The sequence below is a fragment of the Jeotgalibaca sp. A127 genome (assembly GCF_052266745.1).
GTDB lineage: Bacteria > Bacillota > Bacilli > Lactobacillales > Aerococcaceae > Jeotgalibaca.
Map to the genome: position 1 here is coordinate 115,344 of NZ_JBQPRC010000003.1, position 57,671 is coordinate 173,014.

Genomic DNA, 57,671 nt, shown 5'->3' on the forward strand with positions numbered 1-57,671 from the left:
AAGCCGTGCTTATTGCTTCCGTAATCGATGCTGCGGCTGCGGTCGGAAATGATGACATGTTCCACACCCATATCCAAAAAGCGGTGAATGGCCTCGACCACTTGCTCATCGGTATCAATCTTCATATCAAAGAATATCTCGGCATCTTCCCGACTCGTCACAAATAAATGGACACCCCTCAAATCATCCGGAATATTATGTGTTTTCAAAACGGATGCCGTCACAAGCGAGAGCGGTGTTTTATTCTTCATGGCGAAATCGATGACAGCTTCGGTGGTGTTCTTGGGTAAGTTGGTGTCGATGACAATGGCCTTCGCCTGTTTCAACAAGGAGAGACGCTTGATCAGCCAATTCGGCGTCATTTTATCGTAGATATCCATTTCCGATAGCGCCAACGAAACTTCACCATCACCATTGACCACTTCCGTATACGCCCCAGTTGCTTGACCTGGAATCGTCTCGATTTCGTTCACCTTGGCAAATGGACGCATGAAATCCTTTATCGCTTCCGCTTCGCGGTCATCACCCACCAAGCTCAACAATACGACGTCCTCTTGTAACCTGCCCAGGTTTTCCGCAATGCTCAAAGCCACCCCGCCGCAAGTGGTTTCGGATGTCACGTTTTTTGATGCCCGTTTGATCAATTCATCCTGGATGAAAAACCTTCTGTCGATCGCTGCCGCACCAATGCAAACGATAGGCCGTGTTTCATTGACCACATAGGCCTTTCCCAATAAGTACCCTCTCTTGACCAAACCCGATATGATATTCGCCACAGCAGGTCGCGATAAACCAATCTTATCCGCCAACGCCTGTTGGGAAATAAATGGATCTTCCTTAATATATGCAAACACTCTGGATTCTTTCTCATTTAACGCCATACGTCATTCCCCTTCTCAACAAACTTCAGGATTGGTCCCATCCAATCTTTCACACGGTCTGAAAAAACTTACCCCCGCCTTGTTTTTTCAGCATAGAAGTGTGCTTCTTTTATCGCTTTTTCAAAATGGCTGTTCTTTCCTGATAATTTGTATATTCTAGCCGCTTCGTAATACGCGGCAGCCAAGCCTTCAAAATCATCGGGAGCTTGCTTCTTGCGAAAACGGATTTCCTCTTCACTCAGGACTTCAGCTGCCTCGAAATCCGCTGATTCACGGGTAATCACAACAAGTTGATGGTGCATTTCCAATTCATGAGGAATATTATTCGCTTTTTGAGCATTCAACCGGCCCTCTTCGAAACAGCCCTTGGCACCTTCGTAATTTCCCTGTTTGGCATAGTTGATTCCCAGTCCATAAACAATCATCTGATACAGTTCGTTTTCTTTTTCATCCAATAAATATAAAGCTTCGAGGAATAGTTTTTCCGCAGATTCGAATTTCCCTGATTCATGCAACGCCAATGCCTTGTGTCCCAACGCTTGGATCTTTCCTGCATTCATACTCTCACCCGCTTCTTATTTCTCTTTACAATTATTTTACATGAGTTTCATTTTTTAGTAAACAGAATGACTGTCAATTGTTTAAGAAATAAGCATATGTTTCTCATTTTTAACCTTTTTTGATGATGTTGCGGACGAGGAGGATCATGGCACCTCCCAACGAAACCAAGCTGAGCAATACGATCAAGCGATTAAGGATGACATTTCTTTTCACCGCCCCGGTCAGGGTTGCATGGTTGAATTTAAATGTTACCGAAACCAGAGACCGGACTACTTGGGTCGGGGAGGTTGCTGCGGTAGTGTCGGAAGCCTGGATCCCTTCAGATTCGGGCTCTGTTTCTGCCAGGACCACGGACGATTCAGGTGTATGGGAGCGTGCTTCGGCATTGGCCTGACCCGTATTGGGGGCCGATGCAATGACGGTAGGGATTTCGGTCGTTTCCACACGTTTCGAATGAATCAATATCCGCTTGTCATTGATCATGTAAGGATGACAGGAAAGCAGTGTCAGCAAATCCTTTCCCTGCTCTATCCCCAGGCTGGAGGCATCATTAGCTTCGACAATTTGACTGCCGGTCACTTCATAGGTGAGCACTTTGTCCAAAACGGTAACCAAGATTTTATCCCCTGGCACAAGCAAGTCGATGAACCGGAAATAATTGGCACCGGCATAGCCACGGTGGGCTGAGATGACCGCATGGGTACTCTCCCCACCCACGGGAAGTGAGGTGCCGGACACCGTCGCAGCCCCCAAAGAGAGATGGTAATTGGTGGCGCCATTAAACAAAGACAGTTGTTCACCTATTTTCGGTATCGTGATATAGCCGATCACACCGTCCGGAAAAAGCTCGGATGTCACAGGATATTCGTCTGGTGCCACATCCACCGTAAAAGGATCGGTTATATCTGTACTCCCTGCATCTTCTTGAGGCGGATTTCCCTCTGTCGTTGTTTCGCTCGGTGCATCAGGCTGATTGACTGCTTCCAATTGCTCGGTATAAACGTGGAGGTCCTGAACCGGATATACCTCCACCCTCTCCTCATAGGCCTGCAGTTGTTCCGCCATCTTCATTTCATTGAGGAATATGCGTAACTGGGGAACGCCAATGATAAGGACCCCTACCATGAACAGGATGAGGTAAATGTTCTTTTTCATGACTTTCCACCTGCCTTTTTCCTGGTTTTCAAATACATGACGGTTCCAAGCAACACCAGCGACAAGACGACTGCCGCGATGACGGTGGCGATCGGTTTATTTTCTTCCACGGTGGTGAAAATACGTTCGGATGGCATCAGGGGTTCCGCTTCTTGCGCGGGGACAAAGGGCACACGCGCCCCGGTCACCAGGATGCGGTGCGTGTTGATCATGTACGGGGTACAGGTGATGAGGGTTACCAAATCTTTTCCGGCCTGAATTTTCAAAGATTCCGTTTCATGCGGCAAAACGGTCTGCACTTTTTCAACTTCATAAGCCAGTGTCCCTGCCACGGAATGGATGTAAAAAATGTCCCCGACCGCCATTTCATCCAGGTCCGTGAATAATTTGGATTGCGGAAGACCCCGGTGGCCCGTCAGGGCCGCATGGGTTCCCTCGCCACCTACTGGCATGGAACTCTTTTCCAGCAACCCGATTCCCCTTTGCAGGATATAATCGGTGGTTCCCCGGTAGATCGGGATATTGATCCCGATTTTCGGGATGGCGATGTAACCGAGTGTTTCCCCTAGCCTTTGATCGATGGCGGGCGTCTGGCTTGCCGCCCGCAATTCGTTTTCCTCAAACGGGTCAACGTACGTGATATCATTTTCCATCAACGATTCATTGTAGTCATTCAGCTTTTCCAGTTCGATGTTTTTCAGTTTCTCGTCCATTTCTTCTTGTTGGCGTTTATACTGGGAAATGATCTGGTATTGGGAAATCTGTGCGTATATTTGACTCAAGTTGGGATAGAGGAAAATACCCAACCCTACCAGGAACACTAAACCAAGCAACCATTTCTTGCGGGCCTGTTTGTTCATTTCCTCACCTCATTCATCATCCGGGAGACTGTTCACCAAAGGGGCTATCCAGATAGCCCCTTTGGTGAACAGATGAATCGCTTCATCTGTCACCTGTAATTGTTATTCTTTTCCTTCTTTCCTGTACAATTTGACGGCTCCCGCCATCAACCCGAGTCCGGCAAGTGTAAAGGCGATCGTACCCATCCCGCCTGTTTCCGGTAGTCTGATTTGCGGTTTATTCAGAACGTCGTATTCGTGTGCGCCATGGTACGTTTCAGCACTTACTTCAAATTCGAAATCCGTTCCCGGCAGCATGTGTCCCGGCAGGGCGACACGTTCTTCCAGGTAGTATGTTCCGAATGACAAGCCCATTATTTCGAAAGTTCCGTCCGCAGCGGACACGAGTTCCATCGGATCGGCATTCGCTGCACTCCACGAGCGGTCTGTTTGGAGGTATTCTTTCGTTTCTGCGTTCATGCGGTAAACCCAGAATTCGGCCCCGCTCAAATCGGTGACTGCCGTGTCGCTTGATGTTTTATCGAACATCGCACCACCGGTTTGTGTGTAAGGAGGCATTTCCATCGTCTTGGACCCGATTTGAGAGCCGTTATCGAAATCAAAGGTGAAGTTGTTCGGTATTTCCTCGCCCATCAGCGCCGTTTCATTGATTTTCGTGTCAAAGGAAATCGTCAAATCATCCCCAGCGTATTTTGCCAGTTCACCGATGTAGAAATCGACGATCAGTGTTCCGCCGCCGGTCATGGCAGGTTGAGTCACATCAGCCAATCCCTCGACCGGAACACCGTCTACCAGGATTTCGAATCCGCCGGCATAATCGAGTCGGGAATCGAGTTCATCGGTGAATGTGAACATTTCATAGTCTTCGATGTTCGCCGGAATACGGATATCGATGTTCCAGTTCACGATTTCACCCCAATCGGCAGAGTAATCGTCATCGTCGTCATCGGTATTGATTTTTTCTGGAACGGTGATGATGTAGTTGTCGAACGTGTCTTCCGCCATCAAGTGGATGGTTACCAATTCGTCGGTCAAGTCAGCGTCGTGATCCCCATTGGTTACGGTGAATGGAATCTTTGTGGCATCCAGACCGTAAGGATCGTCAACCGAAATCTCCTGGACGTAGTAGGTTCCCACTTCCAGCCCCAAGCCGCCATTGTCGAAGATGATGCGGCCGCTTGTATCGTTGGAAGAAACCGTTTTCGTTTCAAGTAAATGATCCTCGGAATCGTAAAGCCCGAATGTGGCCGTCACATCAGGATTGGCCATCCGATCTTCGAAATATTTATAGAGGTCGGCTGTAGCCAGGATCAAACGGTTCTTCGGATAGACATGGACCGGATCCAGCCAGCCATCGCCATCCGGATTCGTCATCGGTACATCCACCAGGAAACTCGGGCTGGTGTGGTTGACCCCGTGCGGCAACATTTCGGTATTTTCAACCACCAAGTAGCGTCCCATCGGCAGATCGTTGAAGGTCAGGAGACCGCCACCTGCTGTCGTTCCGGACCGGGTCGGATCCCCCATAGGCGTATCCGTACTCGTTGCATCATCCGCCACTTTATAGATATCGAAGGTGATGCCGTCCAAGCCCATGCTTCCTGGCGGCGTCATCAATTCCGTTCCGTCATGGTCTTCGATTCCGGGTATCTCCTCCATATTGAATTGCATTTTATGGATAATCAGGTCAGCGACTTCCGGTTTTTCGACCACAGCTGAAGCGGTCATCGGTTTCAGGGCCCCCAGCATGACGAACATCGCCATCAGGATCGTCCCGATAAATTTGGATAAACGGCTCATTTTATTTTTCCCCTTTCTGTTGCTACCAGATTGATTGAATGTTAAACCTGCACCCAACATCATGAAAAGGCCAACGACAGTAAACAGCAAGGTTCCGGAACCTCCCGTGTTCGGCAATACCTGGATCATCCGGTTGGCGATTTCGATTTTGACATCCGGATCGTTTTCACCATCGTCATCTATGGTGATTTCCCAAGTACCGTTGGGTAATTGGTAGCCATCCGGCGCTTCGACTTCAACCAAGGTGTAAGTGCCATACGGCAGGTAATCCAACAGCAACACGCCATCCACGGTCGTTCCTTCGGCGACAACTTCTTCTTTGTCATTCAGCAACTGGAATTTGGCTCCGTCCAACAAAATCGGATCCATTGGATTGGATTTATCGACTTTGGTTATTTCCAGCGATCCCACTTTCAGCTCGTTGTGGATGTCGTAACCATCGACGGTGCTGTCGTAATTATCCACCGGCACTTCCTCGACGCGGTACACATGTGCTGTCCCTTGATCATGGTAGACGGGCAATCCCTCGAATGTACCGGCCCAATCCCCAAGGGCAGTGAGTGTCAGCGTGTCGAAAAGAAGATCATCCTGGTACAAGTTGACCGTTATTTCCGCTGGACGCAGTCCCCAATAGTCATCATTGTCGCTCCAGGACTTGGTTACCGGAATCGCCATCGTTTCCGGGGTATAGCTGTTGGTGATGTCATAACCGTATTCGGTCTGCGTATACTCCGGCTCGTCATAATCGGGAACAGCGGATTCAACCACCGTATAGACGATTTCGATTCCTTGATCCCGGTATTTCGGCAGGCCGGTGAAGGCATAATCCCAATCCGGAGCAGTGATTGTGTCAGTCTGAGCTGTTGCCTCCCCGTCTGCCCACAACGTCACAATGACCGATTCCGGACGCTTGCCGTCTTGATCGTCGGCATCATCCCATATCTTCGAACCGGAGAGACTGGTGGTTTCAGGTGTGTAACTGTTGGTGATGGTGAAGCCGCCCTCCTCGGCCGCGACGATTTCCGCCGTGTAGCCGTTCGTGAAAGTCAGCTCTTCAATGGTGTAGACATACGGGACACCGTTATTGTCCGTCATCGGGACATCCACGAATGTATTGGTCCATTCCGGTCCGGTCAGGGCCAGTGGCTCCCCGTATTCGGTCCCGTCCTGAAGCAGTTGGACAAGAATGGTCTCTGGACGTTTGCCGTCCTGGTTGTCTGCATCGTCCCATATTTTATCTACCGGAATATCCATGAGTGGTGAAGTGTAGGTGTTTACGAGGGTAAAGGTGTAGGTGAGGGTCGTACTGTCGTAGGAGGAACTGAATGCGACCGTGTAACCGTCGCCCGGATCGTGTTCCTGGGCATCGTAGATGTAGGGAACCCCGGTGGCGTCGGTATAAGGGAGTGCATCCCAACTCTTGGTCGCCGTATTGGTTCCCTCTTCTGGTTGTAATGTAAAGGTTTCATACACCAGATCGTTTCTGAGCAGGTCGATTTCAATCGGCTCCATCGGCCCACCATTCCAGGTCTTGGTCAGGTTCGCCTTGACCATCGGGATGATGACCACGAAGGTACCGCCCACATCATGCCCATTCCCGATACCATCCACATAGAACGCATACTCCGGATTGTTGAAGTCACCCAGACTGGAGCGCAAGATACGGAAAATCGTGAAACGGGAATCCTTCGTGTTCCCTTGCAGACCTTCTTCCGGCGCATATTCCGTCCCATCGATGACAATGTGTTCCAGAATCGCGTGTTCCATATAGATTTCCAACGGTTCACCGCGCAATGTCGCCCCATCCAGGTGATGGGTAGATTTGATAGCCAGGTAGACATAATCATCATAGGTCCACAATCGGACCGGTACCGTATGGGTATTGATCGAAGATCCGGTCAATTGGACATCCAAAGCCAATGTCCCGCTATCAGGATTATATTCGGTCAAGGCCATCGGGGCGATCATGTCCTGGCTCGCTTCGACTTCCGCCTTATCTTCAACAACAGGGGCTTCAGGGGCCTCCTCTTCCACCACTTCCTCGACTGGCGGTGGCGCGGCTTCAACCACTTCCGCTGTTTCTTCAACAGGAGCAGGCGGTTCGGTGATGGCTTCTTCCACTGCTGCTGGTTCTTCCACTATCGGAACCGGTGCGGCAAATGAAAAGACTTGTGTCAAGGGTGATGTGTGGATGGTGACGCTGCCAAAAACATCCTCACCCATCGTTTCCGCCAAAAGCCGCAAGGAAAGTTCGCTCAAGCTGGTGTCGGTGACATCGGTCGTGAAGGTGATGGTGTTTGATTCCGCTTCCAAAGCAGGGCCGCTGCCTTGGATTTGAACGATCCCTTCTTTGCTTGCGACCGCCAAATTCGTGTTGATGTCATAAGGGGCTCCAAGGCCGCCGCCATTCGTATCAATCTCCAGTTTCATTGCTGTAGGGGTCTCGATTGCATGTTTGGTCATGTTCACGGTCCAATTCACATGCGTTCCTTCTGGGTTCAATGACGCTTGAACGGTTGCCGAGCCGTCTGGGCCATCGTATAGAACTGAATCAACAACGTTTCCGGTCGATGCTTCTGCATAATTGGTTACGCTTCCGACAAAACCGAGGATGGTCGGTACCAACATGACAATACTCATCAGCCAAACAAACGCCTTGTCCAGGTATCGGATACGATTTTCCATCTTCATTCCTCCTTCGTCTTGATGCATGGATACGGGAAAGACAATTGCCAAAGTTGTTGACAAGTGGCTATGGAAATTTCCGCAAGACAAATAAGCATAAAGGGATGGATTTCTCCTATGGATGGGGTGTGTTTCCTTTGTGTGGGGTATAAAGTGAAGAAGCATCCCTTCAAGCTGCCTGTGTAGGGGCGATTGAACAGAGATGAAGGCAGTTTATGGCATCATGAAAAACGGGTGGCCTGCTGTGTGTGTGAAAAAAGGAGATGAAAAAGTGTGTGTTGTTACCGGTTGTGTAGGTGAGCAACGATCGTTCTCCGGGGAATTGGAAAACATTTATGGTAGATATATCTTTGCTCGCCACCATTATAGCGGTACCGGCATCTATTCGCAAGATTTTTGACAAACATTCGTCATTTTTTTTCGTTTGTCTTATTTCCTCTTCCATAAAAAAATCAACCTCCCCCTGAATCCTTTAATAGCAAGGGTTCAGGAAGAGGTTGTTTTTCAATTAGTTATTTCATGAACAAAACAAGCATACATATGTTCACTGCTATTGAATCAAATATTCGCTCGGGATGACGGCATCGACCTGGGCTTGGTAATTAGCCGGCGAGACCGCGATGCCTTCGTACTCGTTCAGCCCATGCTCGGCTCCCAACTCATCCGTGTAGTCATCCAGGTAATAAATCTTGAACTTCCGCTTCAAACGGCCGTTATCATTGTAATGGTAGGTGAAATGGGAAACGGTCGGACGGAAAAGGACATTTTCGATGGTCGTCCCTTCTTCCGTTACGACGAAGTCGAAAGAGACCATACCGCCGAGTGTGTTTTTATCGGCCAGGGCATGTGCGAGGAGGTTCCCCAAAGACCAAACCACCAATGTGTCATTGCCATTCTCACCTTTCAACCATTCGATCGGCTGGATAACGTGAGGGTGAGTCCCGATAACGACATCCACCTCAAGATCCGCGAACAGTTGCCCATAGTAGCGCTGGAACTCGTTCACTTCGGTTGTATCCTCATCACCCCAGTGGGCGGAAACAATCACGACGTCACTGACTTCCTTGGCTTGGGCAACGTCGTAACGGATTTTTTCTTCATCGAAATAATTGATGCGCCAGTCCGTGTCGGGCTCGATACCGTTCGTGCCATAGGTGTAGGCGAGGAATGAGAAAGTCACCCCATCACGTTCAATTGTCGGAATGACATAGCTGTCTTCTTCGGTCAAGAATGCACCGGTATAAAGGACTTCGTCGAACTGGTCCCAAAAATTCAAGGCATAAGTGGCCCCATCCGCACCGAAGTCCAGGGTGTGGTTAGTCGCACCGTTCACCAAATCAAAACCGAGATCCACCATGTTATGGCCCAACTGTTCCGGGGTATTGAAGGAGGGATAACCCGCATAAGGATAATCGGGTCCCGCGAAAATCGTTTCCTGGTTCAGGAAAGCCAAATCGGCATTTTCCACATCAGCCGCGATATTATCGTACATATGGGAAAAATCGTAAGAGCCTTCCGGTGTCTCAGCGGCCCAGATGATATTGTCATGAATCAAGTTATCGCCTACACCGACGAAAGAAATACGTTTCTCTTCCGGTACTTCCGGTTCAGGAGCACTTTCTTCAGCCACGGTTTCTGATTGGGAACTGCTTTCCATTGTGCTTTCTGCTGTTTCTTGTGGCTCGCTCTTATCTGATGGGTTTTCTGTGTTACAGCCCCATAACGCTAAAACAGAAAGTAAGCTAATCCATTTCTTCATTTTTTTCCTCCAAATCGTTTTCGTCACCCCATTATAATCCTAATGTGCAAAAATAACCAGAGTGGTCCGGGGCCGCCTTTTTGTTCAGGATTGCGAAGCGAACATCCGCTGCGACTATTCGGGCACAACGATCGATGCGGGATCGATTCCGATTGCTTCAGCCATTTCCTCATTGACGATCAATTTCAGGTTGTCGGAAGATTCAACCGGCATGGATGCGGGATCTGCATCATTCTCCAGGATTTCAAGAGCCATCTCGCCTGTCTGGCGACCCAGTTCATAGTAATCGATACCGTACGTTGCCAAGCCGCTGACAGAATCATTTTCGGAGAAGGCAGTCACGACCGGGATTTTGTTGGCCTTTGCAACATCGGCAACGGTGGCCATGGTGCTGGCAAGTGTGTTGTCTGTCGGGACGTAGATTCCGTCCACGTCGCCCGCCAAGGATTCCATCGCCTGTTGAACCTCATTTGTGGAAGACACGGTTTTCAAAACGACTTCTGAACCGGCCGCTTCGATTACTGCTGTTGCTTGGTCTCCCTGGATGACCGAGTTCGGTTCGCTGGAATTATAGATGATTCCCACTTTCCCTCCTTCTGGAATTAACGAAAGCAACAATTTGACTTGTTCTTCGATCGGACCGGCATCCGTTGTTCCGGTTAGATTACTGCCCGGAGCATCCAGGCTCGCAACCAAGTCCGCATCCACCGGGTCGGTTATGGCCGTGAAAAGGATGGGTGTTTCTTCATCCATGTTTGCCAAAGAGACAGCGGCTGGCGTCGCGATCGCCAAAATCAGATCACTCTCACCCGACAAACGCTCTGACATGGTCTGCAGGTTGGATTGGTCGCCTTGGGCATTTTGATAATCGACTGTAATGTTTTCGCCCTCGACATAACCCGCTTCTTCCAATGCATCCAGGAAACCTTCCCGCGACGCATTCAGCGATTCATGATCCATCAATTGCAAAATACCCACGTTGATTGCTTCCTCGCCCGCCGTCTCACCATTTCCACATGCAGCCATCAATAGTCCTGCTCCAATGGTTAAGCCTAGTTTAGTCATCCAATTTTTCATTTTTATTTCCTCCTATTTATTATGTGCGGTTCAAAAAAACATACAAAAAACCCATCCAGATAACGAATAATCTGAATGGGTCTACATACAAAATGTAAAAGAAATTAATTCCTTTTGCAATCACCACTCAGATTTTCATCTACGGGCAGTTGCTCATGCGAACTAACTTTAGCCTCATAGATACAAACAACGTTTGTGTGTTTGTATCCATCAGTGATGTCTACAAACACTATCTAAAGAAGCTAAAGAAAAAGTTAGTATGCAAAAGAATTGATTTCTGTAGTGTCATTTTGTATTCCCTCACGATTCATTTATTTAATAAGTGTATGTTACACGGTTTTAGATTAAAAGTCAATGAGATTTTTAATTATTCTGGAAGCGTGATGGTTTCTGGATCAATACCCAACGATTCCGCAACTTCTTCATTAACAACCAAATTCAATGCTTTGGATGATTGGACTGGCATTGTTGCTGGATCAGCCCCATCTTCGATAATTTCCAATGCCATCTCGCCCGTTTGACGACCTAATTCGTAGTAGTCAATCCCATAAGTTGCCAATCCACCTGCTTCTACTTGGTCAGCAGATGCTGCCACAACTGGTAATTGATTCGCTTCAGCAACTTGTTTTACAGTCCCCATTGTACTTGCCAAGGTATTGTCAGTTGGAATATAAATACCTTGAACATCACCTGCTAATGACTCCATAGCCTGTTGCACTTCATTTGTGGATGAAACTGTCTTCAAAACCACTTCCATCCCAGCCGCCTCTAACAACTCAGTGGCTTCATCTCCTTGAATGACCGAGTTTGGTTCACTCGAGTTGTAGATAATCCCGATGTGGGTCGCATCTTTGGCCACAGACATTAATAAATCAACTTGTTCTTTGATTGGACCAGCATCCGTGGTTCCCGATAAGTTTCCACCCGGAGCATCCAAACTCGCCACCAAATCCGCATCCACAGGATCAGTTATTGCAGTAAAAAGAATTGGCGTTTCCTGGTCGACGTTCGCTAACGACACTGCGGCTGGGGTTGCGATAGCTAAAATCAAATCGTTATTACCTGATAATCGCTCAGACATCGTTTGTAAATTAGACTGGTCCAATTGCGCATTCTGGTAATCAACGTTTAAATTTTCGCCTTCCACATACCCTGCTTCTTCCAACACATCCAAGAATCCTTCACGTGAGGCATTTAACGACTCGTGGTCCATCAGTTGCAAAATGCCTAAATTCACTTCCTCCTCGGAATTGTTATTTGAAGATCCCGTTCCAGTCTCACCTTCAGCACAACCCACCAATGTTAGAGCCGTTGCTACCGATAAACTTGCTTTGATTAACCAACTTTTATTCATTTTTACTTCCTCCTGTTGTCGTGTTATTTACACATTTGACAAAAATAAAACCCCATCCAGATAGTAATAATCTGAATGGGGTATAAAAATCATATTGTAAAAAAGAAATGCATCCTTTTTTGCAATCACCACTCAGATTTTCATCTATGTGGCAGTTGCTTACGCAAACTAACTTTAGCCTCCATAGATACAAACATTGTTTGTTATGTCTGTATCCACCGGTAATGGGTACAAACATTATCTAAAGTAGCTAAAGTAATAGTTAGATTGGTTTAGGCATGCATTTTTGTTTGTCATTGTGAAAACCTCACTGTTTTGTTTTTTGATGATGCCTGAATCATAGCTCACTTTTTATGAGAAGTCAATTACAAAGTTAAAATTAAATGAGATTCGTTTAATCGATAATAACTTCCAGTTTAAGCTGAGACTCTGTTGTCAAAAGTGATTTTACTTCTGATGATGGAACATCATGATTTAAATACAACGCTTCATTTTCCGGTTTTAGGATAACCGGCATACGATCATGAATCTTAGAAAAAGAAGGTGTTGCATCGGTTGTAAGGATGGAAAAAGTCTCAAGCACAGAACCATCAGATTGCGGATATGACTTGCGAATGCCTGCTAACGAAAAGATTGGTAATCCTTTGATCGAGATACGGCGTTTGATTTTTGTATCGTCCTTTTTTTCCCATTCAAAAAAAGCAGTAGCCGGAACTAGGCAACGGGCACTCGTAAAAGATTCACGAAAAGTAGGTTTTTGCAGTATAGTTTCCTGGCGAGCGTTAATGAGCGGTCTTTTGGCGAATGTTTCTGTAAAACCCCATTTCAACTGGACTATCCTTTGTCCTGGTATTACAACCGGACAAATATTTGTCGGAAATATTTCCTCGCGGGCTGTGAAATCATCTTTTGATTCTGTCACTTGGTATCTTTCCCATAAATCTTTTCTAGTGGCATCCAGTTCATATCTTCCACACATCATATACCCTCCTAAGGATAAGTAGCTAAGGTTTTTGAGACGCTTTTGACGACCACAACAGCAAGCAAGGCTTTTAGTGCATCACCCGGCAGAAACATAATGATACCGGAATAAAGCACTTCCGTTGTGCTGAGGTTTAATTCCATCACACCATTTAAAATAAAGGCCATGTACGGTGTGCCAATAAGGTAGCTGACAATTGTTCCAACAGTCACTAATAGTGTATCACTTTGTATCTTCTTGTTCACTTTTAACCACGCAATCAAGGTCGCAACAACAATAAAAGCAACTAAAAAACCGAAGCTCGGACCCAAAACGATTTGCGGACCTCGCACTAACAGGGTCAGAATAAGATTTAACAACTGAGTATAGAATGCCAGTTTCGGCGTGAACAATAATCCCGTAAGCAATACAAATAGTGTTTGTAAGGTAATCGCCACCGGACCTAGTGGAATAGAGATAAAACTGCTGACTAAAGTTAAAGCAGCCATGATGCTGATTCTGGTCATTTCACGTGTGGTAAGCGTCATGATTCGTTCCTCCAGTTTATACTTATTTCCCCATATGATATTTTTGTGGTGGTATTATCAGTCAGTTGGATTTCCAGAGCACCTGTATCGTCTATGCCTGTGGCCAAGCCCGAGTATGTTTCATTATTTTTTACGAACGAAACATTTCTGCCTAAAACAAAACAGCGTTCGCGGTACTCATCCAAGTATTCACGCGTTCCCATCGTTTCATAGATGCGGAAAAATTGATTAATAATACTGGCAGCTAAATGATTACGGCTGACCGGGCTCTCTTTTTTGAACAAGGACCCCACTATTTGTTGTAGTTCAGCCGGTAGGTTCTCATCTTCCAATACATTCAGACCGATACCCAAAATGATTGATTGGATGGTTTGGGTCTCCAGACTCAAAATCCCTTCAGTCAGAATACCGCAAATCTTTTTGCCATCGATAAAGATGTCGTTGACCCATTTAATTTGTGGTTTTAAGTCTGTCAGTTCTTCAATTGCTTGGCAAACAGCCACTGCTGCCGCCGTAGTTACGAGGGTTGCGTCATTTTGCGGATTTAAATCGTGCAATGTCAGACTCATATAGATGCCATTCCGGGACGGTGAATAAAATGTCCGCCCAAGTCTTCCCCGCCCTTTTTCTTGGGACTCTGCCAAAATCAGGATATCTTCATGCGGATTGTCGTTTAAGCGACGTTTGGCTTCGGCATTGGTAGAATCAATTGTTTGGTACGTTTCAACAATCAGCTTTCGATCCAATAATGGCTTGATTGCTGCAGTATTCAGTGAATCGGAAGGATTAATCAATTTATAGCCAGCATTTGTAGTTGAACTAATAAGATACCCATCTGCTTTAAGGGTATTAATGGCTTTCCAGACTGCTGTACGACTCACGCCTAATTCATCCGCAATCTTTTGACCGGATATTTTATCTACTCTTCTTTGTTCTAAAATAGCTAATACTTCATCTTTCGTAGACATCTCATCACCTGTTTCTTTACTTTGTGGTATTAACCATACAAAATTAACCGTTTCATGTCAACTTGTTTTTTTATGGGTTGACAATCGACTTTGTCGTTGTGCGTATATGTGACAAACTGATTTGTTGAAGCTATTAAACCATTTGGGACTTAATTTTTAACTAAAATGGTTTAATTATGGAGAATTAAACCATTTCGTTTTATTTTTTTGCTTCAAATGGTTTAATTAACCGTTATCAGACCATTTCAATCTGAATTTTTGGGCCAAATGGTTTAATAAAGCCAAATTGGCATTTTATTTAACGGGTTCCGAAAGAAGTCTCCCGCTTCTAAACGTTTCGGTGCGTGGCACCAGTGAAAGCGGGAGATGAATTTCGGTTCCCCAATGGGGAACGATAGTTCCTATTTATGTCAATGAAAATCTACTTTAGACGAAGGCATGTTATATAATATCCTTATAATCAAAGAAGGAGGAAAGTTTATGTACCACGGAAAACGATTGTTGATTCGAAATCAAGCGAAGCTGAAACCGGCATTGGATACCTGCAACAAAGCTTCCGCTGAAGTGTGGAACCTGTGCTTGCGGAAGTCCAAGGCACATCATCTTGCCACCGGCAAGTGGATAGGCAAGACGCAACGGCAAAAGACAACCGCCACTGAAGTTGCGGGTATCCGGATTAGACGGCATTCCTGTCGAAACCATCAAGGAAGTGGAGCTATGCCACGACATCCATTATTATTTGTCCGTTACTTACGACGATGGGATAGAAAATCCGCCCTTGGGGCAACAGCAGGCGGCTTCTGTTGACTTGGGCGAAATCCACAGTATTGCTTCCTTTGCGGAAGACGGTTCTTCCGTCCTGATTAGCGGACGCAAGGCACGCAGTATCCACCAATTGCGCAACAAGAAGCTGGCTGAACTGCAACGGCTGCAGTCGAAGTGCAAGAAAGGCTCGCGCCAGTGGAAGAAATACCAAAAAGCCAAAAACTTCGTCCGCACCAAGAGCGCCCGCCAGCTGCAGGATGCCCTGCATAAGACAATCAAAAACTTTGTGGATTGGTGCGTCGCACAGCAGGTTTCGACGGTCTACGTTGGCGATGTAGAAGGCGTGGAACGCAACACCAAAGGGAAGAAACGAAAAAAAGTGACGCAAAAGCTGTCCAATTGGAGCTTCGGCAAGCTGATGAGCTACCTGACGTATAAAGCCAGAGCCAACGGCATCGCCATCCAAAAGGTGGACGAAGCCTACAGTACGCAAACATGTCCTGTTTGCCACAACCGCAAGAAACATACCGGTCGCAATGTCCGTTGTGCCTGCGGCTACACCAGCCACCGCGACATTCACGGAGCCAAGAACATCCTCAGCAAGACACTGTACGGGAACTTCCTGCCGTGGGCAGTCGCGGAACAGACAAAGTATCTACGACCATGTTAGGGAGTAGTAGATGGCGCGTCACCGCCCACAAACAGTAAAAACTGTTTGCGTTGCTTTTTGTGGAGAGAAGAAACAGCCACTTCCCAAAGGGAAGCCTCTCGGCAACTGTCGAGTCCCGCTGCAACGTCTCTTTAGACAAAAAGAAACCCCGACTTCAAAATCCGTCAGGATTTAAGTGGGGGAGTGTTCATTAACTTCAACGCAAAACAAAAAAAACCGGAAGCTCTCGCTTCCGGAATAAATTTTGGATTATGATGCTGGAATAACTGTAATTGTCATTCCTTGGCGACCAAATGCAAGAGCTGCATTCAAGTCTGTAATATGTACATCGATACGGTTTCCGATGATAGCTGAACCTGTATCTCCTGCTATAAATGTACCGTAACCAGGTACGATAATTGTAGATCCTAGAGGAATGACACTTGGGTCAACCGCAACAACGTTAGGGTTTTGACGTAGGTTAATTCCTGTATATGTAAAATCACTTAATGACGGTTGGTTTGTTGAGTAAGCTGTTGCTTCTACTGTAATTTGGTAGCCAGCAGTTGATGCTTCTTGAGCTGGAGCTACTTCTTCTACAGGAGCTACTTCTTCCACTGGAGCTGTTTCCACTACTGGAGCTGTTTCTTCTACAACTTCTTCGTAATGCTCAACTGGTGTTTCAACTTCTACAACTTCTTCTTCAGAACTTACATCGTAAGATTTTTGTTCTGTACCTTCACCAACTGTTACAACTTTATTGTCAGCTGATAAACGAATAGAATTTCCAACGATAATCATGTCTGCATTAGAAATATTGTTAACTTCTACTAATTTGTCTAATGAAATTTCTGTTGCTTGTGCGATCACTGATAATGTATCGCCCCATACAAAAGTATATTTACTTCCGTTTTCGTTTTCTTGGATATCTTCTTTAATTTCGCTTGCTGTACGCGCGCTCCATTCTGCTGCACTTGCTTCCGTTGGGCTAGCAAAAGCCAAGATTCCTGAAAATGCGATTGATGCACCTGCTACAAATAATTTGTTTTTAAAGTTCATATTATATTTTCTTTCCTTTCTTTTCTTGCTCGTATCTTCCGCAAGAGTCCAGTAGATTCTGACCGAGTGACTTTAGTGGGTCTTTTCTTCTAAGCCTCGTAATACTAACATGAAAAAAAAGGGTTGTGCGGAATAACATCGTTTTGTTAATACCCCTTAACACTTCTGTATTAAAAGTAAGCATTAATTACAAACAAAAGGCAATTGTGACGAATGTTACAACAAACAATTGTTTTTTGTAATATTATGATAAGGCTTTTTTAAGTGTAAAAGGACGAAAATAGTGCAATATACACCTTCACCAAATAAACATTTGTTAATAACCCGTCAATTGTATAGCTAATACGATACCCTTCTAATGTTTCAGGCACAAAAAAACTGCTGACACATGGTCAGCAGCAAGCAATATTATTGAATTTCGGCGACTGTGAATTTAGTTTCGGACAAAGCTTTTGTGTACTCTTCCTTTGAAATTTCACGTTCTGTTTCCACATTGGCCATTTTAGCTTCGAGGTCCACGATAACCCGGTCCACTCCTTCTAATGCTGTAAAGAGGCGACTAACCGTATTGGAGCAGCCTTCACATTTCATTCCTTCTATTAACACTGTTTGTTTCATATATTTTTCTCCCCTTTTATCTATTTGATGGTTTAAATCTCTTTAATCTTAACGCATTTAACAAAACGGATACAGAACTAAAGCTCATCGCTGCACCTGCAATCATCGGATTCAATAACGGACCACCAAATAAATGGAGAATTCCCATTGCTACTGGAATACCCAAGACATTATAGGCAAAAGCCCAAAACAGGTTTTCTCTTATATTGGTGATGGTTGCTTTACTAAGCTCGATGGCCGTTGGCACATCCATTAAATCGCTATGCATCAATACGATATCCGCCGATTCAATTGCCACGTCAGTCCCTGTTCCAATTGCGATTCCAATATCTGCTTGTGCCAGTGCCGGCGCGTCATTAATACCGTCCCCAACCATCGCTACCTTTTTGCCTTCTTTTTGTAACAATTCAACTTGACTCGCTTTGTCTTCCGGCAGCACATCACTTAGTACGCGATCGATGCCGACTTGACGAGCAATCGCTTCAGCAGTCCGTTTGTTGTCGCCAGTCATCATGACAACTCCGATACCCATTTTCTGGAGTTTGCGAATGGCTGCTTCACTGCTCTCTTTTAGCGTATCTGCAACTGCAACAATCCCTACCAAACGGTTATCCATGGCAATATACATCGGTGTTTTACCTTCTTCAGCTAAACGATTTGAATCTTCTTCAAGTTCAGAAAGATTAATATGATGGGTCATCATTAGTTTTTTATTTCCAAGCAGTAGAGCTTTATCTTCAATTGCCACACTTATACCGTGTCCCGGTAAAGCTTCAAAATTGGTGGCCTTCAATAAAACCATCCCTTTTTCTTCAGCCGCTGTTACTATCGCTTCACCCAAAGGATGTTCAGACCCTTTTTCAGCAGATGCCGCCAAAAGAAGCAATTCGTTTTCTTCTATCTCATTTACAAGAATATCTGTTACTTTCGGTTTCCCTTCAGTTATCGTCCCAGTTTTATCAAAGACGACCGTTTGGATGCTATGGGTCGTTTCAAGTGCAGCACCACTCTTTATCAAAACGCCATTTTCAGCACCTTTACCTGTTCCTACCATAATAGCAGTTGGTGTGGCCAACCCCAAAGCACAAGGACAGGCAATAACAAGCACTGATATAGTAATCGTTAATGCGAACACCCATGACTCTTGTCCCAGGAAATACCAGGCCAATCCGGAAAGAACCGCTAAAACAATAACAATCGGAACAAAGATTCCAGAAATTTTATCCGCTAATTTGGCAATTGGGGCTTTCGAACCTTGCGCGTCTTCGACTAACTTAATGATTTGCGCCAAGGCGGTATCTTTCCCGACTTTTGTAGCGCGATATTGGATTGTCCCATTCTTGTTAATACTCGCTCCAATGACAGAATCCTCTGGTTTCTTCTCAACAGGCATACTTTCTCCCGTCAACATTGCTTCATCTATGGCAGTTAAGCCTTCGATCACAACCCCGTCAACAGGTAATTTTTCACCAGGTCGTACGACGATTACATCATCAACTTGAACGGCCTCAACTGGAATTTCGATTTCTTTATCATTACGAAGGACGTGCGCTGTCTTGGGTGCAAGCCCCATCAATTTTTTAATCGCTTCTGACGTTTTACCTTTCGATACTGCTTCAAAATATTTTCCCAATGTAATTAAAGTTAAAATGACTGCAGCTGATTCGTAATAGAGTTCCATGGCAAAACTTGTTTCGCCCATAAATATTTTAAATGTTCCATAAAGGCTATAAATAAAAGCCGCACTCGTTCCTAACGCAACCAAGGAATCCATGTTGGGATGTCCTTTAGCAAGGGCTCGGAAACCACCCGTAAAGAATTTTTCCCCCAGCACCATTACCGGGATGGTTAGAACCAATTGTGTGATAGCAAAATTTGAAGCGTTATGCATGGGATCAATTAGAGACGGAAGGGGCATCCCTACCATATGTCCCATCGAAACATATAACAAAGGAATTGTGAATACCGCCGAAATCCAAAATCTCCGCCACATTTCTTTAATATGCGCTTCTTTCTTTTCGCGGTCCAGATCTACTGATTCATTGGATGTCACTTGTTCGGTCGCTTCGTAACCAGACTCCGCAACTGCTTTCGTGATATCGGATATACTGATTGATGCAGGATCATAATTAACGACCATTTTTTCGGTAGCTAAGTTCACCGAAGCATTGCCTTCACCTACTAATTTTAAAGTCGCATTTTCCACCGTTTGTGCGCAACTAGCGCAAGACATCCCTTCAATAGCAAAGGTCATTGTTTGCAGGGGTTTTAACACTTTATATCCCGCATCCGCAATAGCTTGTTCTATTTTAGAAATTTCAAAATTGCTATCTGTGTCGAAATCAAGCTTTTCCGTGGCTAGATTGACGGAAGCATTTTTGACACCAGCCACTTTACTTGCGGCTTTTTCTACAGTTTGGGCGCAGCTCGCACAAGACATCCCTTCTACTGATAATGATTCATGTTTCATATAACATGCCCCTCCTCGTGGTTATGGTGACAGTTACACTGCCCTTTTAAGCACTGACAATGAATGACATCGACTGCGTCATTTACTTTAGCTGCAAGTGCTTCTTCTAATAATTTTATGTCATTTTTACTTAATAAAGAATTTGTGATTAATTCAGCGATGGTGCTTCCGACCTTTGTTGCACAGACATGGTCAAGCACTGTATTCGTTAGTTCACGCACGCTGTCTTCTTCGGAAATCACTGCAGAGTACAAAAATCTTTTGCCATCAGCTACTGTCGAAACAAATCCTTTATCTACCAAACGCCCGATTAAAGTTTTAATCGTCGCTGCTTTCCAATCCATCTTTTCACTTAAAACTTGCGTTATTTCCCGACTGGTCACTGGTTGATTGGTCCAAACGACGCGCATGATTTCCCATTCAGCATCGGATATTTTAGGTGTTGGTGCTGTTTGCATATTAAGCATCCTTTCCCTTTTATGTTTACATGTGTAAACTTGTTTATACCCAATAGTTTACACTTGTAATCGAACGGTGTCAAGCAAAGGAATATAAAGTTTGTAATTTTTGACTTTTTTATCGACTAATCCTATACTTCAATTGTATTGGTTGCGTTTACAATAAAGAGAAAGGAATGGTTGAAGATGTCCAAAATCAGTATATTTGGTAGTGGAAATATGGGTTCCGCTTTGAAAGCTCGGTTTGAAGACGCTGGTAATTCGGTAGAATTTATTGGGCGTGAGGATGAAGTGAAACCGCTTGGAGATATTGTTGTTTTTGCAGTACCTTACCCTTCTGTAAAAGATATCATCAAAAAATACAAAGCAGAGTTAACAGGAAAAATCATTGTAGACATCACTAACCCTTTGGACTTTAATACGTTTGATGATTTAGTTGTGCCTGCAGATAGTTCAGCCACAGCTGAAATCGCAAAAGAACTGCCTGATTCTCATCTATTGAAAGCTTTTAATACCACGTTTGCGGCTGTATTAGCAAATAAGACCGTGGGCGATAACGTTAAACCGAGAGTACTGGTAGCAGGCGATAGTGAATCCGCCAAAGAAAAATTAATCGATGCAGTAGAGGGTTCAGGCTTAGATATCCTGGATGCCGGCAAATTAAAACGTGCTCGTGAACTGGAGGCAGTCGGCTTCCTTAACATCTCGCTAGCGGCTGCAGAAAAAATCAGCTGGTCACAAGGATTCCACTTATACAAATAAAATAAACTGAGCAAGGCACCTAGCCTTACTCAGTTTATTTTTGATGAATTGGTTCAGAAGTTAATAAACACTTATTAGATTCTTCCTTATAATTGCCCCATATTTCTACTTGCCATAGCCCAGTGTTGACTTGAACAGGACAGACTAACCTACCTTTTGTTAAAGGAAGGTCTAAATAAATACTCCCATTATGGTATATCTTGACCCTTGCCGGTTCAGCATGGGCTTCTGTCAAAGCACGCGTAGCAGCGCCAATATAGGATGCTGCTGAATCATAGATTGGATCATTGGCATTTTTTATTTTTGCTATAATAAGATTTCTTTCCTTTCTTTAATATCAATTTCAATATATAACTTGCAATTTACTACCTCCATTTTAAACGTTTGATTCAATTGGAGGTCTTTAACGACAATCAATTAACTTATACACGTTATCATCAAAAATTAAATTTGTCAACCAAACAAAAACCAGCCATAATGGGCTGGTTTTTGTTTATTCTGCCAACAAGGCTTCAATAGTGTCCAACAAACTTGTTGAGTCATTGTCCCCTATCTCATATGTAGCCACCGCTTTAACAGAGGGCTCCGCATTTCCCACAGCATAACTGTGAGTGACTTGTTTAAGCATCTCAATATCGTTGGGGCTGTCTCCGAAGGCGGCACACTCATCCACAGTAATGCCCCATTTCTCTTGCAACATTTTCATGCCCAGGCCTTTATTGATATCAGGTAAAAGAATATCCACAAATCCAAAACCACTACCCACAACAGATAAGTGACCGCCTATTTTTTCTTCTAAATATTCCAGGACGTCCGGTACTTCGGTAACCTGGAATACGGTGGTAAAACTCAAGATTTCATCTTCAATTTCATGTAAATCCTTCACTTCTTCTATGTTTAAATAATACTCCTTGAAGATATCAGCGTATTTTTGATCTGCTCCTTTAGGCAAATAACTCCCTCTTACCCCACACAAAAGAAATGGGACATTACTATATGATTGGAGCGCACTAATTCCTTTTTGGACCATTTCTTCTTCCATTACTGCCGAAAGCAGAACCTCATCACCATGAACGACATAGGCACCGTTTTCTGCTACAAAAGTTATCCGGTCTTCTAGATTTTTAAAATAGTATTGGAGCTTAGGCAATTGATTTCCACTTGCACATACAAATCGAATCCCTTTTTCATCCATGCGATCCAATAATTTTTCAAAACGCGGACGGTCATACGTTTTCTCTGAATTCAAGAATGTTCCATCCATATCCACTGCGATCAGTTTAATTGCCATACATGCACCTCTCAATTATGATGCTTCTATTTTAACAATTAACTGCCCAAATAACCATTTTTACAAAAAAAAAGAACATGCAGTTATTTTGCATGTTCTTCGTTATCTTCGCTAGACATTAATTTTTCTGCAATCATCAATAGAATAGGGATGAGCACATCATCCGCGTATCCCGCCATTGGAATGACATCCGGAATAAAGTCAACAGGACTCACTATATAGAGGATAATCCCCAGAACCATCAATTTCCTGCGTCGTTTTACTTTCGTGTCGAACAAGGAAGTGACGAGTGATTTCACTTTGGTAACAGGGGTACGTGTCTTTTTCGCTCTCATTTGCATCAGGCATCTTCCTTTCCGTTCAATTCTTTGATGCATAGTCATTATAGTAGAAATTGTTTTTCGATAAATCAGTCTTAAGGATGAAAAATGCCTGATTCGATTTGGCAATCGAATCAGGCATTAAACTAAATTTTAACCGCGTACTCAGAACGTGCTTCTATCAGGGCGTTTTGGATTACTTCCATCACGCGCTCTGCGTCCTCTTGGGAGTTCAGAATATCGTAATCAGCAATGCTTATTTTAATTTTCGCACTGTGATTATAATTTTCAAACCACGCCTCATAATTATCAAACAACAAACGATAATAGGCTAATAAATCTGGATTGTCCTTGATTTGTTCGAAATCGCGTCCACGCTCTTGGATACGTTCCAAAATCATTTCAAAGGGTCCATCTAAATAAATTAATAAGTCCGGAGCTTTTTTCGGAATTCCTTGTAGTTCTTCCATCATATTTTCTAGCAAATCGTTATAGATATCCATTTCTTCTATAGAAATGTTACCTTGCAGGTGGTTTACATGGGTGAATAATGCATCTTCATAAATGGAGCGATCCAACACGTTGTTATCGTCCACCAATGCATCTTTAATACTTCTAAAACGTGCATTTAAGAAGTAAATTTGTAGGCTGAATGCCCATTTTTTTGGATCATCATAAAATTTATCAAGGATGGGATTGTAGTCAACACTTTCGTAGAAAGCTTGCGTTCCCAACTTGTTAGAAATCATTTTTGTATAGGTAGATTTTCCTGCACCAATCATCCCCGCTAAAACTAACACACTCATCATATCCCTTCCTTTTTGTCTTAATTCATCAAGGAATTACAACATGTTGCATCATACCATAAAACCTACCACAATATGTAGCCACAATAATATTTTATTTTAAAAAAAGCTTTTAAGCATTTTTTGCTTATATATGTAGGAGGTGTTGGTAAATATGATGAAGAAATCAGAAACATTGTTGCTGTTGGAATCATTGGCGGCGAGGATGGCAACAAATACTGAACTACAAAAACAGCTTTCCATCAATATGAAAGGATATTTAGGAGAAATTAATTATCAAACCTTATTGTCAGGTTTTTTTACCCTTTCAGATTTATATCTTGAACCAAAAAACGGTCAAAGGTTCCAAGTCGACCATTTAGTATGTGTTGCTGGATTCATCTTCATTTACGAAGTTAAGAATTATAGCTTTGAATGGGAATACAATGAAGAATATTTTTCTAGAAGTGAAAAACTTGAAATCCCAAATCCCCTGATTCAATTAACCAGAACTAAGCATAATTTTAAACAGCTATTGAAAGAAATGGGCTTTGGCCACATACCTGTTAAAGCAGCTGTTGTTTTTGTTCATTCAGAATTCACACTGTTCAACGCTCCACGAGGGAAAGCTCTTATATTACCTACACAGATTCCTGAGCACATTGAATATATAAAACAATTCCCCAAGCCAACAACAGAAATTATTGATGCCGCTGAGGTTATCCAAAAGTTGGCTTTGAAACCTGAAGTATTCAGGAAAAACATTCCTGATTATGAATATCATGATTTAAAGAAAGGTCTTCGTTGTGTCCAATGTGGGTCTCTTGATTTAATTGTCAATTCTAAAAAATACAGTTGTTCCGATTGCTTGGCTTCAGAAAAAGTCTCACTCGCCATCCAAAACGCAGCCGAATAGCTTTGTAGATTGTTTCCCGATATAAAATTAACAAGTAAGATTTTACAGGGTTTTTGTGGGGCATCGGTCAGCCAACAACACTGTTCCAGGGTCTTGAAGGAAAATTTTAAGGTTATCAATAAAAAAAGAGGAGCCTATTACATATAATCAAGGATTTAAAATGACTAACATCGCAATTTTCTTCAGTAAGTCACTTTAAAATTATTTAAAGTGAATTGCTCCATCATTTTTGGTAGTAAGTCACTTTGTTTAAATTAAAAATGACTTAGTCAGCTTAAAAACCGACTAAGTCATTTTAAATTCAGGTTATTCTGCTAGATAAGCTTCGTAGAATTCTTCTACTTTAGCTGGATCAGCCACTAACTCATTTCCAGTATCCACTAATGGAGAAACTGTTGAGTATGCTGGTAGTTTTTTACCGTCGTAAGCAGAGTTGATTTCTTCTTGGTTAATTGAGAACAATACTGCTTTACGCAAGTTTTCGCTTTCGGAAACTTCTCGTCCAGATGTGTTGAACAGCATGTAAGCTACACCGTTACTTGGCATGCTTTGCAATGCTAGAGACTCATCTTCTTCAACGATTTCATATTTAGTTTCGTTCAATCCATATAGCAAGTGGATTTCGCCTGCACGTAGAGCGGACAAAGCACTGTCAGCATCTGCTATGAAACGAACGGTAACGTTTTTGATTTGAGCAGTTTCTTCTGTTTCTGGGCGGTAGCCAGGGTTTGCTTGGAAAGTTGCTTCGTAATCGTCTTTTGAAGTCATGATGTAAGGGCCGCTTGTATACAAGTGATTATCGCCATTGATAACTGCACGTTGGTCACCATATGCAATATCAGTTGCCGGGTCGAACGACGCAATATCGTAAGTGTTGACACTTTCAACTTGTTGTTTTGAAACAATACCAGCTGATTGGTGGGCCAAGTAGTTCAGTACTTGCGGGAAAGCCTCAGTTGTCGTTAATTTAACAACTTGATATGAACCTTCATCATTGTTAACTTCTTCTGCCGCTTCAACTGTATCAGAGATCGGCGCATCCAATCCTTCTTCCAATGCATCCAAAACATTTCCTGAACCATCAGATAACTGAACGTCTTCCAATTCAGTAACATCAGATACTAATTCTACCGTATCGATATGTTCGTGCAGAGAATAAGTACGGTGATCTGGAACAGAGTTTGCATCTTTAGCGCGTTCCAATGAGAAAATAACATCTTCACCACTTACCATCAAACCAGTATCAACCGCTTCTCCATTTTCAACAGCCGCAAAGTTGATATCATCACGTAATACGAAATAAAATTCAGAATTACCTTCAGCGATAACGTGATTATATGAAAGTGAACCATCAGAAACGACTTTGTCGTCGTCAGTCAAGTTAACCAAACGCACATACATGTTTGTATTTAATTGGTTGATGGAACCGTCATTTCCTTTGATTGGATCTAGGGAAGTAAGATCGCCCATTGTTTGTGTCAGCATCAATGTGTCTGTTTCATTTTTCGCTTCATCCACGAAAGAAACAGGTTCCCAAGCGAATGCACGTGATTTCGAAAGACGGATAGAGTCACCGTTTAATACTTCTTTGTTATAAGCCTGTGCTTTTAAGGATGTGTAAAGTGGTGCAATATATGCTTTTTCAGTAACCAAAACATCTTCCAACTCTTTATAGGTTGCTTGGTATTCTTCCGGTGTTTCTACAGCAGCTTGATTGATTAAAGCATCCACTTCTGGATCAGACATGATACTGTAATCACCATCAGTGATGAACAATGAACGCACTGCGTAGTCTGGGTTACCTGTAACAGTCGTCCAGCTTGAAATGGCTAGGTCATAGTTACCAGCTTCTTTTTGAGCCGAGAAGCTTGCGTAGTCCGGTTGTGTGTTTAATTTTACGTCAAAACCATTTTTCATTAATTGGTCACGAACGATATTCATGTCCGTTTCGTTTGCACTCGAACCCAAAATTTCAATGGTTGTTTTCTCTGTGGTTTGCGAAACATTCGATTCAGCATTTGACCCTGTATTGGCATCATTTTCTGTTTGCACGGAGCAAGCAGCCAATACCAGTGCAGCGGATGTAGCCAAGAACGGTAATAATTTTTTCTTCATTATATGTAAACCTCCAATTATATTTTTTCTTTAATTTAATTTCGGATCGGTCGCATCACGCAATCCGTCACCCAAAAAGTTGAATGATAAAACTAATAAAATAATCGCCAACCCTGGATAAATAGCCAGGTATGGGTTGGTTTCTAAATATTGACTACCGATTCTGAGGATATTTCCCCATTCCGGTACGTGGGCTTCAACACCCAAGCCCAGGTAGCTCAAACTACTTGTTGAAATAACCGCCGTACCGATTGTCAATGTGGAACGGACAATCATCGGCGCCATTGCATTAGGGATGATATGTTTCAAAATCAAAGTCTTGTTATCTTGTCCCAATGCCCGCGCTGCCTCTACGTATTCATAGTTGGCCACTTGCATCACGTTGGCGCGCATCGTCCGTGCGTATGATGGAATTGATCCTAGACTTAAAGCGATAATCAAGTTCGTTGTGGAAGCACCAAAAGATGCCACAATCGTAATTGCCAATAGCATACCTGGAATTGCGTATAAAACATCCAGCAAGCGCATAATCACATTATCGGTCGTATTTCCATAAAATCCAGAAATAGCACCTAACGTCCCACCAACGAAAAACGGTAAGAGCGTTGATAACAAGCCAACCGATAAAGATATTTGTGAACCAAAGATGATTCGTGAGAAAACATCGCGACCGTAATTGTCTGTTCCAAATGGATAAGCCAATGACGGGGGTTGCAAAATATTACCGTAGTTATTTTGAACGGCGAACGATTCGCTGAAGGAATAGTTACTGGTCAGAGCAATCGAAATCAAGAAAGTGATGAATGTTAATCCCAGTAATGCAGCCTGGTTACGGGTCAGTTTCTCCCGGACGCTCGTTTGCCTTCTCTCACCTGCTAAATCTTGATTGGTTTTATACATCGAAACAGCCACTAAAATGGCCATTACATTTCCAACCAAAGCGGTGAGCCCTAGCAAACCCAACACAGCAATTTTCACATTCCTATTCCAACCATACCACTTTTGCCCCATCACCACGATTAAAATGTGGAATAGCAATATTGCAAGCAATAGGTATAAAGTCGGTAAAAAAGTATTGGAAACAAAGGGTTTGAATAAATTCAGGGCCGTGAGGGCAATGAGCATCACATCAACCAAAACCATATATATGGAATAAAGAAAACCGACATTCGGATTTTTCTTCAAAGCGACCATGCCTGATAAATAAGTGAAGATATTTCCAGCGAATAGCCCTACCACCAAAACGATAGTCATTATTTTGAAAGCCAGAGGTTGGTTGTCCGCATCAATACGCGTCTGTTTGATTCTACCTAACATCAGGGAATGAATTACACTTAAGGCAGCATGGACCATCCCTAAAATAAACAGCGGCACCTTTAAGGTAAAAGGATTTAAATCAACACTCAATATCAGAAATAAAACCGTCATTCCCCAACTCAAACCGCTGTTAAATTGAAAATAACGTAACATCTGTCTGCCGCGATAACTTTTCATCATGGTTATCACCCCCTACCTTTCTGGATTCGGGAACGAATACGTGGATCCAGGAAACTATACAAAACATCGATGAACATATTTACGACTGACAAGATGATGGCGATATAAATGACGCCACCCATCACACTCGGAATATCCGGAATAAATTGCTTATCAACAATGTAACTTCCGATTCCGTTAATGTTAAACACTTTTTCCGTTACAGAGGATCCACCCAACATGCCCCCGAATTGCAGACCTACAACCGTTACGATCGGAATCAAGGCATTTGGAACAGCGTGGCGCAGAATGACACGCGTATGCGATAATCCTTTGGCACGCGCGGTTAATATATAGTCTTCATTGATGACTTCCAGCGTGGATGAACGTGTCATCCGTGCTACCGATGCCATCAAGCCGGTCCCCAGAACAACGGCCGGCATCAAAAGCGACCAAGTGTTGCTTGTACTATATGTAGCGGGTAACCAACCGAGGTTAATCGAAAAGTTCAAAATAAAAATCAAGCCTTGCCAGAAACTCGGGATTGAAATACCGATCAAAGCAACCAACATGAACAAATTATCGAAGGTTGAGTTTGCTTTGACTGCCGCATAAATGCCGGCTGGTAAAGCAATGGATAATGACAATGTCAAAGCCATGAGTGTTAATTGCAAGGTAACCGGGAAGCGTCGCATAATGGTGGATACCACTTGCTCGTTTCCTTGGTAGGCATTGCCTAAGTCAAAAGTGAAAATACCTTTGATGGTCCTGCCTAACTGAACCAAGTAGGGATCATTCAAACCATGAAGTTGGCGGAAAGCTTCGTACTGCTCTTGGGTCGCCTGATCACCCAGAATATTTACTGCCGGGTCTGATGGCGAAAAATACAACAGTGTGAAGACAATCACCGTTACGCCAACGATAACAAATAACATCATCACCAAACGATTCACGATATAGTTTAAGGTTGGCGAGGAAACCACCAACAGATAGAAATACATCGGCCATCCCAAAATCAAGGATAAGATAAACCCTGGCCACGAATCAAGTATATCAAGCGTTGTCTTCAGATAACTTTGTGGGTTTATATTTTTTTCAGTGTAATAAGTCTCTTTCATCCGGGTAATTTCTTTGCCGGATTCCAGTTGGAAAATCTTTTCCACATCAGCCTTCACCTGTGCAGCTGATTTTTGGATATTTAAATAGCTATTTTTATTTTCTTCTTGCTTTTCAAGCTTGGTTCTTAGTGCCTCTGCTTGACCATTTTTTAAGAATTCCGCTTGCCAATCGGGTTCATTAACGCGTTTGCCCCCTAAAAAATGCTTAGCCGCGACAACAATATGAAATAAAATCCCAAAAAATATTAATCCAAACCGCCAACTTTTTTTACGGTAGGCCCGCTCATAATAATAGTGAATGGATTTTAATAAACGAGCATCTTCTGCCACAATCGTTTCCTCCCTTTTCCATAAAAATAAAAAATGCCCTCAAATAACTGGCTAAACAAGCCTGGCTATTTAAGGGCAAAAATAAATTTGCGGTTCCACCTTAACGAGACACCCTGCAGATGGGGTATCATTCTCAATCAGTACACTAAAAAAGGATACTGCTTTGCTATAACGGGCAAACCCGTTATGGGCTGATAAACACTCACCCATACGACTCCAAGATGCACTTCCAAATATTGTCCTAGTTCCCCTCACACCAAACGGGACTCGCTTTGCTATTACGCCACTTGTACTTTTCTTTTCATAGTCATTCAATATTAAAATATTCAAATCTGTAATGAATAATATATCAGAGGGGTTTTTTTTCGTCAAGCATTTTAACTTACTTTTTTTCAGTCCAATAATAATAAAGACTTTCATTTTTTTCAAAGTCGTGCTATTTTTTGATAAGCTAAACAGATAACCAAGAAAGGAAAAAATCATGACCAATATATTATCCGTAAATAATTTATCCGTTTCCTTCACAACGGGTTCCACAGTCCAGAAAGTCGTCTCTGATGTCTCTTTTGACGTTGCAGCCGGTGAAACAATTGGACTTGTGGGCGAATCCGGCAGTGGGAAAAGTGTGACAGCCCGCTCAATCATGCAACTTCTGGCACCAAATGCCCATTTACACCCTGAATCCAGCATCGTGTACATGGGGAAAGAATTAATGAATTATTCAGAGAAAGAAATGCAACGTATCCGAGGCAATGACATCGGGATGATTTTTCAGGACCCGATGACTTCCTTGAACCCAACCATGACCATGGGTAAACAAATCACGGAATCTTTACGTTTTCATGAGAAATTGAGTGCTAAAGACGCAGAAAAACGGGCTAAAGAAATCATGGCAGATGTCGGTATCAATAACGTTGACTATCGTTATACACAATACGCTCATGAATTTTCAGGTGGCATGCGTCAGCGGATGATGATTGCCATGGCTTTAGCATGTAATCCATCCCTGATTATCGCTGACGAACCGACTACTGCTCTGGATGTAACAATCCAAGCCCAAATATTACAATTATTAAAAGATTTACAAAAAAGATATGGAATGGCCATCATTTTAATTACGCACGATTTTGGCGTAGTAGCGAATATGTGTGATAATGTCGTCGTGATGAAGGATGGTAAAGTAGTCGAAAAAGGCTCAACTCTTTCCGTTTTTCGAAACCCGCAAAACACGTACACAAAAAAATTATTGGCTGCTATTCCAAACCTGCATAAAGAAAAATCAGTACAGCAACGTAAAAAATTGGCAGAAATCCACGCTGGCAAACGCGAACCAATTTTGGAAATCAGCCAACTAACGAAAGCTTTCCCTTACGGACGCAATCAGCAAGTCACTGCCGTCGACCATTTGGATTTCACTATTTTTCGCGGTGAGACACTCGGTTTAGTGGGTGAATCTGGTTCTGGAAAATCAACAACGGGCCGAACTATCTTGCGTTTACATGAACCTGATTCTGGCGAGACTATCTTTGAAGGGTTTAACATTAACCACCTTAAATCTAACGAACTAAAAGCCATGCGCAAACACATGCAAATGATTTTCCAGGATCCTTATGCTTCCCTGAATCCCCGGATGAAAATCCAGGACATCATTGGTGAGGCACTTGATATTCATGGTCTGGCAAAAACAAAAGAGGAGCGTAAAAATCGTATCCTTGCATTGTTGGAGTTAGTTGGATTAAATGCCTCTTTTGCGGAACGTTATCCGCATGAGTTTTCCGGTGGCCAACGTCAACGGATTGGAATTGCGCGGGCTTTAGCTGTAGATCCAACATTTATTGTTTTGGACGAACCTCTGTCTGCCCTGGATGCTTCCATTCAAGCACAAATCGTTGAATTATTGGAAAAACTACAAGAAAAACTTGGTTTGACCTATCTATTCATTGCCCATGATTTGGCAATGGTTAAACAAATTTCCGATCGCGTGGCAGTGATGTACAACGGTAAAATTGTAGAGCTTGCTGACGCTGAAGAATTATTCGCTAATCCGGTTCACCCCTATACCAAAAAGTTATTATCAGCAATCCCCATTCCTGACCCAACTTATGAAGCGAACCGCGAAGCTGTGGTTAAGGTTGAAAGCGAACTGAAAGAATATCAAGGGGAGTCTTTCAAGGAAGTTTCCCCACATCACTGGGTATATTGCTAAAAAGGAGCGGTTAAATGTCTCTGACGTTACGAACTATTAAAATTAGCCTCGCGGCTTTTATTGCCATTTTGGTGGCAAATTTTGTGGGATTATCTTATTCTGTCTCTGCTGGAATCATCGCGATTTTGAGTGTCCTGGATACAAATAAATCTTCTTGGCTAACAGCTATACAGCGTGTTATTTCAACTGTTTTAGCACTGGGAACGGCAGGAGTTTTATTTCATTTCCTGGGATTCGAAACACATGTATTTGCTATTTACCTTTTAGTTTACGTTCCACTTGCGTATAAATTGGGCGTCGAGTCTGGTGTTGCCCCCTGTTCAGTTTTAGTTACCCATCTCTTGCTGGAAGAAAGTGTCGCTTGGAGTTGGATCAGCAACGAATTATTTTTGATGTTGATTGGAGCAGGTATCGCCATTTTAGTAAACTTGTACATGCCGTCGAATGAGGGAAACATTTTAGCATTGATGAATGCTTCTGATAAAAAAATGAAAGATATTTTAGTCGACATGTCGGATGCTTTACTGCGTAACAGTACAATGACCCCCACAGAACTAGATGATTTGGAAACTATGTTGGATCAAGCTTCAGATTTGGTGTTAGCAGAGTCTGAAAATCGTCCGTGGAAAGAATCCCATTACTATCTGAATTATTTCGAGATGCGCAAAAATCAAAATCGTGTATTACGTTATATCCAGCAAAATATCTCCCTCTGTACAATACCGGTTAAAGAAGGAAAAATATTGTCCGGTCTCTTGTATTTGACCGCTGACCAGTTACACGAATTTAATACCGGTGAATACTTACTGGAAGATATCAGATTATTACTAGAAGAATTTCGCAATAGTGAATTGCCACAATCACGGTCAGAGTTTGAGAATCGTGCTTTGCTATTTCAAATCTTAAATGACTTTACCCGCTTTATTCAGATAAAAAAATCATTTTATGATGAATACGGATTGAATACAAAAAAATAGAGAGCAGCGTCTGAAATGGCGCTACTCTCTATTTTTATTATTCAATACTTAAAAAGATAATTCCAATGATAATTGCCGTAATAGCCAGGTATTGCTTGGTTGTTAATTTTTCTTTCAAGAAAATGCGGGACAATATTACTGAGACCACAGAATACGCAGAAATCATGGGTGCTACAACCACTGCATTTGAGCTAATGGCATACACATAGAAGAATTGACCGAGTGTTTCGAATACAGCCGCCAAACCACGATCTTTTTGATCTTTGAATTTAAATGACTGTTTCTTGATTATCACGACATATACAAAAGCAATAACAGCAACCAACAGCCAGGTAAATTCATAAGATAAGTTGGCTTGCATTTCCAATGTACCGTCATCCACTGGTGCATAAAAATCAAAGAACCAAGCATCGGCGAAAGTTCCTAGTGAATCCAAAAGTGCATATAATAGCGGGAATATTAATGCCAAAGCACCATATTTATATTTGCGATCAACCACTTCTTTATTTTCCAATCTTTCCTGTTCAGCCAATTGATGTTCGAAAACACCCAACAAAATAACGCCTACCGTGATCAAGGCTACTGCCCAAAACTGGATACCTGTCATTGTTTGTCCAAGGAAAATAAACGTCAACAATCCGGCAATGGCACCAGACGAATTTTGCACAGGTGATGAAATGGATAATTCCAAAAAGCGCAATCCGGCATAACCAACTGCCATGGAAACAATATAAAAGAATGAGACCGGTAAGTATTTAATTAAATAACTTGGATCGTATTGAATACCCTCAACCAGGAGTACATAGACGGCATGCAGTCCCATAACTAGACCGACCATGATAACCGTTTTTAGGTAACTGTATTTATCAGCTGGATCGGCACCTTTCTTATAAAATAAATCAGCTGTCCCCCATGCAACAGTGGCAACTATAGCGGGAATGAACCACCACATTCCTATCAACTCCTTTGAATTTTATTTTTAATACTGTATGAGTATACTAAAGGTAGGCCCTAAAGGACAACCATAAATTTCATTTTATATATGCAAGCGTTTTAAGCATATCATTGGCTATTTTTTAAAATAGGTGTTACACTATTTGTATATTATGCGCATTAAATTAATAGCGCGTTATGGAGGGAAATATTTATGAAACTAAAAGCTCAAAAAAGAGAAAGACTAGGTACGTCTGCTTCTAAACAAGCTAGAAACGACAATAAAGTACCTGCTATCATTTATGGAACAGACGTGGAAACTACTCCTGTCTTGATTGACCGCAAGGAATTCGATGATGTGTTGCGCCAACTTGGACGTAACGCTGTTTTCAACATTGAATTAGATGGAAAGGAAAGACAAGTATTGATCAAACACGTTGATCACTCTGCTCTAAAACCAGAAATTTATAACGTGGAATTAAATGCACTTAAAAAAGGTCAAAAAGTTACTGTTCCAGTTACCATCATTCTGGAAGGTCTTGATGATGTTAAGGAAGGTGTCGTAACCCAAACCTTGAACGAGGTTGAAGTGGAAACTGACCCAGCCAACATTCCATCAGAAATCACGGTGGACGTAAGTGAATTGGTTATTGGAGATACAGTTCATGTATCTGAACTATTGGTTCCAAAAAACGTTACTGTATTGGCTGAACCAGAGGAAACAGTAGTGGTTGTTTCAGCACCGCGTGTTGAAGAAGAAACAGCTGAAGGAGACGCTGAAGCAGCAGAACCAGAAGTAATTGGTGAAAAAGAAGAATAATGTCAAAAAGCCTCGAGATTTTTCGAGGCTTTTTTATTATGTCCAAAATTCATTGAGTTTTAGACATGATTGTGTCATACTTTTATTAGAAAATCCTCATTTGAAAAAGGAGTATCAATTATGGCATTAACTTATCACAGTACACGCGACAAACGCCTAACAGCTACCGCTTCACAAGCTATATTAACTGGAATTGCACCAGATGGCGGATTGTATGTTCCAGCTTACATCCCTAAACTGTCTTCAAATCTAAACGAATTAGCTGAAAAGTCTTACGAAGAAATTGCCTTAGTAGTTTTAAAAGCTTTCCTCAGTGATTTTACTGAAACTGAACTAAAAGAATGCATCACCGTTTATCGTGAAAAATTTACATCGGATGTTATCACGCCGCTTGTCGAAGTAGGCAATAAACAATATTTGGAACTTTTCCACGGGCCGACGATTGCTTTTAAAGATGTTGCGCTGTCTATTCTACCTAAATTCATGACAATAGCTGCCAAAAAGAATAATAACGACAAAGAAATAGTTATATTGACCGCCACGAGTGGTGATACAGGAAAAGCAGCTTTGGTCGGATTCGAGGATGTTCCCGGGACAAGAATTATCGTTTTTTATCCTAAAAACGGTGTCAGCGAGTTCCAGGAACGCCAAATGCTGACTCAAACAGGGGGAAATGTTTCTGTTATAGCCATCGAAGGGAACTTTGACGATGCTCAAAGCCAGGTTAAGGCCTTGTTCGCTGACCAAGGGCTTCGCTCTGACTTGGCAGATCATAACCTGCAATTTTCTTCGGCGAATTCCATCAACATTGGGCGCCTAGTCCCACAAATCGTTTACTATGTGCATGCTTATGCTCAGTTGCTGAAATCCGGTAAACTTAAAGTTGGGGAAGAAATGAATGTTTGTGTCCCGACTGGTAACTTTGGGAATATTTTAGCGGGTTACTATGCAAAACAGATGGGATTACCTATTGCGAATTTGATTGTGGCGTCAAATGAAAATAATGTCTTAACCGATTTCTTCAAATCTGGCTCATATGATCGTAATCGTGATTTTATTCTTACCACTTCCCCTTCCATGGATATATTGGTTTCCAGCAATTTGGAACGGTTGTTATACCACCTTACAAATGAGGACGCAGGTTTGATAAAGGAATACATGACTTCTTTATCTACAGAAGGACAGTATCAAGTGACTGCTGAGATGATGAGTAAAGCAACTGATTTTAAAGCGGGCTTTGCTACTGAAGAAAATGTACAAACACAAATTAAGGCTGTTTATGAGGAATCAGGTTATACGATTGATCCACATACTGCAGTTGCCGCTTATGTAGCTGATCAGTTTCAGGATGACAAACCAATGGTGATTGCATCCACTGCCAGTCCTTATAAATTCCCAGAAGCGGTTCTAAAAGCTTTGGATCCAGAATTCAACATCACCAACTTGGAATCCGCATTAAACAAATTGCATGAATGTGCCAAGCAGCCATTCCCCCCTGCAATCCAAGAAGCGCTTCATGGGGAAATTCTGCATCATACCGTTGTGCCAGTGCAAGCCATGAAGCAAGCGGTAATTAATGAACTCGGGCTCTAAAGTCTGAATATTCGAATATCCATATTTATTCCTCTATAATGGGCTTAGAAACCCAAGGAGGAATTGATATGGATATTTTTATTTTGTTGGCCTTGTTGCTTATTTTTTCTGTTCTACTATTCATTCTTTATCGCATGGCTGCCAAGCATGTAAAATTCACGACCCGTGTTTTTACTGCCCTGATTATCGGTCTTGTTTTTGGAACAATCGTGCAGCTTATTTTCGGTTCCGACAGTCAAACGACAACCACTTTCATTGATTGGATCAATATCGTTGGTTCAGGCTACGTAAGTTTATTACGGATGTTAATAATGCCGTTGATTTTTGTATCAATTGTCGGTGCCTTTACTAAAATTGAACAAACAAAAAATCTCGGTAAAATCAGTGGCTCGGTATTGTTTACTTTACTGGCTACGACAGCTGTTGCCGCATTCATCGGTTGGGCTTTTGTCCTGATTTTTAATCTGGACGGTGCGCAATTTACTCAAGGGGCGGCAGAAGCTGCTAGGATTGAGGCTTTGGCTGAACGCCAAACACAAGTTGAAGGATTAACCATTCCAGGACAAATTCTATCGTTTATTCCAACCAATATTTTTGAAGATTTCGCTGGCTTACGAGACACATCCACGATAGCTGTGGTGATTATTTCCTCGTTTACAGGTTTAGCGTATATGGGGATTAAACGTAAAGAACCTGAACATGCCGCTACTTTTAGAAAAGGTTTGGACGCTTTACACGCTATCGTTATGCGTATTGTAACATTGGTGTTGCGACTAACTCCCTTTGGTATCCTGGCGTTAACCACTCGGATGATGGCGACCTCAAGTTTCCAGGCGATTATCAATTTGGGTATTTTTGTCCTTGCTTCTTATGCCGCCCTCATTGTCGTTCTGCTTGTTCATTCCGCTATTTTGATAAGTCAAAAAGTGAGTCCAATAGCTTATTTCAAAAAGGCCTTTCCAGTTTTGAGTTTTGCTTTTACGGCACGATCCAGCGCGGGGGCATTACCCCTTAATATTAAAACGCAAACGGAAGCCATGGGCGTCGATGATGCTTCAGCAAACTTCTCGGCTAGTTTTGGCGTTTCAATTGGTCAAAATGGCTGTGCGGGTGTTTACCCCGCTATGTTAGCAACCATCGTAGCTCCGACAGTAGGCATTGATGTGACAAGTATCGGTTTTATTCTAACTTTAATGCTTGTAGTCACAATCAGTTCTTTCGGTGTAGCGGGTGTCGGTGGTGGTGCAACGTTCGCTGCGCTTATTGTCTTGAGTACATTAAACTTACCGATTGCGATTGTAGGTTTGGTTATTTCGGTTGAACCTATTATCGATATGATGCGGACAATGATAAATGTGAACGATTCTATGGTTGCGGGTATTGTATCGTCCAATGTAATCGGAGATTACGATAGCTCTATCTTAATGAATCCCGAAGCGACAGTGGAAAGAGAAAGTCTATAATAGATTTAAGCCAGTCCTTGCGGCTGGCTTTTTGTTTGTTTATTGCATATATAAATTCTGGTATGATGATAGTGACTTATAACTGAGGAGAATGATGATGAGAGAAAAAGATATCCGTTACCTAGAGAAATTTTATCAAAAAAATAAAAAGGGACGCTTGGAAGCTTTAATTCAATCAGGGTTCCTGGACGAAGAAAAAGCGGCTGCTTTCAATGATGATTTGGCTTTAGCTCCGGAAATCGCCGACAGCATGATCGAAAACCAACTTGCAACATACCAACTACCTTTTGGACTTGCATTAAATTTTTTAGTTGATGATGTTGCATACGTTGTTCCCATGGCCGTCGAAGAGCCTTCTGTTTTAGCAGCGGCAAGCTCTGCGGCGAAGCTATTTGCTGCTCATGGGGGCTTTCAAACAGCCGTTACTCCCCGAACGATGATCGGGCAAGTTATCTTAACGGAAATTCCTGATTGTCAAAAAGCGATTGCGGTGTTGGAAGACGAGGAAATCGAAATTATTCAGACCGCTAACCAAGCCCACCCTTCCATTGTCAAACGTGGGGGCGGCGCGGATGCGATTGGCGTGAGACATATTGAAGCGGACGTAGCATCAGGCTCCCCTGAATTCTTAATCCTACATCTTTATATTGAAACATTGGAGGCGATGGGTGCCAATATTATTAACACGATGATGGAAGCAATCATTCCTTTGGTTGAAGAATTATCGGGTGGGAAGGCCTTAATGGGAATCCTTTCCAATTATGCGACTGAATGCTTGGCAACCGCGACTTGCCGCATTCCTGCTGATGCATTGGCAAAGGGAAACTGGAGTGGCGAAGAAGTTCGAGATCGCATCATATTGGCTTCTCAAGCGGCAACAGTCGACCCTTATCGGGCAGTGACACACAATAAAGGGATTATGAACGGAATCGACGCTGTGGTGTTGGCGACGGGGAATGATTGGCGTGCCATTGAAGCGGGTGCGCATGCTTATGCTGCTCGAAGTGGCCAGTATCGTAGTTTATCCAAGTGGACAAAAGGTGATAATGGCGATTTAGTGGGTGAGCTTACCCTACCTCTGCCAATAGGAACGGTCGGAGGATCCATTTCATTCCACCCAGGAGCAAAAATGGCGCACGAATTAATGGGACATCCGGATGCAGAAACACTGGAATCGATCATTGTCTCAGCTGGTTTGGCACAAAACTTTTCTGCCATGCGGGCACTAGTCACTGAAGGCATTCAACGCGGACATATGGGGCTCCATTCCCGTTCGCTTGCAATCAGCGCTGGGGCGATCGGCGAAGAAATCGCCATTGTCTCTGAACAATTGAAACAAGTAAAAAATATGAATTTGGCAACCGCACAAGAGATTCTGGAAAAACACCGGAACAGTCGAACCCTTTAACAAAAGAAAGGGAGTGTGACAAAAAGTGGTTCGGGGCTGCCTTTTGTCGCACGTTTAGAATACAGATATTCGTATACAGGAAGGAGGGTGAGACTTTTGTCTCACCCTCCTTCTTTTAATTAGTTTATTGGAATTTTTTTGCAAATTCAGCGAACGTTTCTGCAACTTCTTTCAAGAATGCAGCTGTGTCTTCGTTAGCAACTTCACCGCTTTCCCCTAACAATTCGCCAGCATTACCTATATAAACTTCTGGTTGTTGAAGTGTTGGCATATCCAGGAAAGTCAATGCTTGGCGTAACGCATGGTTTGCCAAAGATGCTGCTAGACCGGATATTGATTGCGAAGCAACCAAAGCTGGTTTGCCAGCCCATACATTTTGTCCCCACGGACGAGATGCAACATCCAGGGCGTTTTTCAAGGCTGCGGGAATACTACGATTATGTTCTGGAGTTGCAAAAATGATTGCATCTTGTGCAGCCACTGATTCACGGAATTTCGTATAGACTTCTGGAGAATCAGCATCATAATCTTGATTATAAAGTGGTAAATTATCAATTTCGAGATACGTTACCTCTGCATCCTCAGGTAGTCCTGCCACAATACCATTTGCTAATGTTTTTGAGAAAGAATTTTCACGAATTGATCCAACTACTACACCATATTTAGTCATCAAAAAACTCCCTTTCTAATGTCGTAATATTGCCTTACATCTATAACATTAACATTTCGAATTAGAAATAACAAGCATGATGATTTGCGATTAGCCAATACCGTAAAAACGTTTATGCTCTTTCACAGCTACTAAACGAACTGGTGAAGCATCTTCTTCAGCTGGTATTGTTAATTCACTGCCGTCTTGCGGTAGCACTTTAGAAAAAATATCCTCGTATTGGGATACTGATATTTGTTTGCGGTTTGCAAATAATTCTTTGATTTTAGTTGTTGGTAAATTTTTTAGATAACCATCTACTAAAGTACCACTAAAAAATTCCCCAACCGCACCTGAACCATAACTAAACAAACCAATCCGATCCCCAGCTTCTAATGCTTCACTTGCTGTCAAAAGCGAAAGTAAGCTTAGGTACAAGGAACCTGTATAAATATTTCCGACGTTGCGGTTTAGCACTGTACTTGCTTGATAGTGATTCATTAACGCTTGTTGCTTTTCATCATCAGTTTCTGTTAATACCTGGCTCAATGCTTTTTTACCCATCTTTGTATAAGGCAAGTGAAAACACAGTGCTTCAAATTCCGATAGCGTACGACCGGTTTTCTCTTTATAAGCTTTCCAGACTTCAGCGAAGAAGGCAACGTATTGTTCATTTGAATACTGTCCATCCACCATTGCATATTCTGAATAACTCGGACGCCAGAAATCCATAATATCGCGGGAATAGAAAGTAGCATCAGCTTCCAATGTTAAAATACGTGGGTTTGCAGTGATAAACATTGCAATAGCCCCACCACCTTGGGTAACTTCTCCACCAGTCGCCAAACCATAGCGCGCAACATCAGAGCCAATGACCAGGGCTGCACGATCTGGGTGAAGTGTTACATAATCTTTTGCCATCTGTAGTCCAGCAGTTGCGCCGTAGCAGGCTTGCTTGATTTCAAAAGAACGGGCATGTGGTTGAATTCCCAATAATTCGTGCACATAAACAGCCGCTGATTTAGACGCATCAAAGCCACTCTCTGTTCCAACAATAACCAAATCAATTTTATTCCGATCCGTATCATTGATAACTTGTAATGCTGCATTCACTGCCATCGATACGATATCTTGGCTCAGAGGTGTAACAGCCATCTGTTCCTGACCGATTCCAACTGTGTATTTGCCTGGATCATCACCACGCTCATTTGCTAATTCAACCATGTCTACATAATAAGGGGGTGCATAAAATCCTATTTTATCTATACCGATATTCATACATTTTCCTCTTTCTATAAGTATTTATTATCATGTTAAAGTGTTTTGGAGTATAAAACAAGCAACTTTACCGATATTTATACAATTTTCAATGTTTGCTATTTTAGATTTTGTTATCCATGTTAAAATAATGGATACGAAAGGAATGATTATTATTAAAATTGTTATCGATAGTGACGCAAGTCCGGTGAAAGATATCGTTATAGAAGAAGCTGGAAAACGCGATTTGATTGTTGTTCTGGTAGCGAGTTATGCCCACTTTTCCAATAAAGTGAATCCTTCACACGTTGAAACAGTTTACGTCGATTCTGCAAAAGAAGCTGCAGATTATCGAATCATGCAGCTTCTTAATAAAGATGATATCTTAATTACCCAGGATTACGGACTGGCTTCCTTAGCATTAGGTAAAAAAGCTATCGTCCTTCATCATAAAGGGTTCCAATTCGATAAAAATAATATTGTTGGTTTACTGGAATCTCGCTATTTAAGTGCACAAATACGAAAAAGCGGGAAGCGTACAAAAGGCCCAAAACCTTTTACTCAGGAAGACGCACAAAAATTCAGGTCACTATTAATTCATACGCTTGCTCAATAATGCCTCAAATTCTTTTTTGCGTTCTGCGAACAATTCCTGATTAAAATCATAGGTTTCAGCTTCTGAGACAGCCTTTAAGCGTTCCATTTTCATGGTCCATCCGGCCAAATCTTGCGCCAAGTTTTCAAAATTATAAGGAAGAAATTCTTGGAAATGAACGATTGTTTTGTCCGGGTCTACTTCCTTGAGATTAAAACTTACCCGTCCTGTAGCCCATTCATAACTGAGAATGGCTTCTTCTACATACTCCAGAAGCGGCATTTCTTCGTAAAAATCGCCTTGTACAAAGGATAGTTTCCCATCCTCTGGTAAATTTTCCGCCTGCATTTCTGGAAACCACTGGATAAGACCTTCTGTAGTAGCCAGTAATTGCCAAACGTTGGATTTTGCTACGTTAATTTCAGTATCAATTATTAATTGTGCTTCTTTACCATTTTCAAATCTATATAACATGACTATTCCTTCTTTCAGCTTTCGTAGGAAAAGAATACCATATATGGAAGAAAACTTCCTTTTAAAAGTATGCGACAAAAAGAGGGTGAGACTTTTGTCTCACCCTCCTTCCTGTATACGAATATCTGTATTCTAAACGTGCGACAAAAGGCAGCCCCGACGCCACTTCACGAATAATGCTCAGATGGCCTGCGACCATCTTGCGCTTATTCGCTCCAGTGATTCGGGGCTAAACGCCTTTTGTCCCACTCCTCTTTAGATTAAGCTGCAGTTTCTGCAACTTCTACTTCTTTTTCTTTCAGGATAATATTCAATAGCAAAGCTACGATTGTCCCAGCAGAAATCCCCGATGAGAATAGACCACTCAAGAAACCTGGTAACCCGGCCGTTACTTCTGGTCGGAAGGAGACACCTAGTCCAACAGCAATTGCCCCTGCACAAATCAGCATATTACGATTATCAAATTTGACACGAGATAGTGATTGAATCCCTGCTGCTGCAACGTTACCAAACATCAGTAATCCAGCTCCACCTAAAACAGGCATTGGCATGATTGAAACCAACGTTGCAAATTTAGGGAACAAGCTCATTAAAATCATGATAAAACCAGCTGCAATCGCAACTTTACGAGAAGCATTTTTTGTCATTGGAATCAAGCCAGCATTTTGGCTGAAAGTTGCTGTTGGGCCTGAACCAAAGACAGGTCCGATCCATGAACCCACTGCATCGGCACGAACACCTGCAGCGATATCTTCATCTTTTAATTCTGTCTTAGTTACTTGACCAAGCGTTTGCATAACTCCAACTGTTTCAATAATTGTTACAAGATAGCCTGTCAAGAAAGGCAATGCGTATTCTAATTTGAATGAAATACCATATTTGAAAATCTGTGGCAATGCGAACCAACTTGCATCACTGACTTGTTGGAAATCAACCATCCCTAGCGGAATACAAATGATGTAACCAATAGCTGCCCCTAACAATACAGCTAGCGGTGCGAATTTTTTACCTGCATAGTGATTGATCAAAACGATAATCAAGAAAACAATAGCTGTAATTGCAAGGTTCATTGGTGCACCGTATGTTGCAGAGCCAACACCGCCTGCTGCCCACTCCATCGCTACTGCCATCAACGTCATCCCCATCAAAGTGATAACGGATCCTGTTACAACAGGTGGGAAAAATTTCATCAATGGTTTAATGAAATAGCTCATACCCAGTTCCAGGAGAGAGGCCAACATCGTCCCGCCAAAATAGGCTGCGATACCGCCCGTTGCGATAACAGAAGCTGCAGGCCCGACAAAAGCAAAGTCGGTACCCATGATCGTAGGCAAACCAGCTCCTACGCGGAAAGCTTTAGGTCCAATCCCTTTTGATTGAATAATTGATACAATACCGGAAACTAATAACGCCGCACTTACAAGATAGGCTGTATCGGCAATACCAAATCCTGCCATTCCAGCAATAACCAAAGGTACTGCTACTAGTCCACCGAATGAAGTAATAACGTTTTGAAAGCCTAGAACTGTTGTCGTCAAGAAATCGGGACTATCGTCCACCCCATAAATTAAATCTGTGTTTTCTGTGTTTTCAACTGTTGCTTTCTTATTAAGCATGACAGTTGGTTTTGTCAATTTCGTTTCCATGTTATCCTCCTAAATACGAACAATTTTATATTTTAAATTTTATTCATTTGTTATTATTAAGAATATGGTTATTATAGACACTCCTAACAGAAATGTAAATAGGCTAAAAACGAACATTGATTGTTTTTTATTAGAGTTCCCTCATAATAGGGGTTTCATATTCTGAACAATGACAAATAGGAGTTTTTGTAAGATAATGGTTATGAGGAATGGAGGAATAAAAGATGTTAGAAGAAATTAGGCTTCAAGTGGAAACAGCTTTACGCGAATTGCTTGCGGTGGCGAAACTTGAAGAAGGAGATATCGTCGTAGTGGGATGTTCTTCCAGCGAGGTAAATAGTGCCAAAATCGGTACTGCATCCAGCGAAGAAACCGGAAAAGTCATTTTTGAGACAGTCCAAAAGGTATTGCGTGAGCATCAACTGCATCTTGCAGCCCAATGTTGTGAGCATTTAAACCGTTCATTAGTCATTGAAAGATCCATGGCGAAAGAATACCGTTATCCAGTAGTTAATGCCGTTCCCCATCTACATGCAGGGGGGAGCTTTGCTACAGCAGCTTATTATGGTATGGAAAATGCTGTTTTAGTTGAAGAAGTTGAAGCGAAAGCAGGCCTTGATATCGGCCAAACATTTATCGGTATGCATATGGTACCTGTAGTCGTACCCTTTCGCTTATCTATAAAAAACATTGGTGGCGCTATTCTTTCCGCTGCCCGCACGCGTCCAAAATCAATCGGTGGCGAACGTGCACATTACAATGAAAAATTAAGCTAAAAAGAACCCCCAAATGAATCACGGAGTGATCATTTGGGGGTTCTTTTATTTGAAATATTCTATAATACTTTCGACAAGAAGTTTTGTGTCCGTTCGTTTTGTGGATGATCAAAAATTTCTTCGGGAGTTCCTTTTTCGACAACCATACCGTCATCCATAAAAATAACCCGGTCCCCTACTTCACGGGCAAATCCCATTTCATGCGTAACCACAATCATGGTCATACCGTTGTTTGCTAATTTCTTCATGACTTGCAACACTTCCCCAACCATTTCTGGATCCAACGCTGATGTTGGTTCATCAAACAACATCATGCTCGGTTGCATTGCCAAAGCACGCGCAATCGCAATACGTTGTTGCTGTCCACCTGAAAGAGACTTAGGATAAACAGTTGCCTTATCCGCCAAGCCCATACTTTCCAACAATTCCATTGCGATTTCTTTCGCTTCAGCGGCACTTTTTTTGTTAATTTCTCTGGGCCCAATCGTAATATTCTCCAAAACCGTTAGATGGGGAAACAAATTAAAGCTTTGGAATACCATTCCCATTTTGGTACGAATGGCATCAATGTTTACTTTCGGCTGATTGATAATGGTTTCCTCAAAAACGACATCTCCCGAAGTAGGCGTTTCAAGCAAATTCAGACATCTTAGTAACGTACTCTTTCCAGATCCAGAAGGTCCAATAATTACAACTACTTCGCCCTCTTTAATTTCTTCATTTATTCCTTTTAAAACTTCTTTATCGCCAAACGACTTCTTTAAGTTAACAGTCTTAATCACTTTGTTTTAACCTTCTTTCATAGATTTCCAGTAGTTTTGTAAAGATGCTTGTCAATACAAAATAGAATACAGCTGCAATTAAGTATGGGGTAAACGGCATGAAAGTTGCACCCGCCACCACTTTCGATTTGAACATCAAGTCCTGCATGCCGATAACGGAAACGATGGATGATTCTTTCATCAATGTAATAAATTCATTACCCAAGGCAGGTAATATATTTTTTAGTGCTTGCGGGTAGATAATTTTACTCATGGCCAAGTTTTGATTCATTCCTATGGAACGCGCTGCTTCCATTTGTCCTTTATCAACGGCCTGAATACCGGCACGGATAATTTCAGCAATATAAGCCGCTGAGTTTAATGAAATCGTAATGACGCCAGACGCGAAGTCAGGTAAATCAATATTTAAGGTATAGAGTCCGTAGTAAATAATGAATAATTGCACCATCAAAGGTGTTCCACGTATCACTTGAATATAGCCATTTGCCAATTTACTTAGTATTTTTTTAGGAGACATTTTCGCTAAAGCCAAACCGGTCCCAAGCAAAACCCCTAAAATAACCGAGAAAAATGATAATGCAATCGTATAACCAGCACCCTGGAAATACAATGGCATGTATGTTTGTAAAAATTCAATAGACATAATCCGTTCATAGCTCCTTCTCAAAAAAAATTTAAATATAAAAAAACCGTCCCTTGCATTTGCAAGAGACGGGTCAAAGTTTTTTAATCCGCGGTACCACTCTAGTTGGTATACACTTGGAATACCCACCTCATTGACATAACGCTTGTTCTGCGGAAGAAGCTACTCAAGGTTCACCTCTTCATCGATAAAGTGCGCTTCAACCAGATTTTTCTATGAGGCTCACACCATTCCCCCACTCGCTTTTAGAAAAAAACTCATTTACTCTCTTTATCATTGATTTTTTGATATTTAATTTTGTATTACTTGAGTATTCTATTTATGTTTTAATTATTTGTCAATACTTTATTTCCATTTAGCTTATGAGCCACAATGAAATCTTCCAAAATAGCATCCAAATCTGGTGTTGTTACTTCTTCCAAATCGTAATGGACACGCGTACAAGGTTTGTTGATGGAGATAATACGTGATAAATCGATTGGCGTACCGATAATAACCGCATCACAATCAGTATTGTTGATTGTTGTTTCCAAGTCTTTTAACTGCTCATCACCATAGCCCATTGCTGGCAGGATATTTTTAACATGTGGATATTTTTCAAAAGTCTCAACAATTTTACCAACCGCAAATGGATGTGGGTCAACGATTTCAGCTGCACCATAACGTTCTGCTGCGACTGATCCTGCACCGATTAACATTTCACCGTGCGTTAAGGTTGGACCATCTTCCACTACCAGTACTTTTTTACCTTTGATTAAATCTGGATTTTCAACTGTTATAGTCGAATCAGCTTTAATGATTGTTGCCGTCGGATTAACGGCTTGAACGTTGTGCTCTACGGTTGCGATGGCATCTTGGGTGGCACTATCCACTTTGTTGATGATGGCAACATCAGCAGTACGTAAAGCAATCTCACCCGGATAATATTTTAATTCATGTCCAGGACGATGTGGGTCTAAAACTGTAATGCTTAAATCAGGCTCATAGAATGAAAAGTCATTATTTCCACCATCCCACAAAATAACATCACAGCCATTTGGATCCTTTTCCGCAGCAGCCAGAATATCAGCATAATCTACTCCTGCGTAAATAACATTTCCACGTGCTACGTGTGGCTCATACTCTTCCATTTCTTCAATGGTACAATGATGTTTTTGTAAATCATCAACCGATGCAAAACGTTGCACACGTTGTGCGTTAAGGTCTCCATAAGGCATCGGATGACGAATCGCAATCACGTTCAAGCCTTTGTTCATCAGTGTTTCGATTACTTTACGGGAAGTTTGACTCTTCCCTGCTCCAGTACGTACCGCAGTTACAGAGATAACCGGTTTATTACTTTTTAGTTGTGTTTTAGTCGGTCCAAGTAACGAGAAATCTGCACCAGCAGCATTTACTATAGCCCCAACGCCCATTACGGTTTCATAATGGACATCGCTATAAGAGAAAACACACTCTTCAACTTGCAACGCTTTAATCAACTGTGGTAATTGTTCTTGTGAATAAATTGGAATTCCGGCTGGATATAATTCACCCGCAAGTTCAGCTGGGTATTGACGCCCGTCGATATCCGGGATTTGCGTTGCTGTAAAAGCTACCACATTGTAGTTTTCATTACCACGATAGTAAGTATTGAAGTTATGGAAATCACGACCAGCTGCACCGATTATGATAATATTTTTTTTAGACATGCTATTTTCCCCCTATTCAGCAGATACTTTCTCTTCCATCAATTTTGTATTTTCATTGTAAAATTCTTCTTTTTTACCGGACTCTTCAAGTTCTGTAAGGATTTCATTGATTTTTTCGACTAACTCTTCATTTCCTTTTTGAACGGCAATTGCAGAAGCATTAGGTGTACTTTCGATTGGTGCTGTTGCGATTGCCAAGTCTGGATTTTGTTTCACATATTGTTCAGCAACTGCATCGACCATCAAAATGCCATCTACTTTTCCAGTTTTCAAAGATAGAATCGCTGTTCCCCATTGACCAACTGATTGTAAGTAATTATCAGGATATGTTTCTTTGATGAAATCTTCTTGGACTGTTGCTTTTTGAGTCGCCCATTTCATATCTTCAATACCTTCAAGCGTTGAATATTTTTCAGCGTCTTCTGCCTTGATTAAAACGACATCCGTTTCTTCGATGTAGATATCTGAGAAATCAACACTTTCTGATCTTTCAGGTGTAGGGTTCATACCCGCCATAATGATATCAGCTTTTCCGGTTGATACCGCTGGAATCAGGCCATCAAAGTCCATGTCCGTAATCTTTAATTCTACGCCAAGTTCATCAGCAATATATTCTGCGATATCAACATCGAAACCAACGATTGTATCTGTTCCGCCTTCAATCAAGTGCCACTCGTATGGCGGCCAGTCAGCTGAAGTTACCATGTGAAGAACGCCAGCTTCTTGAATTTGGGCAATTTTATCGCCTGTAGCGCTTGATGCTTGCGAACTCTCGCTCGTTTCTGCTGTATCTGCTCCACATGCCGCTAAAATTGCTACACTCATAATTCCTACAAAACCTTTAATTAAATTCTTTTTCATTTTTATTTCCTCCTGGGGTATGTTTGTGTGTTTTTTATTTTCTCGATAAAATTATTAATTACTTCAATAAGCTACTTCGTCGCTTCATCATCATGGTTCATTTCCCCTTTGTCAGAAATTATATGCACAAAAAAACCGTCCCCTGCTATTTGCAAGAGACGGGTTCATATATTGGTTGAATCCGCGGTACCACTCTAGTTGACATGCTCATGGCATATCCACCTCATTGTAATAACGCATGATCTGCGGAAGAAGCTACTTAGGTTCACCTCTTCATCGATAAAGTGCGTTTCAATTGGTTTTTTATTGACAGGCTTCCACTCTACCCTGACTCGCTGAAATAAAACAATCCAATTTACTCTCTTTATCATTGATTTTTTCTTTATTAAGTTTTTGGTGTTGAATGTATATTATTAGATTCAAATGAGATTGTCAACATTATTTTTTTATTTTTTTAAATTATTTTATTTCTTTGGTCAATTCAATCATACGATTCACCGAACGGTCCAGGTAAGCTATTGTATCTTTCAATGGTTTATCTGTTGTGATATCTACTCCAGCAATTGCTGCAGCATCAACGGGAATATAGGTGTCCCCTGTTTTCAAAAATTCCAACCAACGGTCAACTGCTGGTTGGCCTTCTTCTTTAACCTTCAAGAATGCCTGTGTTGCAATTGTTAGACCCGCTGAGTAAGTGTATGGATATAATCCCATATAATAATGCGGTTGGCGCATCCAAGTTAGTTCTGCTCCAGCATTTATCTCAACAGCATCTCCCCAGAATTGTTCCAGTACACTGCGTTTCAACTCACTTAATTTTTGTGCATCGAAGCCCATACCGGCGTCAATTAATTTATATACTTCACGTTGATAGGCTGCTTCCAACAAGTGCGTCACAAAGTTATGGAAGTATGTATCAGACATCATTTTTGTCAAAGCAAAACGTTCCATCCGCGCATCATCGGTATTACGGGTCAAGGAATCTGTCAGTAATAATTCGTTGAAAGTGGACGGACCTTCGATCAAGTATAGAGAAGGACTATCCCCTACTACCGCGTTATTTTCAGAGGCCATGATACCTTGTCCAGCATGACCAAATTCATGAATCAAGGTGTAGACATTACTTAAATGGTTTGTCCATGACATCAAAATATATGGATGTGCTTTATTCGCAGAAACAGTTGTACAGAAACCACCCGTTGATTTACCGGTGTTTTGGGCAAAATCAACCCAGCGTTCTGGATAAGCTCTCATAATCATTTCTGTATATTCTTTACCTAATACGGAAATGGATTCTTCAACCATTTTTTTAGAATCTTCAATTGTCACTTTCGGTGAGTATTCAGGGTCCAAATCAATTTTCAAATCAGCATAAGTTACTTTATCCAGACCTTGGACTTCTTTCAAATGCGTAATATACTTGCGCATAACCGGTGCTAAATCGGACATAATAACGTCGATTTGGCGGTTATACAAAGATTGATCCACTTCTTGATCATATAAAAGATAATCAAAAATCGAATCGAATCCACGCATCGTGGCCAACGTTTTTTCCGTTTGTAGTTTTGTATAATACGTTTGGGCGATGACATTCTCATATTTTTTCAAAACTTTTGAGAAAGCATCGAATGCGGCACGACGAATCTTTGTATCAGTATGATACATGTAAAAATCTTCATACAAAACAAAACTCAATGGGTATTCTTCTCCATCAACAGTAAATGTACCGAAGTCCATATCTGCCAGTTTCGCTTGGTCGTAGATGCCTTCCGGTGCGGATAAGGTCGCAGAAAGTTGTGCCAACGCTTTTTCAACTTCTGGGTTTAATTGGATATGTTTATTTGCTTTTGTATGACGAACGAAAGAGGCATAACGTGGTTCTTTCATTGCAACGGCATCCAAAGTCACCTCTTCAACTTGTGTCAATTCAGAATCGTAGAACGACAGGGCTGCCGAAACATCTGCCATCACATTGTCAAATTGGCGTGAAATCTGCGTGTTGTCCGCATTGGTTAAATCAGTTGCTGCCGGTAGTGAAGCGTAGTGATATAAAACAGAAATTTGCGTCATGATGGCTTCATAAGCTTGAATCGATTCAATGATTGTGGATTCATCAGCCAATTTACCTGCATATGTTTCCGCAAAGGTAGCGACATCTGCTTGCATTGTTTTCAAAGCTGTATCGTATTCTTCGCGGGATGCAAATAAGACATCCAAATCCCAAGTTAATTCTACAGGTACTTCTGAGCGGTGCTTAAGTTCTTGTTTCTCCATGTGATAATCTCCTTCTAGTAAGTGGCTTCTATTTCTTTAACTTTATCGTATAGATAACGGTTTGTCGGTGTTTCAATATGATGGCGTGCACCTTTTTCCAATACAGTTCCGGCAAAAAGATCGACCTCCGAATAACGTCTAGCCAATCCGTCCTGACGCATGGATGGCATGTTGTTAGAGGATAAAGGATCAATCAGTGCCAAGTTATCTTTTAAATCCTGTTCGGTAAGTTGAACACCTTCTGCTTGGGCAACAGGAAGGACTTCCTTCATAGCCGCAATCATTAAGTCACGTTCTGGTCCGTCTTTTTTTACAGTCCCGTAAGTTCCTTCAGTGACCATCAAAACCTGGTTCACTCCCACATTCAGCATAAATTTTTTCCAGATGCGGTATTTAATATCTGCTTCAACAGTGTAGGGAAAGGCTGTTTGATCAAAAAATGCTGTCAAAGCATCCAAGCGGGCTTGTTTTTCTGGACTATCAGCCCCAATGCGTAATTCACCCATAAGTTTATAACGAAGTTCATTCCCTTCACGGACGGCATCCATACTTTGCGCCACACAGTGAATAATCTTGTCGTTACCAAAAGCCTTCGCTAATTCTTCTTCACTGGCAATCCCATTCAAGACAGAAATCAAAATGGTGTTGGAACCTACTTGGTTGCGTGCGGTTTCAATTCCACTTTCCAGACTGGAACCTTTGACTGCAAAAATGACCAGGTCAGCAGGTTCTCCTTCTAACGCTTCGTCAACGTAATTGAAGTCACAACGCTTACCATTCGAAAAAATGCCAGCTTTTTCATAGCGTTCTTTTCTTTCCTTGTTCACAACAACCCGAACATTCTCCATTCCAATTTTCTCAGTGAAATGATCGGCATACATAATACCAAGTGCTCCCAAACCTATAATAGCGACATTCTTTATCATAAGATTCCTCCTTCTGTTGTAAGATATCTTTCCATTTTATCATAGTGCTAGCCAAATAAAAGACTCAATAAAGGAATTGTCAGTACGGATAAAAACGTTGATATAAAAATATAACGCGTCGCCAAAGACGTGTTACCACCGTACAAAGTCGATAATGTAACAGCCATAGCGGGTCCCGGCATGCCGGCGATAATGATTAAAACACCCAGTATAACAGTATTTGATATCACATTACGTAATACAAACCACATAAGAGCAGGTATGACTAGCATTCTTAAAATTGAAAAAAGATACAGACGTAGGTCCTTCATTGCAGACCAGATATCAATGCGTACCATCGACATCCCGATGATAAACATGGCCAGCGGCGACGTAATATTTCCCAGGCTCGCGGCCGTTTTCATAATCAAGGAAGGCACGGGAATTTCAAATAAAAATATTAAGAGTGCCAAGATGGCTGATAAAATAGCTGGATTTAACAATAATTTCCTCAAATCAATCGCATGCGTTCTTTTCCCCTTGGAGATAAAATAAACACCCAAGGAATACACCAAAATGTTATTGGGAATATTAAAAATCGCTGCATAAAATAACCCACCCGATCCAAAAATTGCTTGAACGACGGGCAGACCCATAAAGCCGTTATTCGCAAAAACGGTAACGAATTGCAGTACCCCTACTTCATCCGGTTTTGCTCGGAAAAGTTTCGGTAAGCCCAGAGCCAAGAAAGCAAAGAACGCATATGAAGCACTAGAAACCACCAAGACCCAGATACTATCCATTTTGGACCCCGTAATTCCGGCTCCATCTGCGGATGAGAGTATCAAAGCTGGAACCGATACATAATTGATGAACGTTGCAAAATTCATTTCTGCGTGCTCATCCAGCAGTTTCATTCTCGCAACGATGTAACCCAGTAACATGATGAGCATCAATAAAAGCAATTGTTCAATAACAATAAGAGGATTCACTTAATTGCTCCCTTCGTGAACGTGGTGCATCAGAAATGGTAGATCCGTTTCAAATTGAACCCCAAATTTAGGGTCCACTCCACTGGTGATGGTACGCTCGATGACACGATTCACATATTTAACTGCCAGTTCAATTGCCTCTTCCAATGGTTTTTGCTGGAATAATAATCCTGCTACTGTACTGGAAAACAAATCCCCCGTTCCATCAAAATGACCTGGGTGCCACGTATCAAAACTATAAGCATATTTTTTGGAAATCGCATGATAGCTAGCCGCTCCCAAAACTTCCTCATCGTAACGAACCCCGGTTAAGATGGCTGTTTGATTGTTTAATCCGGTCAATTCAGCCAACGTTTCTTCGATGAAAGTTTGCGTGAAGGGGCCTTTTTTATAAGGCTTATCCAACAATAAACTTGCTTCCGTCATATTAGGGATAATCACAGATACTTCCTGACATAACTCACGCATTTCTGCAACATACGCACTGTCAAATCCGGTATACAAAAAACCGTGATCCCCCATCACCGGATCTAAAATCGCAATACCTTGCGGTTTCATAAAATCATGAATAATGCGTTTTACCAAATCGATTTGTTCTTTTGAACCGAGGTAACCTATCAAAACACCATCGTATTTGATTCCCAACGATTGCCAATGATTTAGAATTTTCTTTATTTCCTGGGTTAAATCCAAATAAGTAAAACCTGAAAAACCGACACCCGTGTGAGTACTTAATAAGGCAGTCGGCAGTATATTTACAGCGTTATTCAAACAGCTTAAAACGGGCACAGCAACATTGGCTGAAATCCGGCAGCTGGCGGATATATCCTGAATTACTAAAATGCGTGGTTGGTGCATAGCAGCATCCGCCTCCTTTTTTTAAATTTCTTAATTATTGTACCAAAAGAAAGTCACCCATGGGCGAATATTATCTGTACCATCTCAAATAAAAAAATCGTAATGAAATAATCAAAATTGTGATTGTTTCATTGCGATTTTTATTTTGGACTGGATTTTGGTAAAAAGATTCCGCTTTTCTCCTAGCCTCAAGGGCTATTTTTGTAAGATTCATGCTCATAAGTATCATTATGAACGGCTTGCTTGCCTCTGACATGGGCGCTTCGCATGTCAAGTACACCTCTCATACGACCGAAATTGGTTTCTACGTCAGTTTTTCGTTGTGCGTAGATTTCTTTACCCCGATTGCTTTCAAGGTTTTCTTTTACATGCTGCTTGGAATCCATGTCCTTGGGCAGAGCGTCTCGGCGCAGGAAGCCGTTGGAATTCTCGTTCTGCCATTTTTCTAAATCCGTTTATCTTAATGAGGTGGCGTCTTCTGATGAGGCATTGGCTATGCGGACCATGATTTCATTGTGGCGCAACAGCGGCAATGTGAACGGGGCATTGAAAGTGGCCACCATATAGTTGGATACTGGCTTGTAGTGTTTGGCATCCAGCCATTGGGCAAGTTTCTTGTTCATTTCTTGCTCCTTGCTATCATTCGAGGTCCCACCGTACTGGATGACGGCGAAGAGTCCGCTATCAAATTTCTTGACGGACAGCCATGGACTGGTGGGCTCGGGTATATTCTCCCAATGCTCTTTCGGGACCACAAATGCCATCTTCATCTGCTCGCCCGCCAGTTCTTGAATCACCGGGACGGTCATGCTGATTTTCTTTTGCTGCTTGTTTCCTTTTGATATATAGCGAAACAAGGTGCCGAAGCCGCTATTGATGTCCGGATCATTCTGGTTATCGTATTCCACGATATAAAAATCCTTATACTTCCTCAGTTCAAACGGTTCTTCCGACATTACTACCTCGTACTCCGGACGTTCATATTTGGACATTTTTCCCATCCCCTAGATAATCCATTTTCTATTCTTCGGATTCGCTTCCGAAATCTTCCATACCTATTTCCTTATAGCCTTCCGGCAATTCAAACATTTCCGCTGGTGGATTATTCGAAATTCCGGTAACCTCCATGGTCGTCAAGGAAATGCCGTCATCAAAAACCATTTTCTTCAATTCCGACCCGGAAAAATAGTAGGTAAATAGTTGGTCGTCCATGCGATAAGTTTCAAAGTCCAGATTCCCTTCTCGACCGGATTCCAAAAATTCGGTATCTTCCAAGTCGATAGGATTCCAATTTTCTTCTTCCTCTACCATGATGCCAAGTTTCGAGACCATGATTTGTTTGGCCACTTCATCTATCATATATAAATTGCCGTCTTTCATGATGGTATGGGAGGTCACATTATCAGTAACTGTAATAAATGCTGCCTTATCATTGTCCACTGCTACTTTAGTTTGATAATCTGACGGGTCCGGTTCAACGCTATCTTCTACATGAACATCATAGGCGATAAAATATTTATCTCCTCTAATACTTTCAGAAAATTGTGTCAACAGTGGTCCGAATTCTCCAGCTCCAACAGGTTGAGAGGAAGATGCCATTTCACTGCTTTCTGAGCTACTTTCACTTTCAACAATACTGGATACTTCGGATTCCATTTGGCTACTTTCGCTCACAGTGGACTCCCCATTAGTACCAGTGTCATTACCACCACACGCCACCAAGGTCAGAAAAGCACTCGCCAATAACAACGATTTGAACGTTTTATCCATCGTTATCCCTCCTAATTCACTCACATTAATTATAAAAGTATTACTAGCCATTATCCATCAATAAGGTATAATGTGTTAAAAAAGGAGGGTTCGGATGAAAAGAAACAATACGCATCAAATGGTCATGTTTGCAATGTTTGCTTCTTTAACAACCGTCATGACACTTTTATTTCGGATACCAATCCCAAATGCACAAGGATATTTAAATATAGGGGATGCGGTTTTATTATTAGCGGCACTTATAATGGGCCCAGCTGCCGGATTTTGGGTCGGAGCGATTGGATCGGCTTTAGCTGACATGATTGCCGGCTATGCCATGTATATGCCTTTTACCTTTCTAGTAAAGGGATTGGAAGGCTTTTTCGCTGGTGTTATTTATAAAAAAACAGGTAATACCATTTTAGCAGTCTTCATTCCTGCCCTTTGGATGGCGACAGGCTACTTCTTTACTGACTGGCTCCTCTATGGAACAGCGGCGGCAGTGGCAGCTGTTTTAATGAATATCCTCCAAGGAATCGTGGGGGCTGTAATCGCCCTTATCCTATTCAAGATTCTCGACCCTATCTTTTCTAAAAGATAAAAAATCGTTTCCCCTCTACATGAGCGGGAAACGATTTTTTTAACTTATTCAAGTCAGATTGGTCTTGCTCTTACTCTTACGTTTCAAGTAAAAATACCCAAGCAAAACGATGAACAAGGACCCAAGCGAATCCACAATCAAATCTTGCATTGTATCCTTTAAAGCGACACGGCCCAACAATACGGTACCCTCATAGGTTTTATATTTTTGCATATTACCGTCCATAATACCATCACCCAGAAATTCAATAATTTCCCAAATCGCACCAACCATCACCGCAAAACAAAAAGCAAAAAACGAAACAAAACTGGGACTCAAACGTAAATTTAATTTCTCAATCCCGGTCAATAGATTGACTAATAAAAACCCAGTAGCGCCTAGCATACCGGCACTGAGAAAATGCAGAAGTGTATCCCAAAATGGGAAAATATAATAGAAATTCTGGATTTCCCCTAAGTAAATGGCCGCAAACAAAAAGATGATATAAATAATTTCAATAATATTAGGGATGTAAATATCAAATTTGTCCTGAAGTTTGATGGGCAGAAATATCATCACCCCTCCGATTATACTCTGGAGAGCCATCACCACGTAATCGCTCTTCATGCGAACGCCTTCATGTTCAGAAGAACCACTTGGCGCCTGAAAAAACATGTAAATGGCATAAAAAGTTGAGGCGATGAGGAAGATAAGAACAATAGTGAGGAGGACGTTTTTCCCTTTATCCGATTTTTTATCAGTTTTCATGGTTCATCTTCCTTTTCTGTTTGATGTTATTGCTATTTTGAGTTTTTAAGGTTGCGGTGTAAGTAGAAATAACCAATCAAAACGACCATCAAGGCCCCCAGTGTATTCACCAAGAGGTCACCCATTGTGTCAAATAATACGTTCCTTCCGGCCAACACTTCATGTTCATACGAAATATATTTTTGCATATTGGTTTTGAGGATACCATCTGAGGTATATTCATATATTTCCCATATTGTACTAGCAGTCATAGCGAAGCAAAAAGAAAAAAACGAAACGATTCCAGGACTTATCTGAACGTGTTTCTTATCCATGCCAGTCCAAATATCAACCAAAAAAAATCCAATGGTGCCGAGCATTCCCGCACTGAAAAAATGGAGAATCCTGTCCCAAATCGGTACACGATAATAAAAATTACTGACCTCACCTAAAAAAATAGATAAAAACAAGAAGATTAGATACATGATTTGAATGATATTTGGAATTTGCACTTGGAATCTATTTTCAATCTTTCTTGGCAAAAACACCAATATAGAAGCGACCCCGCACTGCAAACTCAACAGAAAATAGTCACTCTTTACACGTTCACCGTCATTTTCTACCCCAACCACGGTAGGGGCTTGAATAAACATATAAACGGTATAAAATATCGAAACAAGCAAGGTGACGAGAACAATAATAAGAATAATTTTTTTCCTTTTTCCCCACTTCCGTTCACTTTTCATGGCTTTCCCCTCGCATGAAATCTCTTATCTCTATGTTAATAATAACCCATTTTGAGCAATACAACCAAATAAAAGAATTCATTCGTGTACGTATTCCAACGAATAGAAAAGTCTTTTTATAAAACAGTCAAAAACTGCGTTGCAATGGAAAAATAAATTAACAAGCCTATTGCATCATTGATGGTCGTTATGAACGGGCCTGATGCAATGGCTGGATCAATTCTGAATTTATCGATTAACACCGGAATAAGAACACCGACAACGTTTGATATACCCAGTGCCAACAATAGTGAGATTCCAATAAT

At 42.0% G+C, this 57,671-nt stretch carries 53 protein-coding genes, 1 pseudogene and 3 other annotated features (2 of these 57 cut by a window edge); of the genes and pseudogenes, 14 read left to right on the plus strand and 40 right to left on the minus strand.

The window, feature by feature from the left end:
* The 11 genes from ACTVAI_RS04575 to ACTVAI_RS04625 all read right to left on the minus strand — a co-directional run.
* Positions 1–881, minus strand: the 5' portion of a protein-coding gene (locus ACTVAI_RS04575) for a PfkB family carbohydrate kinase (RefSeq protein WP_443485996.1). 250 nt of this gene lie to the left of the window's left edge; 881 of the gene's 1,131 nt are visible here — the first part of the coding sequence; the start codon lies at positions 879–881; the stop codon falls past the left edge of the window.
* Positions 882–949: 68 nt separating this feature from the next.
* Positions 950–1,441 carry a hypothetical protein gene (locus tag ACTVAI_RS04580; RefSeq protein ID WP_443485997.1) on the minus strand — a complete coding sequence of 164 codons (492 nt, stop codon included), beginning with the start codon at positions 1,439–1,441 and terminating at the stop codon, positions 950–952.
* Between the two features lie 109 nt (positions 1,442–1,550).
* Entirely contained in the window at positions 1,551–2,597 is a 1,047-nt protein-coding gene (locus ACTVAI_RS04585; protein ID WP_443485998.1) for a class C sortase, read from the minus strand.
* Complete coding sequence (locus tag ACTVAI_RS04590; RefSeq protein ID WP_443485999.1) at positions 2,594–3,457, minus strand: class C sortase; 864 nt, start codon at positions 3,455–3,457, stop codon at positions 2,594–2,596. Before ACTVAI_RS04590 ends, ACTVAI_RS04585 begins: the two co-directional genes overlap by 4 nt.
* 102 nt (positions 3,458–3,559) lie before the next feature.
* Positions 3,560–7,942: a Cna B-type domain-containing protein gene (locus tag ACTVAI_RS04595; protein WP_443486000.1), complete on the minus strand. Its 4,383-nt coding sequence runs from the start codon at positions 7,940–7,942 to the stop codon at positions 3,560–3,562.
* 550 nt (positions 7,943–8,492) lie between these two features.
* Positions 8,493–9,701: a CapA family protein gene (locus ACTVAI_RS04600; RefSeq protein WP_443486001.1), complete on the minus strand. Its 1,209-nt coding sequence runs from the start codon at positions 9,699–9,701 to the stop codon at positions 8,493–8,495.
* 114 nt (positions 9,702–9,815) lie between these two features.
* Complete coding sequence (locus tag ACTVAI_RS04605) at positions 9,816–10,784, minus strand: ABC transporter substrate binding protein (protein ID WP_443486125.1); 969 nt, start codon at positions 10,782–10,784, stop codon at positions 9,816–9,818.
* A 361-nt stretch (positions 10,785–11,145) separates the two neighbouring features.
* Complete coding sequence (locus ACTVAI_RS04610; RefSeq protein WP_443486002.1) at positions 11,146–12,132, minus strand: ABC transporter substrate binding protein; 987 nt, start codon at positions 12,130–12,132, stop codon at positions 11,146–11,148.
* A 394-nt stretch (positions 12,133–12,526) separates the two neighbouring features.
* Positions 12,527–13,111 (minus strand): SOS response-associated peptidase, encoded by a 585-nt coding sequence (locus ACTVAI_RS04615; protein WP_443473936.1) that lies wholly within the window; start codon positions 13,109–13,111, stop codon positions 12,527–12,529.
* 11 nt (positions 13,112–13,122) lie between these two features.
* Positions 13,123–13,641 (minus strand): biotin transporter BioY, encoded by a 519-nt coding sequence (locus tag ACTVAI_RS04620; protein ID WP_443486003.1) that lies wholly within the window; start codon positions 13,639–13,641, stop codon positions 13,123–13,125.
* The gene (locus ACTVAI_RS04625) at positions 13,638–14,609 is read right to left on the minus strand and encodes a biotin--[acetyl-CoA-carboxylase] ligase (RefSeq protein WP_443486004.1); all 972 of its coding nucleotides are present in this window, start codon (positions 14,607–14,609) and stop codon (positions 13,638–13,640) included. The genes ACTVAI_RS04620 and ACTVAI_RS04625 overlap by 4 nt, the downstream gene beginning before the upstream one ends.
* A gap of 480 nt (positions 14,610–15,089) precedes the next feature.
* On the opposite strand from ACTVAI_RS04625, the gene ACTVAI_RS04630 reads away from it, so the two are divergent.
* Both ACTVAI_RS04630 and ACTVAI_RS04635 read left to right on the plus strand, forming a co-directional pair.
* Positions 15,090–15,416, plus strand: a complete 327-nt coding sequence (locus ACTVAI_RS04630; RefSeq protein WP_443486005.1) for a hypothetical protein — start codon at positions 15,090–15,092, stop codon at positions 15,414–15,416.
* Positions 15,319–16,044 carry an RNA-guided endonuclease InsQ/TnpB family protein gene (locus ACTVAI_RS04635; RefSeq protein ID WP_443486006.1) on the plus strand — a complete coding sequence of 242 codons (726 nt, stop codon included), beginning with the start codon at positions 15,319–15,321 and terminating at the stop codon, positions 16,042–16,044. Before ACTVAI_RS04630 ends, ACTVAI_RS04635 begins: the two co-directional genes overlap by 98 nt.
* Before the next feature lie 249 nt (positions 16,045–16,293).
* Here ACTVAI_RS04635 and ACTVAI_RS04640 read toward each other — a convergent pair whose 3' ends face one another.
* From ACTVAI_RS04640 to ACTVAI_RS04655, 4 genes are all read right to left on the minus strand, one after another.
* Positions 16,294–17,082, minus strand: a complete 789-nt coding sequence (locus ACTVAI_RS04640) for a 3D domain-containing protein (RefSeq protein ID WP_443473933.1) — start codon at positions 17,080–17,082, stop codon at positions 16,294–16,296.
* Positions 17,083–17,490: 408 nt separating this feature from the next.
* Positions 17,491–17,700: a heavy-metal-associated domain-containing protein gene (locus ACTVAI_RS04645; RefSeq protein WP_443486007.1), complete on the minus strand. Its 210-nt coding sequence runs from the start codon at positions 17,698–17,700 to the stop codon at positions 17,491–17,493.
* A 16-nt stretch (positions 17,701–17,716) separates the two neighbouring features.
* The gene (locus tag ACTVAI_RS04650) at positions 17,717–20,170 is read right to left on the minus strand and encodes a heavy metal translocating P-type ATPase (RefSeq protein WP_443486008.1); all 2,454 of its coding nucleotides are present in this window, start codon (positions 20,168–20,170) and stop codon (positions 17,717–17,719) included.
* Positions 20,167–20,628 carry a CopY/TcrY family copper transport repressor gene (locus ACTVAI_RS04655; protein WP_443473930.1) on the minus strand — a complete coding sequence of 154 codons (462 nt, stop codon included), beginning with the start codon at positions 20,626–20,628 and terminating at the stop codon, positions 20,167–20,169. Before ACTVAI_RS04655 ends, ACTVAI_RS04650 begins: the two co-directional genes overlap by 4 nt.
* 186 nt (positions 20,629–20,814) lie before the next feature.
* On the opposite strand from ACTVAI_RS04655, the gene ACTVAI_RS04660 reads away from it, so the two are divergent.
* Positions 20,815–21,390: an NADPH-dependent F420 reductase gene (locus tag ACTVAI_RS04660; RefSeq protein WP_443486009.1), complete on the plus strand. Its 576-nt coding sequence runs from the start codon at positions 20,815–20,817 to the stop codon at positions 21,388–21,390.
* Between the two features lie 493 nt (positions 21,391–21,883).
* Here ACTVAI_RS04660 and ACTVAI_RS04665 read toward each other — a convergent pair whose 3' ends face one another.
* The 3 genes from ACTVAI_RS04665 to ACTVAI_RS04675 form a co-directional block, all read right to left on the minus strand.
* Positions 21,884–22,681 (minus strand): Cof-type HAD-IIB family hydrolase, encoded by a 798-nt coding sequence (locus ACTVAI_RS04665; protein ID WP_443486010.1) that lies wholly within the window; start codon positions 22,679–22,681, stop codon positions 21,884–21,886.
* 83 nt (positions 22,682–22,764) lie between these two features.
* Positions 22,765–23,022 carry a YkvA family protein gene (locus tag ACTVAI_RS04670; protein ID WP_443486011.1) on the minus strand — a complete coding sequence of 86 codons (258 nt, stop codon included), beginning with the start codon at positions 23,020–23,022 and terminating at the stop codon, positions 22,765–22,767.
* 125 nt (positions 23,023–23,147) lie between these two features.
* Positions 23,148–23,807, minus strand: coding sequence for a deoxynucleoside kinase (locus tag ACTVAI_RS04675; protein ID WP_443473926.1), 660 nt, complete (start codon positions 23,805–23,807; stop codon positions 23,148–23,150).
* A gap of 154 nt (positions 23,808–23,961) precedes the next feature.
* Between ACTVAI_RS04675 and ACTVAI_RS04680 the strand changes: the two genes are divergently transcribed.
* Complete coding sequence (locus ACTVAI_RS04680; protein WP_443486012.1) at positions 23,962–24,702, plus strand: nuclease-related domain-containing protein; 741 nt, start codon at positions 23,962–23,964, stop codon at positions 24,700–24,702.
* 306 nt (positions 24,703–25,008) lie between these two features.
* Here ACTVAI_RS04680 and ACTVAI_RS04685 read toward each other — a convergent pair whose 3' ends face one another.
* From ACTVAI_RS04685 to ACTVAI_RS04695, 3 genes are read right to left on the minus strand one after another with little or no spacing between them, the layout of a single operon-like run.
* Positions 25,009–26,817, minus strand: coding sequence for an ABC transporter substrate-binding protein (locus ACTVAI_RS04685; protein ID WP_443473924.1), 1,809 nt, complete (start codon positions 26,815–26,817; stop codon positions 25,009–25,011).
* A 30-nt stretch (positions 26,818–26,847) separates the two neighbouring features.
* Positions 26,848–28,314, minus strand: coding sequence for an ABC transporter permease (locus tag ACTVAI_RS04690; RefSeq protein WP_443486013.1), 1,467 nt, complete (start codon positions 28,312–28,314; stop codon positions 26,848–26,850).
* Positions 28,315–28,319: 5 nt separating this feature from the next.
* Complete coding sequence (locus tag ACTVAI_RS04695; protein ID WP_443486014.1) at positions 28,320–29,741, minus strand: ABC transporter permease; 1,422 nt, start codon at positions 29,739–29,741, stop codon at positions 28,320–28,322.
* Positions 29,742–29,809: 68 nt separating this feature from the next.
* Positions 29,810–30,055 (minus strand) — a binding site (T-box leader).
* Between the two features lie 167 nt (positions 30,056–30,222).
* On the opposite strand from ACTVAI_RS04695, the pseudogene ACTVAI_RS04700 reads away from it, so the two are divergent.
* The 3 genes and pseudogenes from ACTVAI_RS04700 to ACTVAI_RS04710 all read left to right on the plus strand — a co-directional run.
* Positions 30,223–31,032 (plus strand): annotated as a pseudogene (locus ACTVAI_RS04700) (ATP-binding cassette domain-containing protein); the annotation flags it as partial.
* A gap of 18 nt (positions 31,033–31,050) precedes the next feature.
* A complete protein-coding gene (locus tag ACTVAI_RS04705; RefSeq protein WP_443486126.1) occupies positions 31,051–31,947 on the plus strand; it encodes an ABC transporter ATP-binding protein in 897 nt (298 codons plus the stop codon).
* Positions 31,948–31,961: 14 nt separating this feature from the next.
* The gene (locus ACTVAI_RS04710; RefSeq protein WP_443473921.1) at positions 31,962–32,924 is read left to right on the plus strand and encodes an aromatic acid exporter family protein; all 963 of its coding nucleotides are present in this window, start codon (positions 31,962–31,964) and stop codon (positions 32,922–32,924) included.
* A 37-nt stretch (positions 32,925–32,961) separates the two neighbouring features.
* Here the strand turns inward: ACTVAI_RS04710 and ACTVAI_RS04715 are convergent, their stop codons facing one another.
* Entirely contained in the window at positions 32,962–33,876 is a 915-nt protein-coding gene (locus tag ACTVAI_RS04715) for an EamA family transporter (protein WP_443486015.1), read from the minus strand.
* Between the two features lie 195 nt (positions 33,877–34,071).
* Here ACTVAI_RS04715 and ACTVAI_RS04720 point away from each other — a divergent pair, with 195 nt between their 5' ends.
* The 4 genes from ACTVAI_RS04720 to ACTVAI_RS04735 all read left to right on the plus strand — a co-directional run bounded on the left by ACTVAI_RS04720 (position 34,072) and on the right by ACTVAI_RS04735 (position 39,141).
* Positions 34,072–34,677, plus strand: coding sequence for a 50S ribosomal protein L25 (locus ACTVAI_RS04720; RefSeq protein WP_443486016.1), 606 nt, complete (start codon positions 34,072–34,074; stop codon positions 34,675–34,677).
* A 120-nt stretch (positions 34,678–34,797) separates the two neighbouring features.
* The gene (thrC, locus tag ACTVAI_RS04725) at positions 34,798–36,270 is read left to right on the plus strand and encodes a threonine synthase (protein ID WP_443486017.1); all 1,473 of its coding nucleotides are present in this window, start codon (positions 34,798–34,800) and stop codon (positions 36,268–36,270) included.
* A 68-nt stretch (positions 36,271–36,338) separates the two neighbouring features.
* Positions 36,339–37,733 carry an L-cystine transporter gene (locus tag ACTVAI_RS04730; RefSeq protein ID WP_443486018.1) on the plus strand — a complete coding sequence of 465 codons (1,395 nt, stop codon included), beginning with the start codon at positions 36,339–36,341 and terminating at the stop codon, positions 37,731–37,733.
* Between the two features lie 97 nt (positions 37,734–37,830).
* The gene (locus ACTVAI_RS04735) at positions 37,831–39,141 is read left to right on the plus strand and encodes a hydroxymethylglutaryl-CoA reductase, degradative (protein WP_443486019.1); all 1,311 of its coding nucleotides are present in this window, start codon (positions 37,831–37,833) and stop codon (positions 39,139–39,141) included.
* A gap of 124 nt (positions 39,142–39,265) precedes the next feature.
* Here ACTVAI_RS04735 and ACTVAI_RS04740 read toward each other — a convergent pair whose 3' ends face one another.
* Positions 39,266–39,811, minus strand: a complete 546-nt coding sequence (locus tag ACTVAI_RS04740) for an NADPH-dependent FMN reductase (RefSeq protein ID WP_443473915.1) — start codon at positions 39,809–39,811, stop codon at positions 39,266–39,268.
* A 90-nt stretch (positions 39,812–39,901) separates the two neighbouring features.
* Positions 39,902–41,068, minus strand: a complete 1,167-nt coding sequence (locus ACTVAI_RS04745; protein WP_443486020.1) for a hydroxymethylglutaryl-CoA synthase — start codon at positions 41,066–41,068, stop codon at positions 39,902–39,904.
* A gap of 154 nt (positions 41,069–41,222) precedes the next feature.
* Between ACTVAI_RS04745 and ACTVAI_RS04750 the strand changes: the two genes are divergently transcribed.
* Positions 41,223–41,663, plus strand: a complete 441-nt coding sequence (locus ACTVAI_RS04750) for a YaiI/YqxD family protein (protein WP_443473950.1) — start codon at positions 41,223–41,225, stop codon at positions 41,661–41,663.
* Here the strand turns inward: ACTVAI_RS04750 and ACTVAI_RS04755 are convergent.
* Positions 41,640–42,116 carry a hypothetical protein gene (locus tag ACTVAI_RS04755; RefSeq protein WP_443473913.1) on the minus strand — a complete coding sequence of 159 codons (477 nt, stop codon included), beginning with the start codon at positions 42,114–42,116 and terminating at the stop codon, positions 41,640–41,642. The genes ACTVAI_RS04750 and ACTVAI_RS04755 overlap by 24 nt on opposite strands.
* 260 nt (positions 42,117–42,376) lie before the next feature.
* Positions 42,377–43,762: a uracil-xanthine permease family protein gene (locus ACTVAI_RS04760; RefSeq protein WP_443486021.1), complete on the minus strand. Its 1,386-nt coding sequence runs from the start codon at positions 43,760–43,762 to the stop codon at positions 42,377–42,379.
* Between the two features lie 224 nt (positions 43,763–43,986).
* Here ACTVAI_RS04760 and ACTVAI_RS04765 point away from each other — a divergent pair, with 224 nt between their 5' ends.
* On the plus strand, positions 43,987–44,538 hold the full coding sequence (locus tag ACTVAI_RS04765) for a TIGR01440 family protein (RefSeq protein WP_443486022.1): 552 nt from the start codon (positions 43,987–43,989) through the stop codon (positions 44,536–44,538).
* 59 nt (positions 44,539–44,597) lie between these two features.
* Here the strand turns inward: ACTVAI_RS04765 and ACTVAI_RS04770 are convergent, their stop codons facing one another.
* The 11 genes from ACTVAI_RS04770 to ACTVAI_RS04820 all read right to left on the minus strand — a co-directional run bounded on the left by ACTVAI_RS04770 (position 44,598) and on the right by ACTVAI_RS04820 (position 55,314).
* Entirely contained in the window at positions 44,598–45,320 is a 723-nt protein-coding gene (locus ACTVAI_RS04770) for an amino acid ABC transporter ATP-binding protein (protein ID WP_443486023.1), read from the minus strand.
* Positions 45,313–45,963, minus strand: coding sequence for an amino acid ABC transporter permease (locus ACTVAI_RS04775; RefSeq protein ID WP_443486024.1), 651 nt, complete (start codon positions 45,961–45,963; stop codon positions 45,313–45,315). The genes ACTVAI_RS04770 and ACTVAI_RS04775 overlap by 8 nt, the downstream gene beginning before the upstream one ends.
* A 61-nt stretch (positions 45,964–46,024) precedes the next feature.
* Positions 46,025–46,249 (minus strand) — a binding site (T-box leader).
* A gap of 40 nt (positions 46,250–46,289) precedes the next feature.
* Positions 46,290–47,654 (minus strand): cyclic 2,3-diphosphoglycerate synthase, encoded by a 1,365-nt coding sequence (locus ACTVAI_RS04780; protein ID WP_443486025.1) that lies wholly within the window; start codon positions 47,652–47,654, stop codon positions 46,290–46,292.
* Positions 47,655–47,666: 12 nt separating this feature from the next.
* A complete protein-coding gene (locus tag ACTVAI_RS04785) occupies positions 47,667–48,515 on the minus strand; it encodes a transporter substrate-binding domain-containing protein (RefSeq protein ID WP_443486026.1) in 849 nt (282 codons plus the stop codon).
* 151 nt (positions 48,516–48,666) lie between these two features.
* Positions 48,667–48,895: a binding site (T-box leader), on the minus strand.
* A gap of 79 nt (positions 48,896–48,974) precedes the next feature.
* Positions 48,975–50,789 (minus strand): oligoendopeptidase F, encoded by a 1,815-nt coding sequence (pepF, locus tag ACTVAI_RS04790; protein WP_443486027.1) that lies wholly within the window; start codon positions 50,787–50,789, stop codon positions 48,975–48,977.
* Between the two features lie 14 nt (positions 50,790–50,803).
* Positions 50,804–51,715 carry a ketopantoate reductase family protein gene (locus ACTVAI_RS04795; protein ID WP_443486028.1) on the minus strand — a complete coding sequence of 304 codons (912 nt, stop codon included), beginning with the start codon at positions 51,713–51,715 and terminating at the stop codon, positions 50,804–50,806.
* Positions 51,716–51,762: 47 nt separating this feature from the next.
* Positions 51,763–52,686 (minus strand): AEC family transporter, encoded by a 924-nt coding sequence (locus ACTVAI_RS04800; protein WP_443486029.1) that lies wholly within the window; start codon positions 52,684–52,686, stop codon positions 51,763–51,765.
* Positions 52,687–53,544 carry a pyridoxamine kinase gene (locus ACTVAI_RS04805; RefSeq protein ID WP_443473903.1) on the minus strand — a complete coding sequence of 286 codons (858 nt, stop codon included), beginning with the start codon at positions 53,542–53,544 and terminating at the stop codon, positions 52,687–52,689.
* Between the two features lie 188 nt (positions 53,545–53,732).
* Positions 53,733–53,930: a transposase gene (locus ACTVAI_RS04810; protein WP_443486030.1), complete on the minus strand. Its 198-nt coding sequence runs from the start codon at positions 53,928–53,930 to the stop codon at positions 53,733–53,735.
* A gap of 69 nt (positions 53,931–53,999) precedes the next feature.
* A complete protein-coding gene (locus ACTVAI_RS04815) occupies positions 54,000–54,545 on the minus strand; it encodes an SOUL family heme-binding protein (protein ID WP_443486031.1) in 546 nt (181 codons plus the stop codon).
* 19 nt (positions 54,546–54,564) lie between these two features.
* Positions 54,565–55,314 carry a hypothetical protein gene (locus tag ACTVAI_RS04820; RefSeq protein WP_443486032.1) on the minus strand — a complete coding sequence of 250 codons (750 nt, stop codon included), beginning with the start codon at positions 55,312–55,314 and terminating at the stop codon, positions 54,565–54,567.
* 94 nt (positions 55,315–55,408) lie between these two features.
* Between ACTVAI_RS04820 and ACTVAI_RS04825 the strand changes: the two genes are divergently transcribed.
* A complete protein-coding gene (locus ACTVAI_RS04825; RefSeq protein ID WP_443486033.1) occupies positions 55,409–55,894 on the plus strand; it encodes an ECF transporter S component in 486 nt (161 codons plus the stop codon).
* A 48-nt stretch (positions 55,895–55,942) separates the two neighbouring features.
* Here ACTVAI_RS04825 and ACTVAI_RS04830 read toward each other — a convergent pair whose 3' ends face one another.
* The 3 genes from ACTVAI_RS04830 to mgtE form a co-directional block, all read right to left on the minus strand.
* Positions 55,943–56,641 carry a hypothetical protein gene (locus ACTVAI_RS04830; RefSeq protein WP_443486034.1) on the minus strand — a complete coding sequence of 233 codons (699 nt, stop codon included), beginning with the start codon at positions 56,639–56,641 and terminating at the stop codon, positions 55,943–55,945.
* Between the two features lie 32 nt (positions 56,642–56,673).
* Complete coding sequence (locus ACTVAI_RS04835; protein WP_443486035.1) at positions 56,674–57,366, minus strand: hypothetical protein; 693 nt, start codon at positions 57,364–57,366, stop codon at positions 56,674–56,676.
* Positions 57,367–57,482: 116 nt separating this feature from the next.
* On the minus strand, positions 57,483–57,671 hold the final stretch of the coding sequence (gene mgtE / locus ACTVAI_RS04840) for a magnesium transporter (RefSeq protein WP_443486036.1). The gene runs 1,158 nt beyond the window's last position; 189 of the gene's 1,347 nt are visible here — the last part of the coding sequence; its start codon lies off the right edge, out of view; its stop codon occupies positions 57,483–57,485.

Bases quoted from the DNA above. Each gene is read 5' to 3' on its own strand.
- ACTVAI_RS04580 (WP_443485997.1), bottom strand. From the start codon at position 1,441: ATGAATGCAGGAAAGATCCAAGCGTTGGGACACAAGGCATTGGCGTTG.
- ACTVAI_RS04585 (WP_443485998.1), bottom strand. From the start codon at position 2,597: ATGAAAAAGAACATTTACCTCATCCTGTTCATGGTAGGGGTCCTTATC.
- ACTVAI_RS04590 (WP_443485999.1), bottom strand. From the start codon at position 3,457: ATGAACAAACAGGCCCGCAAGAAATGGTTGCTTGGTTTAGTGTTCCTG.
- ACTVAI_RS04595 (WP_443486000.1), bottom strand. From the start codon at position 7,942: ATGGAAAATCGTATCCGATACCTGGACAAGGCGTTTGTTTGGCTGATG.
- ACTVAI_RS04600 (WP_443486001.1), bottom strand. From the start codon at position 9,701: ATGAAGAAATGGATTAGCTTACTTTCTGTTTTAGCGTTATGGGGCTGT.
- ACTVAI_RS04610 (WP_443486002.1), bottom strand. From the start codon at position 12,132: ATGAATAAAAGTTGGTTAATCAAAGCAAGTTTATCGGTAGCAACGGCT.
- ACTVAI_RS04615 (WP_443473936.1), bottom strand. From the start codon at position 13,111: ATGTGTGGAAGATATGAACTGGATGCCACTAGAAAAGATTTATGGGAA.
- ACTVAI_RS04620 (WP_443486003.1), bottom strand. From the start codon at position 13,641: ATGACGCTTACCACACGTGAAATGACCAGAATCAGCATCATGGCTGCT.
- ACTVAI_RS04625 (WP_443486004.1), bottom strand. From the start codon at position 14,609: ATGTCTACGAAAGATGAAGTATTAGCTATTTTAGAACAAAGAAGAGTA.
- ACTVAI_RS04630 (WP_443486005.1), top strand. From the start codon at position 15,090: ATGTACCACGGAAAACGATTGTTGATTCGAAATCAAGCGAAGCTGAAA.
- ACTVAI_RS04640 (WP_443473933.1), bottom strand. From the start codon at position 17,082: ATGAACTTTAAAAACAAATTATTTGTAGCAGGTGCATCAATCGCATTT.
- ACTVAI_RS04645 (WP_443486007.1), bottom strand. From the start codon at position 17,700: ATGAAACAAACAGTGTTAATAGAAGGAATGAAATGTGAAGGCTGCTCC.
- ACTVAI_RS04650 (WP_443486008.1), bottom strand. From the start codon at position 20,170: ATGAAACATGAATCATTATCAGTAGAAGGGATGTCTTGTGCGAGCTGC.
- ACTVAI_RS04655 (WP_443473930.1), bottom strand. From the start codon at position 20,628: ATGCAAACAGCACCAACACCTAAAATATCCGATGCTGAATGGGAAATC.
- ACTVAI_RS04660 (WP_443486009.1), top strand. From the start codon at position 20,815: ATGTCCAAAATCAGTATATTTGGTAGTGGAAATATGGGTTCCGCTTTG.
- ACTVAI_RS04665 (WP_443486010.1), bottom strand. From the start codon at position 22,681: ATGGCAATTAAACTGATCGCAGTGGATATGGATGGAACATTCTTGAAT.
- ACTVAI_RS04670 (WP_443486011.1), bottom strand. From the start codon at position 23,022: ATGCAAATGAGAGCGAAAAAGACACGTACCCCTGTTACCAAAGTGAAA.
- ACTVAI_RS04675 (WP_443473926.1), bottom strand. From the start codon at position 23,807: ATGAGTGTGTTAGTTTTAGCGGGGATGATTGGTGCAGGAAAATCTACC.
- ACTVAI_RS04680 (WP_443486012.1), top strand. From the start codon at position 23,962: ATGATGAAGAAATCAGAAACATTGTTGCTGTTGGAATCATTGGCGGCG.
- ACTVAI_RS04685 (WP_443473924.1), bottom strand. From the start codon at position 26,817: ATGAAGAAAAAATTATTACCGTTCTTGGCTACATCCGCTGCACTGGTA.
- ACTVAI_RS04690 (WP_443486013.1), bottom strand. From the start codon at position 28,314: ATGATGAAAAGTTATCGCGGCAGACAGATGTTACGTTATTTTCAATTT.
- ACTVAI_RS04710 (WP_443473921.1), top strand. From the start codon at position 31,962: ATGTCTCTGACGTTACGAACTATTAAAATTAGCCTCGCGGCTTTTATT.
- ACTVAI_RS04715 (WP_443486015.1), bottom strand. From the start codon at position 33,876: ATGTGGTGGTTCATTCCCGCTATAGTTGCCACTGTTGCATGGGGGACA.
- ACTVAI_RS04720 (WP_443486016.1), top strand. From the start codon at position 34,072: ATGAAACTAAAAGCTCAAAAAAGAGAAAGACTAGGTACGTCTGCTTCT.
- thrC (WP_443486017.1), top strand. From the start codon at position 34,798: ATGGCATTAACTTATCACAGTACACGCGACAAACGCCTAACAGCTACC.
- ACTVAI_RS04730 (WP_443486018.1), top strand. From the start codon at position 36,339: ATGGATATTTTTATTTTGTTGGCCTTGTTGCTTATTTTTTCTGTTCTA.
- ACTVAI_RS04735 (WP_443486019.1), top strand. From the start codon at position 37,831: ATGAGAGAAAAAGATATCCGTTACCTAGAGAAATTTTATCAAAAAAAT.
- ACTVAI_RS04740 (WP_443473915.1), bottom strand. From the start codon at position 39,811: ATGACTAAATATGGTGTAGTAGTTGGATCAATTCGTGAAAATTCTTTC.
- ACTVAI_RS04745 (WP_443486020.1), bottom strand. From the start codon at position 41,068: ATGAATATCGGTATAGATAAAATAGGATTTTATGCACCCCCTTATTAT.
- ACTVAI_RS04755 (WP_443473913.1), bottom strand. From the start codon at position 42,116: ATGTTATATAGATTTGAAAATGGTAAAGAAGCACAATTAATAATTGAT.
- ACTVAI_RS04760 (WP_443486021.1), bottom strand. From the start codon at position 43,762: ATGGAAACGAAATTGACAAAACCAACTGTCATGCTTAATAAGAAAGCA.
- ACTVAI_RS04765 (WP_443486022.1), top strand. From the start codon at position 43,987: ATGTTAGAAGAAATTAGGCTTCAAGTGGAAACAGCTTTACGCGAATTG.
- ACTVAI_RS04775 (WP_443486024.1), bottom strand. From the start codon at position 45,963: ATGTCTATTGAATTTTTACAAACATACATGCCATTGTATTTCCAGGGT.
- ACTVAI_RS04780 (WP_443486025.1), bottom strand. From the start codon at position 47,654: ATGTCTAAAAAAAATATTATCATAATCGGTGCAGCTGGTCGTGATTTC.
- ACTVAI_RS04785 (WP_443486026.1), bottom strand. From the start codon at position 48,515: ATGAAAAAGAATTTAATTAAAGGTTTTGTAGGAATTATGAGTGTAGCA.
- pepF (WP_443486027.1), bottom strand. From the start codon at position 50,789: ATGGAGAAACAAGAACTTAAGCACCGCTCAGAAGTACCTGTAGAATTA.
- ACTVAI_RS04795 (WP_443486028.1), bottom strand. From the start codon at position 51,715: ATGATAAAGAATGTCGCTATTATAGGTTTGGGAGCACTTGGTATTATG.
- ACTVAI_RS04805 (WP_443473903.1), bottom strand. From the start codon at position 53,544: ATGCACCAACCACGCATTTTAGTAATTCAGGATATATCCGCCAGCTGC.
- ACTVAI_RS04810 (WP_443486030.1), bottom strand. From the start codon at position 53,930: ATGGATTCCAAGCAGCATGTAAAAGAAAACCTTGAAAGCAATCGGGGT.
- ACTVAI_RS04815 (WP_443486031.1), bottom strand. From the start codon at position 54,545: ATGGGAAAAATGTCCAAATATGAACGTCCGGAGTACGAGGTAGTAATG.
- ACTVAI_RS04820 (WP_443486032.1), bottom strand. From the start codon at position 55,314: ATGGATAAAACGTTCAAATCGTTGTTATTGGCGAGTGCTTTTCTGACC.
- ACTVAI_RS04825 (WP_443486033.1), top strand. From the start codon at position 55,409: ATGAAAAGAAACAATACGCATCAAATGGTCATGTTTGCAATGTTTGCT.
- ACTVAI_RS04830 (WP_443486034.1), bottom strand. From the start codon at position 56,641: ATGAAAACTGATAAAAAATCGGATAAAGGGAAAAACGTCCTCCTCACT.
- ACTVAI_RS04835 (WP_443486035.1), bottom strand. From the start codon at position 57,366: ATGAAAAGTGAACGGAAGTGGGGAAAAAGGAAAAAAATTATTCTTATT.